At 36.9% G+C, this 57671-nt stretch carries 37 protein-coding genes (1 of these 37 only partly in view); 19 read left to right on the plus strand and 18 right to left on the minus strand.

Annotated features, from left to right (window positions below; genetic code table 11):
* Positions 1-73: 73 nt before the first annotated feature.
* Together OLM58_RS09865 and OLM58_RS09870 are read right to left on the minus strand one after the other, a co-directional pair.
* Positions 74-1618 carry a ribonuclease E/G gene (locus OLM58_RS09865; RefSeq protein WP_017497253.1) on the minus strand — a complete coding sequence of 515 codons (1545 nt, stop codon included), beginning with the start codon at positions 1616-1618 and terminating at the stop codon, positions 74-76.
* 390 nt (positions 1619-2008) lie between these two features.
* A complete protein-coding gene (locus OLM58_RS09870; protein WP_007805026.1) occupies positions 2009-2299 on the minus strand; it encodes an HU family DNA-binding protein in 291 nt (96 codons plus the stop codon).
* 140 nt (positions 2300-2439) lie between these two features.
* Between OLM58_RS09870 and mutY the strand changes: the two genes are divergently transcribed.
* Genes mutY through gldD form a run of 4 tightly spaced genes read left to right on the plus strand, consistent with a single transcriptional unit; the run spans position 2440 to position 5846 of the window.
* On the plus strand, positions 2440-3486 hold the full coding sequence (gene mutY / locus OLM58_RS09875; protein ID WP_264532148.1) for an A/G-specific adenine glycosylase: 1047 nt from the start codon (positions 2440-2442) through the stop codon (positions 3484-3486).
* A gap of 37 nt (positions 3487-3523) precedes the next feature.
* The gene (locus OLM58_RS09880; RefSeq protein ID WP_017497251.1) at positions 3524-3964 is read left to right on the plus strand and encodes a single-stranded DNA-binding protein; all 441 of its coding nucleotides are present in this window, start codon (positions 3524-3526) and stop codon (positions 3962-3964) included.
* Positions 3965-3987: 23 nt separating this feature from the next.
* Positions 3988-5283 carry a gliding motility-associated protein GldE gene (locus OLM58_RS09885; protein WP_264532149.1) on the plus strand — a complete coding sequence of 432 codons (1296 nt, stop codon included), beginning with the start codon at positions 3988-3990 and terminating at the stop codon, positions 5281-5283.
* A 2-nt stretch (positions 5284-5285) separates the two neighbouring features.
* Positions 5286-5846, plus strand: a complete 561-nt coding sequence (gldD, locus tag OLM58_RS09890; protein WP_264532150.1) for a gliding motility lipoprotein GldD — start codon at positions 5286-5288, stop codon at positions 5844-5846.
* A 290-nt stretch (positions 5847-6136) separates the two neighbouring features.
* On the opposite strand, the gene OLM58_RS09895 is transcribed toward gldD, so the two are convergent.
* Together OLM58_RS09895 and OLM58_RS09900 are read right to left on the minus strand one after the other, a co-directional pair.
* Positions 6137-6598, minus strand: a complete 462-nt coding sequence (locus OLM58_RS09895) for a VOC family protein (protein WP_264532151.1) — start codon at positions 6596-6598, stop codon at positions 6137-6139.
* 114 nt (positions 6599-6712) lie between these two features.
* The gene (locus tag OLM58_RS09900; protein WP_017497247.1) at positions 6713-7090 is read right to left on the minus strand and encodes a heavy-metal-associated domain-containing protein; all 378 of its coding nucleotides are present in this window, start codon (positions 7088-7090) and stop codon (positions 6713-6715) included.
* Positions 7091-7193: 103 nt separating this feature from the next.
* Here OLM58_RS09900 and OLM58_RS09905 point away from each other — a divergent pair, with 103 nt between their 5' ends.
* On the plus strand, positions 7194-8060 hold the full coding sequence (locus tag OLM58_RS09905) for a DMT family transporter (protein ID WP_017497246.1): 867 nt from the start codon (positions 7194-7196) through the stop codon (positions 8058-8060).
* Between the two features lie 468 nt (positions 8061-8528).
* Here OLM58_RS09905 and OLM58_RS09910 read toward each other — a convergent pair whose 3' ends face one another.
* Both OLM58_RS09910 and OLM58_RS09915 read right to left on the minus strand, forming a co-directional pair.
* Positions 8529-10577, minus strand: a complete 2049-nt coding sequence (locus tag OLM58_RS09910; RefSeq protein ID WP_264532152.1) for a M16 family metallopeptidase — start codon at positions 10575-10577, stop codon at positions 8529-8531.
* An 11-nt stretch (positions 10578-10588) separates the two neighbouring features.
* Positions 10589-11911 (minus strand): M16 family metallopeptidase, encoded by a 1323-nt coding sequence (locus OLM58_RS09915; RefSeq protein WP_017497243.1) that lies wholly within the window; start codon positions 11909-11911, stop codon positions 10589-10591.
* Between the two features lie 272 nt (positions 11912-12183).
* Between OLM58_RS09915 and rplU the strand changes: the two genes are divergently transcribed.
* The gene (gene rplU / locus OLM58_RS09920) at positions 12184-12618 is read left to right on the plus strand and encodes a 50S ribosomal protein L21 (protein WP_070905843.1); all 435 of its coding nucleotides are present in this window, start codon (positions 12184-12186) and stop codon (positions 12616-12618) included.
* A gap of 24 nt (positions 12619-12642) precedes the next feature.
* Complete coding sequence (gene rpmA, locus OLM58_RS09925; RefSeq protein WP_017497241.1) at positions 12643-12903, plus strand: 50S ribosomal protein L27; 261 nt, start codon at positions 12643-12645, stop codon at positions 12901-12903.
* A 267-nt stretch (positions 12904-13170) separates the two neighbouring features.
* Here the strand turns inward: rpmA and OLM58_RS09930 are convergent, their stop codons facing one another.
* The 4 genes from OLM58_RS09930 to OLM58_RS09945 all read right to left on the minus strand — a co-directional run bounded on the left by OLM58_RS09930 (position 13171) and on the right by OLM58_RS09945 (position 19211).
* Complete coding sequence (locus tag OLM58_RS09930) at positions 13171-14847, minus strand: serine hydrolase domain-containing protein (RefSeq protein WP_264532153.1); 1677 nt, start codon at positions 14845-14847, stop codon at positions 13171-13173.
* Between the two features lie 75 nt (positions 14848-14922).
* Positions 14923-15735, minus strand: a complete 813-nt coding sequence (locus OLM58_RS09935) for a helix-turn-helix domain-containing protein (RefSeq protein WP_264532154.1) — start codon at positions 15733-15735, stop codon at positions 14923-14925.
* 85 nt (positions 15736-15820) lie between these two features.
* Positions 15821-18577 carry an AsmA-like C-terminal region-containing protein gene (locus tag OLM58_RS09940; protein WP_264532155.1) on the minus strand — a complete coding sequence of 919 codons (2757 nt, stop codon included), beginning with the start codon at positions 18575-18577 and terminating at the stop codon, positions 15821-15823.
* Between the two features lie 52 nt (positions 18578-18629).
* The gene (locus tag OLM58_RS09945; protein ID WP_017497237.1) at positions 18630-19211 is read right to left on the minus strand and encodes a tRNA-(ms[2]io[6]A)-hydroxylase; all 582 of its coding nucleotides are present in this window, start codon (positions 19209-19211) and stop codon (positions 18630-18632) included.
* Between the two features lie 115 nt (positions 19212-19326).
* Between OLM58_RS09945 and OLM58_RS09950 the strand changes: the two genes are divergently transcribed.
* Entirely contained in the window at positions 19327-20568 is a 1242-nt protein-coding gene (locus OLM58_RS09950) for a glycosyltransferase (RefSeq protein ID WP_264532156.1), read from the plus strand.
* Positions 20569-20653: 85 nt separating this feature from the next.
* On the opposite strand, the gene OLM58_RS09955 is transcribed toward OLM58_RS09950, so the two are convergent.
* The 6 genes from OLM58_RS09955 to porU form a co-directional block, all read right to left on the minus strand.
* Positions 20654-22501, minus strand: a complete 1848-nt coding sequence (locus tag OLM58_RS09955; RefSeq protein ID WP_264532157.1) for a hydrolase/aminopeptidase — start codon at positions 22499-22501, stop codon at positions 20654-20656.
* Between the two features lie 187 nt (positions 22502-22688).
* On the minus strand, positions 22689-24338 hold the full coding sequence (locus OLM58_RS09960; protein WP_264532158.1) for a pyruvate dehydrogenase complex dihydrolipoamide acetyltransferase: 1650 nt from the start codon (positions 24336-24338) through the stop codon (positions 22689-22691).
* 4 nt (positions 24339-24342) lie between these two features.
* On the minus strand, positions 24343-25341 hold the full coding sequence (gene pdhA, locus OLM58_RS09965) for a pyruvate dehydrogenase (acetyl-transferring) E1 component subunit alpha (protein ID WP_017497233.1): 999 nt from the start codon (positions 25339-25341) through the stop codon (positions 24343-24345).
* 158 nt (positions 25342-25499) lie between these two features.
* Positions 25500-25982 (minus strand): cytidine deaminase, encoded by a 483-nt coding sequence (cdd, locus tag OLM58_RS09970; protein WP_017497232.1) that lies wholly within the window; start codon positions 25980-25982, stop codon positions 25500-25502.
* A gap of 78 nt (positions 25983-26060) precedes the next feature.
* Positions 26061-27269, minus strand: coding sequence for a type IX secretion system outer membrane channel protein PorV (gene porV / locus OLM58_RS09975; RefSeq protein WP_264532159.1), 1209 nt, complete (start codon positions 27267-27269; stop codon positions 26061-26063).
* Between the two features lie 41 nt (positions 27270-27310).
* Complete coding sequence (gene porU, locus OLM58_RS09980; protein ID WP_264532160.1) at positions 27311-31150, minus strand: type IX secretion system sortase PorU; 3840 nt, start codon at positions 31148-31150, stop codon at positions 27311-27313.
* 213 nt (positions 31151-31363) lie between these two features.
* Here porU and gldJ point away from each other — a divergent pair, with 213 nt between their 5' ends.
* Together gldJ and OLM58_RS09990 are read left to right on the plus strand one after the other, a co-directional pair.
* On the plus strand, positions 31364-33052 hold the full coding sequence (gene gldJ, locus OLM58_RS09985) for a gliding motility lipoprotein GldJ (RefSeq protein ID WP_264532436.1): 1689 nt from the start codon (positions 31364-31366) through the stop codon (positions 33050-33052).
* 108 nt (positions 33053-33160) lie between these two features.
* Positions 33161-34447, plus strand: a complete 1287-nt coding sequence (locus OLM58_RS09990; RefSeq protein ID WP_264532161.1) for a UDP-N-acetylmuramoyl-tripeptide--D-alanyl-D-alanine ligase — start codon at positions 33161-33163, stop codon at positions 34445-34447.
* 35 nt (positions 34448-34482) lie between these two features.
* Here OLM58_RS09990 and OLM58_RS09995 read toward each other — a convergent pair whose 3' ends face one another.
* A complete protein-coding gene (locus OLM58_RS09995) occupies positions 34483-37365 on the minus strand; it encodes a triple tyrosine motif-containing protein (RefSeq protein WP_264532162.1) in 2883 nt (960 codons plus the stop codon).
* Positions 37366-37708: 343 nt separating this feature from the next.
* Here OLM58_RS09995 and OLM58_RS10000 point away from each other — a divergent pair, with 343 nt between their 5' ends.
* The 8 genes from OLM58_RS10000 (at position 37709) to bglX (ending at position 53050) form a co-directional block, all read left to right on the plus strand.
* Entirely contained in the window at positions 37709-40840 is a 3132-nt protein-coding gene (locus tag OLM58_RS10000) for a SusC/RagA family TonB-linked outer membrane protein (RefSeq protein ID WP_264532163.1), read from the plus strand.
* 18 nt (positions 40841-40858) lie between these two features.
* Positions 40859-42406: a RagB/SusD family nutrient uptake outer membrane protein gene (locus OLM58_RS10005; RefSeq protein WP_264532164.1), complete on the plus strand. Its 1548-nt coding sequence runs from the start codon at positions 40859-40861 to the stop codon at positions 42404-42406.
* Between the two features lie 137 nt (positions 42407-42543).
* Complete coding sequence (locus tag OLM58_RS10010; RefSeq protein ID WP_249966964.1) at positions 42544-44004, plus strand: glycoside hydrolase family 30 protein; 1461 nt, start codon at positions 42544-42546, stop codon at positions 44002-44004.
* An 87-nt stretch (positions 44005-44091) separates the two neighbouring features.
* Positions 44092-45558 carry a glycoside hydrolase family 30 protein gene (locus OLM58_RS10015; protein ID WP_264532165.1) on the plus strand — a complete coding sequence of 489 codons (1467 nt, stop codon included), beginning with the start codon at positions 44092-44094 and terminating at the stop codon, positions 45556-45558.
* Between the two features lie 35 nt (positions 45559-45593).
* Positions 45594-47858, plus strand: coding sequence for a glycoside hydrolase family 3 N-terminal domain-containing protein (locus OLM58_RS10020; protein WP_264532166.1), 2265 nt, complete (start codon positions 45594-45596; stop codon positions 47856-47858).
* An 82-nt stretch (positions 47859-47940) separates the two neighbouring features.
* On the plus strand, positions 47941-49674 hold the full coding sequence (locus OLM58_RS10025) for a cellulase family glycosylhydrolase (protein WP_264532167.1): 1734 nt from the start codon (positions 47941-47943) through the stop codon (positions 49672-49674).
* 308 nt (positions 49675-49982) lie between these two features.
* A complete protein-coding gene (locus OLM58_RS10030; protein ID WP_264532168.1) occupies positions 49983-50822 on the plus strand; it encodes an endonuclease/exonuclease/phosphatase family protein in 840 nt (279 codons plus the stop codon).
* 2 nt (positions 50823-50824) lie between these two features.
* Positions 50825-53050 carry a beta-glucosidase BglX gene (bglX, locus tag OLM58_RS10035; RefSeq protein WP_264532169.1) on the plus strand — a complete coding sequence of 742 codons (2226 nt, stop codon included), beginning with the start codon at positions 50825-50827 and terminating at the stop codon, positions 53048-53050.
* Positions 53051-54057: 1007 nt separating this feature from the next.
* On the opposite strand, the gene OLM58_RS10040 is transcribed toward bglX, so the two are convergent.
* A complete protein-coding gene (locus tag OLM58_RS10040) occupies positions 54058-56079 on the minus strand; it encodes a DUF3857 domain-containing protein (protein WP_264532170.1) in 2022 nt (673 codons plus the stop codon).
* Between the two features lie 555 nt (positions 56080-56634).
* Here OLM58_RS10040 and OLM58_RS10045 point away from each other — a divergent pair.
* Positions 56635-57671, plus strand: partial view of an MBG domain-containing protein gene (locus OLM58_RS10045; RefSeq protein ID WP_264532171.1) — the 5' end (the start) only. 5185 nt of this gene lie beyond the right edge of the window; 1037 of the gene's 6222 nt are visible here — the first part of the coding sequence; the start codon lies at positions 56635-56637; the stop codon falls past the right edge of the window.

Here is a 57671-nt window from a genome sequence, read left to right on the forward strand (position 1 = left end):
AAATGTTTTTTTGGGAATACGTAAAAAAGCGCACAAAAAAACCGCCAGTCTTTCGAAAGGCGGTTTTTGTTTTTTATTCTGAAATAACATTTCCTTTTTTATCATAGAAATGGTATTCTAAGTACGTGTAAGCGTCACGAGGTATGATTTTCACCCATTTCTTATGTTCAAAAAACCATTTTGAACGTAATGATGGAAAACCTTTACTGAGGTATGCAGCCACAAACGGATGTACATTAAGCACAACTTTTTTGTGGGTTTTTAGAATTCTATCTAAATCAGATGAGATTTTATCAATGATTAAAATTGGCGCTTCAATTTCGCCATGTTCATTGTTTGGATCTTCTTCTCTGGTTTTAATATTAACTTCTGGTCTTACGCGTTGTCTGGTAATCTGAACTAATCCAAATTTACTAGGCGGTAAGATTTTATGCTTTGCTTTATCGTCGCTCATTTCTTCTCGCAAGAAGTCGAACAAAACCTTCCTGTTTTCTGGATTAGACATATCGATAAAATCAACTACGATTATTCCGCCCATATCACGCAAACGAAGTTGTCTGGCAATTTCGGCGGCGGCAATCATATTCACTTCCATGGCAGTGTCTTCCTGGTTGGTTGCTTTATTTGAACGATTTCCGCTGTTTACGTCTATAACGTGAAGAGCTTCAGTGTGTTCGATAATAAGATAAGCACCTTTACTCATGGAGACGGTTCTTCCAAAAGAAGTTTTGATTTGTCTCTCTATATTGTATTTCTCAAAAATTGGAGTGTCATTTGATTGATAAAACTTAACAATCGATTGTTTTGAAGGTGCAATTTCTTGCAGATATTCCTTCGTTTGATGGTACAACTCTTCATCATCTATTTGAATACCACTAAAGGTATCGTTGAAAACGTCTCTTAATATTGAAGAAGCTCTGTTGAGTTCTCCTAATACTTTTGAGGGATGATGAGCAGTTGGTAATTTTTTACACATTGCAGTCCATCTGCCAAGCAGGTTCTGCAAATCTTTTTCTAATTCGGCTACGTTTTTGCCTTCGGCTACTGTGCGAACAATAACACCAAATCCTTTAGGTTTGATCGATAGAACAAGTTTTTTTAGACGATCCTTTTCCTTTTTATCTTCTATTTTTTGAGAAATAGAAACACGGTCAGAAAACGGAACGAGAACAATAAATCTTCCTGCCAGTGAAAGCTCAGCGCTTATCCTTGGGCCTTTGGTCGATATAGGTTCTTTTACAACTTGAACTAAAACAGATTGATTGGCACTTAAAATATCAGTAATGATGCCATCTTTGTCAATCTCTTTTTCAAACTGAAAGGTTTTTAGGGAGAAATCTTTTATTTTACCTGCGCTTACAAGTTTTATGAATTTCAGTTGGGAAGCTAAGTTTGGACCTAAGTCGTGATAATGTAAAAAAGCGTCTTTTTCGAAGCCTACATTTACAAAAGCAGCATTAAGTCCGGCAACTGGTTTTCGGATTTTAGCAATAAAAATATCACCAACCTGAAAGTTGCTTTTCTCTTCTTCTTTGTGTAATTCAATTAGTTTTCCATCTTTTAATAAGGCAAAATCTACGGCTTCAGAACTAGATCTAATGATTAATTCTTTATTCACACTGTAAATTTTTATCTGTTTTTTCAGAAAATAGAGTATAGAGAAAAGAGCATAGACTTTAAGAAAAATCTAAAATCTAAAATCTAAGATCTAAAATCTTATTTACAGATGGATTAAACAATATTTTTAACAGGTATTGAACCCGGGGGAATTTTTGTAAGCAGTTAGCAGTAGCAGTTAACAGTTTTAGGCTGCAAACTGTGACTGTTTACTGAGACTCAATTCCAATTTCAATGAACGTTTAAAAAGAAAAAAGTAGTTTAAAACTACTTTTTCTTCTTGTGACGGTTAGCTCTCGCTCTTTTTTTACGTTTGTGAGTAGCTACCTTATGTCTCTTTCTTTTTTTACCACTTGGCATATCGTGTCGATTTTATAATTAATTAATAGTATTACTTTGCTTCGTTATTTGTTTTTACTCCTTCTACAAAAACTTTTGCAGGTTTAAACGCAGGAATATTGTGTGCTGGAATTTTGATAGTGGTGTTCTTAGAAATGTTTCTACCAGTTTTTTCAGCTCTTGTTTTTACAATAAAACTTCCAAAACCTCTTAGGTAAACATTGTCTCCAGTTTCTAGTGAAGTTTTAACTTCTTCCATAAAAGTTTCAACTGTTGCTTGAACATCTCCTTTTTCAAGACCTAGTTTCTCCGAAATTTTCGCTACGATATCTGCTTTCGTCATTTTCTTTCCTATTTTATTTTATAAATGGTGTACTATTTTTTTGAGTTTGCAAATATAAGAATTAAAAAAATAATTAATCAAGCTAAATCGTTAAATTTTAATTACATAAACATTTACTTTTGTATTCTAAGTATTTTGCAATGAATTTTTCTAACGTGTTGATAAAATGGTATTTACAAAACAAACGTGATTTGCCATGGCGTAAAACGACCAATCCATACCATATTTGGCTCTCAGAAATTATGTTGCAACAGACTCGAGTTGCGCAAGGAACACCTTACTTTTTTGCTTTTACGAAGGAATTTCCTACTGTATTTGATTTGGCAAATGCTTCAGAAGAGCAGGTTTTAAAACTTTGGCAGGGGTTAGGGTATTATTCACGTGCCCGAAATTTGCATAAAACAGCTCAATATGTTGCCAACGAGCTCAACGGTGTTTTTCCTCCTAACTATAAAGAACTTTTAAAATTAAAGGGTGTTGGAGAATATACAGCCGCAGCGATTGCCTCCTTTTCTTATAATGAGACTGTTCCTGTAGTTGATGGAAATGTATTCAGAGTGCTTTCTCGTTATTTTGATATTGAATCTGATATTGCTTCGCCTGCAACTAAAAAAGAGTTTACAGAACTGGCTTATGAATTAATGCCAAAGGATAACCCGGCTATTTTTAATCAGGCGATAATGGAGTTCGGAGCTTTACAATGCGTGCCTAAAAGCCCTGATTGTACGATATGTGACTTTAATGATAGCTGTGCGGCATTGCAAAAGAAAAAGGTAGCCGTTTTGCCGGTTAAGTCTAAGAAAGTTAAGGTAACTAATCGTTTCTTTAATTATCTCATTGTAGAAGACGCTTTAGGGAATACCATACTTCAAAAAAGAACGGCAAAAGGAATCTGGCACAATCTGTATGAATTTCCGCTTTTGGAAACGGATAAAATTGTAGACTTTGATGTGGTTTCGAAAGCAGTCATAGACACTGTTTTTTCATCGTATACAATTATAGGTATAGAAGATTATGCAGAAAGTACTGTTATTCATAAACTTTCGCACCAACATCTGCACATACAGTTCTGGAAGGTTAAAATTGAGGGTTTAATAGAAAACGGCTTGAAATCCAGTGATTTAAATGTTTTTCCTTTTCCAATTGTGATTCATAATTTTCTGGAAAAGCAGGAAATAATTTGCTAAAATAATGTATCTTTGGGATAAATACCACTAACAAACTATGAACGGAACATTAAATAAAGTGATGTTAATCGGCCATTTAGGCGACGATGTAAAAATGCATTATTTTGAGGGAGGAAACTGCATCGGGCGTTTTCAATTGGCTACAAACGAAGTTTATATCAATAAAACGACCAATGAAAAAATAACTTCAACCGAATGGCACAATTTAGTTGTGCGTAATAAAGCGGCCGAAATTTGCGAAAAATATTTGTCGAAAGGAGACAAGATATTTATTGAAGGACGTATAAAATCACGTCAATGGCAAGCCGAAGATGGTACTACAAAATATACCACAGAAATTCAGGTGACTGAGTTTACTTTCTTGAATACCAAAAAAGAAACCGGAAATCATAAACCTAATCAAGACAGTGAGTCACCAAAAAACACTAACTTTGACGCAGCAAATGAAGGCTTACCTATAAATGATTTGCCTTTTTGAATGTATAACTAATTCTTTTTAATTTGGACCCGGAGCCCAGTTTGTTTCTTAATACGACAGTAGACATCAATTTGATAATTGGTTTTGTCGGAATATTTATTTTGCTGTTTTTATCAGCGATAGTTTCAGGTGCCGAAGTGGCACTTTTCTCTTTGTCTCAAAAAGATATCGACGATACCTTGCAGGAGAATCATTCAAAAGGAAAAATTATCTCCAGACTTTTAGACAGGCCTAAGAAACTTCTCGCGACTTTATTAGTTGCCAATAATCTTTTTAATATCGCGACTGTTATTCTGTTTTCCTTTACAGGCCGGAATATTTTTGGAGCCATAGAGTCTCCGGCTCTTAAGTTTATTCTCGAGATTGTTTTGGTTACTTCGCTAATCTTGCTGTTCGGGGAAGTACTCCCTAAAGTTTATGCGAGCCGTAACAATGTAAAATTTGCAAAACGTACCGCCTATCCATTGGCAGTATTAGATAAATTACTCACACCAATCAGTTTGCCGATGCGGAGTGTTACGCTATATTTGCATCATAAATTAGGGAAGCAGAAGAATAGTTTTTCTGTAAATCAGCTTTCTCAAGCCTTGGAATTGACAGATTCAGAAGGTACATCAACAGAAGAGCAAAAAATACTGGAAGGGATCGTGTCTTTTGGTAATACTGATACCAAGCAGGTAATGAGCCCGAGAATTGATATTTTTGCTTTAGAAATGTCAGAACCTTTTTCCGGGATTTGTCCTAAAATAATAGAAAAAGGCTTTTCGAGAATTCCGGTGTATCGCGACAATATAGACCAGATAGAAGGCGTTTTGTTTGTCAAGGATTTGTTGCCGCATATTGATAAGGAAGAATTTGACTGGACCTCTTTAATCAGAAAAGCATTTTTTGTTCCGGAGAACAAGAAACTGGATAATTTACTGAAGGATTTTCAGAGCCTTAAAAGCCATTTAGCGATAGTGGTGGATGAATATGGCGGAACGTCAGGATTAGTTTCTCTGGAAGACGTTATTGAGGAGATTGTAGGGGATATCAGTGACGAGTTTGACGACGAGAATCTGAATTTCTCTCAGATAGATGAAAAGAATTTTCTTTTTGAAGGAAAAATTAATCTCAAGGATTTTTACAGAATCGTAGAGGTTAATGAAGAAATCTTTGAATCTCATAAAGGTGAAGCCGAGACATTGGCCGGATTCATTTTAGAGATTTTGGGGAATTTCCCTAAAAAAGATCAAAAAGTAGCGTTCGAAAACTGTGTTTTTACTATAGAAACAGTTGATAAGAAGCGTATAAAACAAATAAAAGTAACAATAGATTAAGAATGCTAAAAAAGACCATTTCACTAGCAACAATTTTACTGACATTGACTGTTTTAAGTTGTAAAGATGATGTAGTGCCAAAACCTGCCGGTTTCCTTCGTTTGGACTATCCTGAAGCCAAATATGTAGGTTTTGAAAACAATTGCCCTTTTACTTTTGAAATGAATGAAGCGGCCGTAATCAAAGGAGAGAAAAATTGCGGATTTGCAATTACCTATCCAAAAATGAAAGCTACGATTTACCTTACTTATAAACCGGTACATGGAGATATAGTGAAATTGCTCAAAGATGCTCAGAAGTTAACCTACGAGCATGTTATTAAGGCAGATGATATTTTAGAACAGCCCTATTTAAACCCTCAAAAAAAGGTTTACGGAATGTTTTACCGCGTAGACGGAAATGCCGCTACAAACTCACAATTTTACGTTACAGACAGTACAAAACACTTTATTACAGGATCGGTTTATTTTTATGCGAAGCCTAATTTCGATTCGGTTATGCCGGCCGCAAGTTACATCAGAAATGATATGCAAAGGCTAATGGAAACGTTAAAGTGGAAATAAAAGATACACTCAATTTTATACTGCCCTCAAAAAGTTGGACGCTATTTGGGGGCATTTTATTTGAAAACCTTTTTTGGGTTTTTAAAGATCGAATTTTGGATCAATCCGTAAACCTGTGAACTGAGAAAATTTACGATCAGGTATAAAAATTGCGGATGAAGCGGGCTGAAAGCCCAAAAGAAAAACGAGCATAGTGCAACGCACTATGAACTAAATAAATTGGGAGTATTGCCCTGAAGGGGCAAAAGCAGATTTATGCGATATTGATTTCAAATTTTATTTTCCACAACTCAGGAAGCTGAAAAAGCATCATTTATAAACTGTTGAAGTCCTGCTTCTTCGAGGATCTCAATCGAGAATTCTCCAAAACGTTTCGGAAGCCATATAATTCTAACGCCACTTGGAGAGTTAAGGCTTTCTCGTGACAGCGCATTTCCGTTTTCATCCTCTGGCTGTACGCCTGAATTGATCAATTCATCAAAAGCGGCTTCGATATCGGGAGTGGAATAGCAGTGACGATAAATTGTTCCTTCGCCTTTTGTCTCCAGTAAATTTTTTAGATTTCCGGAAAAAGGCTGTACCAGCATAAACCGTTCCTGACCAATTCTTACAACGGCATATACAACGTGTAACTCATCTCTCTCCCAGGTGAATTTTTTTGAGATCTCTGCTCCGAGGATCTTCGCGTAATAGTCGCAGGCTGATTGCAGATCGTTAACTAAAATGTCTATGTGGCTAAATTTAAGTTCCATTGTTTTTTAGGGCTGTATTGAAATGATTCATAAAAAAAAAACAGTAGCAAGCCTGAGTTTACTACTGTTAAATATTTTTTTTGTCAGTCTTTTTAGAACTGAACAATCGTCAAATTACGATTTAATATCTAAAACTTTATAGGTTTTGCCGTCTCCGGTTGCCTGAACTGTCTTGGTTAAATTTTCCTGGTTTTGAACCGTTTTGTCAAATACAACAGTAGCTGTTTTTTTCTCAAAATCAACCGTTGCTTTTTCTACACCGTCAAGATTCGATAATTCTTTTTCGATTGTTTTGGCACATCCCATTGCACAAGTCATTCCTTCGATTTTAAAACTTGAAGTCTGTACATTTTCAGCAGCAATTGCTTTGTGTTCTTTTGGAGCTGATTCTATATTTTTTATGTTAGCCAGGTTTTTATCTTCTTCTTTTTTGCAGCTTACCAGTACTAAACCTGCAATAGCAATTGAAGCTATGATTCTTGTAAATTTCATATTTTTAAGATTTTAATTTGCGAAAAAATGTTCTTTGCAAAATTAGTAAAAAGGAAGAGGTCAATTCGTAAAATTATTACAAATTTGCACTAAAATACGTTTTATGGATGCAAAACAATTAAAGTGGGCCTATTTATTGGTGCTTTCACTAATCTGGGGAAGTTCTTTTATCCTCATCAAAAGAGGTTTGGTTGGACTCACAGCAGTTCAGGTAGGTTCGTTCCGGATTATTTTTGCAGCCTTGTTTTTATTGATTGTTGGATTCAGAAGTTTAAAAAAAATCTCCCGCCGTCAATGGAAATTTGTCGCCATAACGTCTTTCTTCGGAACTTTTATACCGGCTTTTCTTTTTGCTATTGCCGAAACTGAAGTTGACAGTTCAATCGTAGCCATTATGAACTCGCTTACCCCTTTAAACACATTGGTTTTAGGGATACTTATTTTCGGAATTCAATTTCAAAAAAGACAAGTTTTAGGCGTTTTTATTGGTTTGGTGGGGTGTTTATTGCTGGTTTTAAGCGGAGCATCTTCGCATCCGGGACAAAATTACTATTATGTGATTCTGGTGGTTATCGCAACGCTTAGTTATGCAATAAATGTCAACTTAATTAAAAAATACTTATCCGATTTAAATTCGCTCAGCATCACAACCGGAAATTTTGCGGTATTGCTTATTCCTGCTTTGCTCATTCTGAGTACGACCGATTTTCCGCAAAGAATGAACCTTGAAGTTACACAACATTCTATTTTGTTTGTCATGATTTTAGGGGTTCTTGGAACCGGAATCGCGAATGTTTTGTTTTTTAAATTAATCCAAATTTCATCACCTGTATTTGCAACTTCGGTAACGTATTTAATTCCGATTGTGGCATTTTTCTGGGGACTTTTGGATAACGAAATGCTGACACCAATTCAGTTTTTTGGTGCTTTTATAATTTTGATTGGAGTATATTTATCGGCTAAGAAGTAACCCTGGCTGTGAAATGTTGTTTGTAAGAGGTTAAATGTAATTTGACTTTATGCAAATGTTATCCTGAGCGAAATCGAAGGGTCTGTCAATTGGGAAGGGGCTTCGACTTCGCTCAGCCGGACAAAGCTTTGACTTCGTTTGATCTGACAAAGCTTTGACTCCGTTTGGTCTGACAAAGCTTTGGCTTCGTGCGGACTGACAAAGGCTTGTCTCAAAGTTGTCATTTCGACGGAGGAGAAATCTTTGTAAGTAACTCCGTAACAAGAATCTAATGAAAACGATTGTCGCTCTGAGCGAAGTCGAAGAGCGTGTCAATTTAAGTGGGCTTCGACTTCGCTCAGCCGGACAAAGCTTTGACTTCGCTGTGTTTAGCAAAAAAAGAAAAGGCTTAGTCAAAGTTTTAAACTTTGACTAAGCCTCAAAAAATCTTAGTACCTCAGTACCTTAGTGCCTTATATTCTAAGCATCTTACAAGAAATCTGCTTCAGAAACTCCTTCGTTAATCTTAATATCAGACATTTTGATATCTAACTCAAAACCTACATTCTGAACGATATTGAAAGGGATTTTAACTCCTTTTACGTCTTTATAATCGTTGAAGTTGGTAATTTGCGTTGCTGATTTTCCGCCTTGTTCACGAACTTTTGATTCAGCAAGTTTCAATCCTGATGCAACGTCATAGAAATAAGTTGTTTTACCGTCTTTGATAGCGTAGGCATCTTTACCGTTTATTGGTTCGATACTTTCTACTTTTAAATCGGTTCTTTTTACAAGTTGAAGTTCTTCAAATGGAGCAGCGCTGGCTTTCATTTCGGCAAGATCATTCCCTTCAAGGTTTTTACGTTGCCCTTGTTGCTCGATATAAGCGCCTTTATCATTTACAACCTGTTTCATTAAATTCATTGGTCCCATCGCAAGAGATACCATCATTTTTCCTTTTGAATCTAATTTAGAAATAAAAGTCAATGGGGAAGGAGCTTGAGGAATAGTAGTAGATCCTGTCATCGAAAGTGTTTTTACGGTAGCAACTACTTTTTCTCCACCAATTGCTTTAAGGTAGTTTTCGAAAACAGTTTTGGCAGTAATTCCCGCTGGAACTTCTTTTTTAGTTACTGGTTTTTCAACTGGATTTCCGTATTTATCGAAATAGAAAATCGGAATTTGAAGTTTTTCTAAACCTGTTAGTACATCAGATCCTTTTCCGGCAATTACGATTCGCATATTGTCCAGCATGAAATATTTGTTGGCAACACGATAAATATCATCGGCAGTAACGCTGTTGATTGTTTGAATGTATTTTTCGTAGAAATCGGCCGGAAGTTTTTCTGTTTCAATGTTTAAAGCATATCGTGCAACAGTTTGTGGTTTTTCAACCTGCATTACAAAACGTCCAATATATCCCGCTTTTACATTTTTTAAAATATCTTCAGAAACTTTTTCAGTTCTGATTCTTTTGATTTCTTTTACGAATTCTACCACTGCACTATCAGTAACCGTGTTTCTAACGGCAGAAGATGCTTTAAATTTGGTTACATATTTCCCTCCGTCGATACTTGATCTTGCGCCATACGTCCAACCGTGTTTTTCACGTAAATTCATGTTCAGGTAACTGTTGAAATCACCACCTAAAATTTGATTTGCAATCACAGCAGGGAAGAAATCAGGATCGCTCATTCTCAAATTCACCGTATTCACCAATGAAATTTCAGATTGAACGGCATTTGGAACGTCAACAAAATCAATTTGAAGTTTAGCAGCATTTTCAGGAGCCGGATAGGTGTTTTTTGGTGTAGCTTGTTTTTTCCAGCCGCTAAAAAGTTTTTCTACAGCCGCTTTCGTTTCTTTAAATTTAACATCACCTATGATTACCAAATAAGCATTTTCAGGAACAAAATAGGTAGTATAATTAGACTGAACATCAGCAAGAGTCACATTTTTCACTGTTCCTTCTGAAAGATATTCTCCAAATGGGTGGTTTTTTCCAAACGCCAAAACGTCAACAACTCTGCTGGCAATTGCCGGAACACTTTTTTCGTCGGCTTTAAGTCCTTCGATTAATTTTGCTTTTTCTTTATCAAATTCTGATTGTGTGAAATTGGGCTGTAAAGCTCCTTCAGCTAAAAGCTCCAGAACACGTCCTGAATATTTGGAAAGTGAACTTCCGGAAGCTCCTGAAGAAGAAAAATTAATATTTGCTCCGTAAAAGTCGATTTCTTCGTTAAAAGCTTCTTTTGTTATTTTTTTTGTTCCGTTACCAATTAAGGCACTAGTTAATTCGTCAACCCCTTTTTTGTTTCCTTCGGCAAAAGGAGCGTTGTCAAGGGTTAGAGTAAAACTTACTCTTGGTAATTTATGATTTTCAACCACCAAAACTTTCATCCCGTTCGCCAAAACAAAAGTTTGTGGCTTTTTGATGTTGACTACAGGAGAATTGCCTGGTTTTGGTTGTGGACGGTCTTGTGCTTGCATAATTCCAGTTAGGAATAAAAGTATTAAAAATGTATGTATTTTTTTCATGATTCGATGACTTAGTTTTGAGCTTTAGTTGAAGGGATATAGTCTAAAATTAAACGCTGGTTAGGGTTTAGGTATTTTTTTGCTACTTCTCTGATCTCTTCTCTGGTGATAGAGTGATAAAGGTCGATCTCAGTATTTATCAAATTAACATCTCCGTAAAGCAGATAGAAAGAAGCCAGATTTTCAGCTATTCCTTCTACTGTTGAATTGGCATTCACAAAATTATTATCGAATTTGTTTTGTAATTTTTGATAATCTTTTTCAGAAATTAAGTCCGTTTGAATTTTTACAATTTCTTCGTCCATTTCTTTTAAGATGTCGGCTGTTGTATTAGGAGCCATTGGCAAGCCGTATAAAATGTACATTCCGTAATCTTCCTGACTAAATCCTACTGCTCCAATCTGAAGCGCCATTTTCTTGTCGTCTACAATTTTTTTGTACAGTTTAGAGCTTTTTCCATCACTTAAGTAAGAAGAAATCAAATCCAGAACTCTCGCATCTCTGGTTTTCATCGATGGTGTTCTGTACGAAGCAACTACCATTGGAATCTGAATGTTCGGATCTTCGTAAGTGGCTTTTATGGTCTGATTGATTGGTTCTTCTACGTAAGTTTGTTTTTTTAATTCTTCTCCTTTTGGAATTGGAGCAAAATATTTCTGAATCCATTCTTTCGTTTTTGCTTTGTCAAAATCACCTGCCACCACTAAAACAGCATTGTTTGGGGTGTAGAATTTTTTATTAAAAGCCTGAAATTCTTCAAGAGTTGCGGCATCCAGATCCTTCATGGAACCAATAGTGGTCCAGCGGTACGGGTGTTTTTTGAACATGTTCTCTTTTACAACCGGCAAGATGTTTCCATATGGCTGATTGTCATAACGCAGTCTTTTTTCTTCCTTAACCACTTCGTTTTGAGTGTCAACTCCAATTTTATTGATAATCGGATGCATTAATCTTTCCGATTCCATCCATAAGCCAAGTTCTAAGTTGTTTGAAGGTAAAACTTCATAGTAATAGGTTCTGTCGTCAGTAGTGTTGGCGTTGTTTACACCTCCATTAGCAGTAACGATCTTCATCCATTCACCACGTTTAATATTTTTAGTTCCTTCAAATAATAAATGTTCAAAGAAATGTGCAAAACCTGTTCGGTCCGGACGTTCGTCTTTTGATCCTACATGGTACATAACCGAGGTAATCACAACCGGAGCAGAAGGATCATTGTGTAAAATGACGTGCATACCGTTGTCTAAATTGTATTCTTCAAAAGCTACCTTTTGAGCATGAGCCACTCCGCCGAGCATTAGTGCCGCACTTAACATAATGATTGAATTTTTCATAAAGATTAATAAATTTATATTACCTAATAAATAGGTAGTCAAGAGTTGATTATCGTTACACCAAAAATAGTTTTTTTTAGCCAGCATTTAGGAATACGAGGGGAAAATGATTAAGTTTTAACAGTATTTTACTTCTAAATAGCTTTTTTGGGGTGCAGAAATGTCTTGAAAAACAGACGTAAAGCCGAAATAAATATTTTTGAAGTAAGGGATTGCACAGTAAATTATTAGTTGTATATTTGCAACCTTAAAAATCAATAAATCAATTTGGTATGTATGCAATCGTAGAGATAGCAGGGCAACAATTTAAAGTAAGCAAAGACTTAAAGGTTTATGTTCACCGTTTGGCTAACGAAGAAGGTTCAAAAGTTTCTTTTGACAAAGTTCTTTTATTAGACGATAATGGAAATGTAACTTTAGGCGCCCCAGCTATAGAAGGTGCTTCAGTAGAAGCTAAAGTGTTACAACACTTAAAAGGAGACAAAGTTATCGTTTTCAAAAAGAAAAGAAGAAAAGGATACAAAAAGAGAAATGGTCACAGACAATATCTTACTCAAATTGTAATTGAAGGTATTACTGCAGCTGGTGGAACTAAAAAAGCAGCAGCTAAAAAAGCGGTTGTAGCTGAAGAAGTATCTGCTGAAGCAGAAGCTCCAAAAGCAAAAAAAGCAGCTCCAAAAGCAAAAAAAGAAGCTACTAAAGAATAATAACAATATTTAAACTCATACGTCATGGCTCACAAGAAAGGTGTCGGTAGTTCGAAGAATGGTAGAGAATCAGAATCAAAACGTCTAGGCGTTAAGATTTTTGGTGGTCAAGCTGCTATTGCTGGGAACATCATCGTTAGACAAAGAGGTTCAAAACACAATCCAGGTGAAAATGTTTACATCAGTAAAGATCACACACTACACGCAAGAGTAGCAGGAGTTGTTAAGTTCCAAAAGAAAAAAGATAACAAATCTTATGTATCTATCCTTCCATTCGAAGCATAATCATTAGATTACTTATTACAAAAACCCGTTCATCTTTGGTGAACGGGTTTTTTTGTGGGATGATGAAAGGTTAAGTTTCAGGTTTCAGGTTCCAAGTTCCAAGTTTCAAGTTTCAAGTTTCAGGTTTTGAGTTCCAAGTTCCAAGTTTCAGGTTTCAGGTTTTGAGTTTTAGATTTAAGTCTAAGATTTATAATTGACATCACGATGTCCGGCTGAGCGAAGTCGAAGCCCTTGCTCAGTCGGACTCGGATCTGTTTTTTAGAGCAACTACTTTTGTTTATTTGATAGTATTGCGGGTAAAATATAATCTTGTACAATGGTATTAGCTTGTGCGTGCCCATAAGGTTTGTTGTATGCTTTTGAGGTAATGATTACTACAAGCGGAAGATTTTTGAAAATCATAAACTCATTTCCTCCATTACCAGCGCAATAATAGGTTTCGTAAGGAGTATTTTTAAAAGTGAAAGTTTTGTTCCAAAATAAGTAACCATAGAATTCATTTTGTCTTTCCGGAATTTGAATTTGGTGCGTAAGGGTTTTTTGAACCCAATCGGCAGTTAAGATTTGTTTGTCCTTCCAGAGACCGTTATTTTGATACAACTGTGCATATTTTGCGTAATCCAGAGAAGTCATTTGAAGGCTTCCGGCGGTATTCGCTACTTTTTGAGGAGTATATTGCCATTGGTAATGAGTAATGTTTAAAGGCTTAAAAAGTTTTTCATCGGCATATTTTTCTAATCCGTCCGGAACGGATTTATGGATTATATCGCCTAATAAAACAACTCCGGCTGTAAAATAATCCCATTGACCGCCATTGGTTTTGGATTTGTCCATAGGTAAGTCTAAAGTGAATTTTACCCAATTATCGCTAGGATACATGTTTTCTTCGTTCCCGGGAGAATCACTATTTTGATCGGATCCTTCAAAAGCAGCACTCATGGTGAGTAAATCTTTTATTTTTACATTGTCTTTTTTGGAATCGTAATTTGCAAAACTCTTTAAATCATAGAATTGGTCTAATGTCTGATTTTCGTTTTTAAGATAGCCGTCGTTTATGGCAATTCCGACTAAGGTTGATGCAAAAGATTTTCCTGCCGATCGGGTGTCGTGCAATGTGTTTCTGTTAGATTCATTAAAATATTCTTCAAGCAGTAGTTTTTTATCGTAGACGACAACGATACTTGTGATTTCCTTCAAATTGTAGCTGGCAATAGCAGCATTGAGTTTTTCAATTTTCTTCTTGTCAAAAGTAAAATTCGAAACTTCCCAGTCACTGTTAGGTTGGATAGGCTGAACTTCGATTTGTTTGGCGGTTAGCTTTGGAGCTTTTAGGATAAGCTGAACTTCTCCCTTTGCAATTAAATCGCCAGTTTTAATCTCATTATTTTTATCGGATTTAAGGTAAGGGCGAATTTCTATTTTTAGTTTGTGCTTGCCGTTGGTTAGGGCTTTTTCTCCGCCATTAAGTTTGAATCTTTCCCATAAATAAATAGACCACCAGTCTTCTTTTTTAGTACTGGTTAAAGGGACTCTAAAGGTTGTCGAAGTGTTTTTACTGCCTGCTGATCCAAAACTGCATCCGTAGTTAAGGTTTTCGGTGTAGAGGAGTTTATTATCGATGTAAAAGGCAAACTGAAGGTTTCCGGTTGTTAAAAGTTGATCTGCGGATAATTCAGGATTTAATTGGTGCAGGTAGTTGATGACGGAGTTGTTCATAAAAACTCTGATGTTCAGATCAGATTTGTAGGTTAGCTCAAAAGATTTCAGAATATCAGATTCTTTATACTGCTCCAGAGGAATGTTGCCCTTCATAAAAGTAACTTTACCAATGTTGTTTTTATGCAGTTCGGTTGTAATCTCATCGGGTTTGAACAGATTATTGTTTTGTGCCGAAACTATGCCGTTGCAAAATAGCAGGGCAAGTAAAAGAAAGTGTTTTGTCATTTGATTGATTATAAGATTGAAAGGCAAAGTTAGTCTGCAATAAATTCTAAAAATTGTACAGGATTAACATCTGACTCATTTTTGGAACAGTATTTTTTTGTGTTCGGAAGGATTCAGACCGTTAATTTCTCTAAAGGATCGGGTCAGGTGACTTTGGTCAGAGAAGCCACATTCGTACGCGATTTCGGTTAAGGACTTGCTTTGAAGGGCAATGAGTGAGAGTGCTTTTTCTACTTTTAATTTTCGCATGTACTCTCCCAGGTTGCAATGAAAATACTTTGAAAAATCTCTTGAAAGGTGAATAGGGTGAATGCCTAATATTTTAGATAAATAATCAAGTGTAATGGTTTCGGTAAGCTGATCGTGAAGGATTTCATCAATCATTGTGACCCATTTCGGATTTTTATGTTTGATGGATTCAAAATCACCATTTAGTTTTGATAAGATTTCAATTAACAGGGTTTGTGTAGAAAGGTCAAAATGAAAATCATCAATTTTAGTCGCTCTGAAAATTTTATACATCAAAAGTTTGATGTCGGGGTTTAAGACAGTTGTGCTTCCTTGGAGGTTGTTGCTGTTTAAGGTGAGGTCGTCAAACCATTTTTTTTCAATTTCAAGATGAAAACCTCTGGTAAAGCCTTCCGGTTTAATGTTGTAGTGAGGTTCTTGCCAGTTATGAAACAAGAGGCTTCCAGGAGCGCAATTGTAAATCTCTTTTTTATTCCCTTCAATTACATTGCCCTGCAGGATAAAGGTAAAATAAGCATGCTCATGATAATGCCAGTCTACTGTAGGGTGTGTATATACGGTATCAGTCAACGTTATTCCTTCAAGAGAAATCGTTTTGTTGGTCTGGCCGTAAAACTCTCCTTTTTTAGATTGTTTCATGAGTGCGTTGGTTGCTGTTCAAAACTATAAATATAATTTGATTTAAAACAAAAAAACCTGCTCATTATGAACAGGTTTTCTGGTTTTATTCTTCAGTATCTTTTGTTTCTTCTAAATTTTGAGATTTTCTTCCCACTTTTATTTTTGGATTATCCTGAGTTCCGGTAATGGTTAACGGAATTCCAAAAATTCCTAACGGCGGAAGACCCAGACGCATTTTCAGGTTTAGTTTTCCGTCCAGACTTGTGGTACCTTCGATTCTTGGACGGAAGCCTGCAAACTTAAACTTAAAGCGTTCTACCGTCATGATGTTGTTTTTGATGGTAGTTTTAATGTCCACCTTCGACAGATCCGGATTTTTGATCGACTCTGTATTGGTTTGTTTGCTTACTGCGCTAAACATTTTCAATCCGCGAACTTTTACATCTTTTATCGAAAGTGTTCCTCCGCCTGCAAGCGATGGATAAACCGGTTCCATTTTACTGTTTAAACGGCCTTTTAATTGGTAGTCTAAAGAAACAATTCCTTGTGCTTTTTCGGCAGCGCTTGCCATTTTTCTAAAAACTTCAATTTCGTTGTAGGCTTTTTTGATGTCAAAGTCAGAGGCTTTAATCGCATAGTCAAAATTGGCTTTTTTAGGAGTTATTGCCTGATAATTAGCATTCATGCTAACATCGCAGCCAATTAGATTGAAACCGGTATTCTGCATGTTCAGTTTGCCTTTGTTCATGCTTAGATTTCCAACAGCATTTAAAAGATTCAATTTGTCAAAATTTACTTTTTGAGCGTTGGCTGTAAACTGCAGATTCAAATTGGCCGGAATAATAATTACACCGGTTTGAGCTGGCTGAGCCTGAGGCTTGGTCTCTGTTGTGGTTGCTGTAGCAGCAGTATTTGTTGTAGTACTCGACATAAATTCGTCCACATTGATATATCGTGAAGTCGATTTAAATGAGCCTTTTAAAACACCGGTATTGGTAGTAGCATAATTGAAAACGTTCTGCAGGTAACCATTTAACCTGAAGTCAGATTGACCGTAGGCTGCCAAAAAGTTATTGAAGGACATTTTATCCTGATTGATTTTGAAAATACCTTCTTTGATGATGAATTTCTTCGGAAGATATTCAGAAGTTATTCCAATATTTCTAAGTTCAAGTGTTCCTTTGTTGTACAGCTTACGATAATTTCCTTTCTCGGCATCGCTTTGTTTTCCTTTTAAAACCAAATCGGCTTTTACGAAACCGTCCAGGTCAAGTCCTTGCTGAGAGAAAACTTTGTAGATTTTGTTCACGTCCAGTTCTCCTTTGGCTTTGATGTTGTAAGCCAAATCATTAAAATTGCTAAGATCGGCTTCTACAAAAACAGGTTTTCCTTCAAAAGTAAACTGAGCAGGTTTTAGGTTTATTTTTAAATCACCAAAAGTCCCTTTAGGGTTCTCAATCTTAGATTTGATGGTGATGTCTGTGATCGGATTTGGGTAATAAGGTGTTTTTAGGTAACCGTTTACCAAGTCAATAGTTCCGTTGGTAACGGGAAGAAGTTTGTTTTTTAAGTCAAATTTCCCATTAGCTTTTACGTCTCCTGCCAGATTTCCTTTTAAAACGATATTCGGAATTCCAAGTGCCTGCATTAATTTTCCAAGATCAATTTTGGCCTTAAAATCAGCATTAATATCCGGAGTGTTTATGCCTTTGACGTAGAATTTTGATTTCAGATAGTCCTGCTTGATGTTTAAAGACAGATTTTTGGCATCAACAATTAGCAGATCCGGATTTAAAGACGGAACTTTTGTTTTGATTTCTAAATTTAAATTGGAAACCGGAAAAGCACTTTTGTTATAATTGACAAATCCGCTGTCTATTTTTACATCCAGATTAAGATCCGGTGCAATGTTCTGTGCGGCAATATAGTCTCCTTTTAAAGTTAAAAGCAGGTTGGTATTCCCTTTTAATTCTGTTTTCGACAGCCAGGTAATGTATTTTGGAGGGAAGGCGGTAAAAACATCGTGTAAATCACTGTTGTCTGATTTGATCACAAAATCCATATTATAGCCGTCTTTCAGGAAGTCGAATTTCCCTATAAAGTCGACCACAAGATCATTTATTTTAAGGTTATTCTGTTGGAAATAAAAAGACAGGGAGTTGACGTTGACTTTTGTAATCAGATCAGCGTTCACTTTTTTATTCATTAAATAAGGTTCATTTTCATAAACAATATTCAATTTTTCAATTTTTGCTTTCGAATACAAATCGAAAACGGCTTTGTTCAAATCTCCTTTTCCTAAATAATCAAATCCGAACGCATCAAAATGGATTTTGGTTGATTTGTCATCGTAAACAATTTTACTGTTTAAGATTTCAATTCGTTCCAGTTTTAAAGCGGTTTCAGTACTGTCTTTAGGAGTTTCAGTCTGAGAATTCGACTTGTAAATATTGTAATTGGCTTCTCCTTCTTCATTTACTTTTACATTGATAAAGGAATCTGACAAATAAATCTGATCGATTTTTACCTCTTTGCTGAAAACCAGACTGGCTACATTGATACCAAAAGAAACTTCTTTTGCAGTGATGAATTTTTCTTTTGTATAAGGAGCTGATCCGTTAAGGTGTAAATCGCTTAAGGTTAAAGTAAGCGAGGGGAAATGTTGAAAAAACGAAACCGAAACATCAGAATAATTCAATTCTGCACTCAGCTTTTCGTTAGCGGTTTTTTTAATTTGTTCCTTGATTTGATCTTCAAAAATAATGGGAGTAAGGAATAGTAGTCCTATAATGACAACAAAGGTAATCCCAAGGTATTTGGCCGTTTTTAGTAAAATGGTCTTTATTTTATTTGTAGACATAACAAGTTGTGGTATTTATAGGTAAAAAATGAAAATCGAGTTTAAAAGAATATTATCCGTGTACGGTTTCACTTTTTCCGTAGTTGGTAATAATTGAACCTTCAAATTCAATCCATTCTTTCCAGCGTTTATCAATATCGATATTGTCGGTATATTTTCGTGCAAAACCTAAAAATGTGGTATAATGACCGGCTTCTGAAATCATTAAGTCACGATAGAATTTAGCCAGTTCTTCGTCTTTTATGTTTTCAGAAAGTACTTTAAAACGCTCACAGCTTCTGGCTTCTATCATAGCCGAAAACAACAGGCGGTCGCAAAGAGCGTCTCTGCGGCTTCCGTCTTTTTTCATAAATTTAAAAAGCTCATTTACATAGTGATCTTTTCGTTCACGCCCTAAGGTTAAGCCTCTTTTTTTGATAATATCATGCACCATTTGTAAGTGCTCGAGCTCTTCTCTGGCGATTACAAGCATTTCGGTAACCAATTCTTCCAGTTCAGAATTGTAAGTCACTAAGCTGATGGCATTTGAAGCTGCTTTTTGCTCGCACCACGCATGATCCGTCAAAATCTCTTCGATATTTGATTCTACTATATTTACCCAGCGTGGGTCTGTGGCTAATTTTAATCCTAACATAATTGATTCCGAAATTTGTATTCTGCAAAATTACTCATTTTTATGACCAAAAAACAGGAAATACGATGTGAATACGCTCAAAAAAGCATTATTTTGTAGCTTGAATGGAATGTAAATGAATCAAGTGAAAAAACTTTTAATTATCGGTTCCGTTTGGCCCGAGCCAAATTCGTCTGCTGCCGGAGGAAGAATGATGCAGTTAATTTCTATTTTTAAACAGAATGAATTTGACATCACATTCGTTAGTGCGGCATTAGACAGCGATTTTATGGTTGATTTGTCTGAGTATGGAGTAGCGAAAAAAAGCATTGAGCTCAATTCGGCCAGTTTTGATGATTTTGTAAAGGAACTAAATCCACAAGTTGTTCTTTTTGATCGTTTTATGATTGAGGAACAGTTTGGATGGCGAGTGTCAGAAAACTGTCCTGAAGCGATTCGGATTCTCGATACCGAAGATTTGCATTGTTTACGCGCTGCCAGACAAAAAGCTTTTAAAGAAAATCGAAAGTTTGAAGTGGCAGATCTTTTTTCTGAAGAAGTAGCAAAACGAGAAATTGCGAGTATTTTAAGATGTGATTTGTCTTTGATTATTTCGACGTTTGAAATGGATGTTCTAAAAGACAAGTTCAGAATCAGTGCCGATTTGCTTTTGTATCTTCCTTTTTTGACAGATTCGATGTCTGAAGATGATCTTTTGAAACTACCATCATTTGAAGAAAGGAATAAGTTTGTTTTTATTGGGAATTTCTTTCATGAGCCCAATTGGAATACGGTTCAGTATTTAAGAGAAGTAATTTGGCCTTTGATCAAAAAAGATTTTCCTACAGCTGTTTTGGAAATTTACGGCGCTTATCCGTCACAAAAGGTATTGCAGATCCATCAGCCTAAGAATGGATTTTATATCATGGGAAGGGCAGTGGATGCTGTCGAAATCGTCAAAAATGCGAGAGTTGTACTGGCGCCAATTCGTTTTGGAGCAGGTTTAAAAGGGAAATTGTTAGAAGCTATGCAATGCGGAACTCCAAGTGTGACCACTGCAATTGGTTCTGAAGCGATGCATGCTAATTTGCCCTGGAATGGTTTTATAGAAGATGATGCAGCTGAATTTGCTATAAAAGCGATTAAACTTTATCAGGATGAGAATCTTTGGAAGGAAGCTCAGAAAAAGGGAATTGCAATTATCAACGAGTGTTACTTGAAAGACAGGTATTCGGATGGATTCATGTCTGTGGTAAATTCATTGCTAATGGATTCTACAAGTCATCGTCTGCATAATTTTATGGGTAGTTTATTGCAGCATCATGCTTATAAAAGTACGATGTACATGTCAAAGTGGATTGAAGCGAAGAATAAGTAAGTATTCAGTTGGCAGTTTTCAGTCCCAGTTACTGTAAACTGAGACTGAGAACTGAAAACTGCGACTGCAAACTGAATACTGAATACTATTTCAAAATGCCTTCAACAGCCTGAATAGTTGTCGCATGGTAACCTGATTTTGCTTTTTCGAAAATCTGTTTAGCCCACACTTTTCCTTCAGGAGTTTTAACCATTTCTTTGTATAACATCATTACAGATCCGGTTCGGCTTATTCCAATTAGAAATTGCTCAATAGCAGGATTGGCTGTTTTGTATTGATGTTCAATGGCCTGAACAAACCACTGACGTTTGATAATGAAATTACCACCTTTTGTAAAGTTGAATTCTTTGTCAATAGCTTCCATCTCTTTTACTGTAATATCAGTTGGAAGATGATCTATAAAATGCTGTTTTTCGGCAGTTGTTGTAATTTTTTTACTTAGGCCTGTTACGCCTGTCTCTCTCCATGTTTTTTGGATTTTATCAATCGCATCAAAATCAGGAGAACTTACCGGAAGGATGTTTGACGGAATTCCCGGTTTGTAAATCCATTCGTCTAGTTTTATTTTATCTGCCAGCGCTTTGTCGTCTTTAATAAGATTTTCTTTAATGTATTTTACGAAGTCTTCCGTTGTGATCGATTGGAAAGCATGTGAGTCGAAATAATTTTTAATAAATGGATCGAATTTTTCACGACCAACAGCATTCTCGATAACTCTTAAAAATGCATACCCTTTTACGTATGGTATTTGACTGATTCCATCATCAGGATTTCTTCCGGTAAGACTAACTTTTAATCTTGTGTCCGGATTGGTGTCTCCGTATTCAGCTACATTATCGACTAATTCTTTGTTTGTGATAACGTTTTGCATTTCAAATTCTTTCTTTCCAAAGATGGCTTCTCCAATTCTGTGTTCTACGTAAGTCGTAAATCCTTCGTTTAACCAAATATCATCCCAGGTGGCATTAGTTACTAAATTTCCGCTCCAGCTGTGTCCTAATTCATGTGCTAAAAGACTTGTTAGAGAGCGGTCTCCGGCAATAACGCCCGGAGTAAGGAAAGTTAAGTTTGGGTTTTCCATTCCGCCATAAGGAAAGCTTGGAGGTAAAACCAGTACGTCGTAACGTCCCCAACGGTATGGTCCGTATAGTTTTTCGGCAGCACCAACCATGTTGCCTAATTCGGCAAATTCCCACGCTGCTTTTTTTAGCAAAGAAGGTTCTGCGTAAACTCCGGTTCTTTTGTCGATAGATTGAAATTCAAGATCTCCAACAGCGATAGCCATTAGATAAGAAGGAATTGCTTTGTCTTGTTTGAAGGTGTAAACTCCGGTGTCATTTTTCTTTTGCGGATTAACAGCGCTCATTAAGGCTATTAAATCTTTAGGAACCGTAACTTTTGCATTGTACGTAAAACGAACGCTCGGTGAGTCCTGACATGGGATCCAGGTACGGGACCAAACACTTTCGCCCTGAGAGAAAAGAAATGGTTTCTTTTTGTCTGCCGTTTGCTCCGGAGTTAGCCATTGTAGCGCCACAGCGTTTTTAGTAGTGCTGTAGTAAATGTTAACTTTAGTAGTGTTGGGTTCGATGGTAATGTGAAGTGGTTTTCCGTGAAATTCTACGTCGGTGCCAAGTTTGAATTTCGTTTCTTTTTCTTCGTCTCCTAAGGTTACTTTAGTAATGTTAAGGGTGTTTTCGTCGAAGATAATTTCGTTTCCTTTACTGATGTTGTCAATTTGCCAGGAAGCTTTTCCGGTGATGGTTTGGGTGTTGAAATCGACTTTAATGTCAAGATCGAGGTGTTTAACGACGGCGAGTTCAGGTTTAGAATAGCTGTGTTCGTCAATGACAGCTGTTTTTTTTTCAGTTTGTTCTTTCTTCTGGCAGGCGAGAGCTGCTAAGAATAAAGCTACAAGAGTTATTTTTTTCATTTTTATATGTTTTGGATTTGAGGATGAAAATTAAACAAAAAATCCCGTCCCGAAAAACTTCGGGACGGGATTTTATTATAGGGGGTCTTCGACTTCGCTCAGACGGACATTCGACTTCGCTCAGATAGACATTCGGCTTTGCTTAGTCATTTTATATAACTTCGCTCAGACGAACATGGCATAGAAATTATGCTAACATGGTCACCGGGCTTTCGATGTATTGTTTTAATGTTTGTAAAAACTGAGCTCCGGTTGCACCGTCGATTGTTCTGTGGTCACATGCTAATGAAAGCATCATGGTGTTTCCAACTACAATCTGACCATTTTTTACTACCGGTTTTTCTACAATTGCTCCTACAGAAAGGATTGCAGAGTTTGGTTGGTTGATGATTGAATTGAATTCAGTAATACCAAACATTCCAAGGTTAGAAACGGTAAAGGTGCTTCCTTCCATTTCCTGTGGACCCAGTTTTTTGTTTTTCGCTCTTCCGGCAAGATCTCTTACGCTTGCACCAATTTGAGATAAACTCATAGCGTCTGTAAATTTCAATACAGGAACTACTAATCCGTCTTCAACCGCTACAGCAACACCAATGTTTACGTGGTGGTTGATGATGATTGCATCTTCTTTCCACTGAGAGTTGATTTTTGGATGTTTTTTCAAGGCTAAAGCACAAGCTTTAATTACCATATCGTTAAAAGATACTTTTGTATCCGGAACTGTATTGATTGTTGCTCTTGCGCCCATAGCTTCGTCCATGCTTACTTCAATCACTAAGTTGTAGTGAGGTGCTGTAAATAAAGATTCTGCCAAACGTTTTGCGATAATTTTACGCATTTGAGAGTTTTTAATCTCTTCTGTGAAAACTTCTCCGGCAGGAACAAATACTTTTGGTGCAGCAGGTGCAGCTTCTTGTGGTTTAGCAGCAGAAGTTGTAGTTGCAGCAACCGCAGCAGGTGTTTGTGCAGCAGGAGTAAAGTTCTCGATATCGCTTTTCACGATACGTCCGTTTTCTCCTGAACCTTTAACCTGATTTAATGAAATTCCTTTATCAGAAGCGATTTTCTTCGCTAATGGCGAAGCTAGAATTCTTCCTCCGTTTGAAGTTTCGGCTACTGTTTCTGTTGCTTTTTCAGCAGCAGGAGCAGCTTTAGTTTCTTCAGTTGCAGGAGCGCTTACAGCACCTCCGGCAGTATAGTTTGCAGAAATTCCCGAAACATCAGTTCCGGCAGGTCCGATGATAGCTAATAAACTATCAACAGGAGCTGTATTTCCTTCCTGAATTCCAATATATAATAAGGTACCGGCATTGAAAGACTCAAACTCCATAGTAGCTTTGTCTGTTTCAATTTCTGCTAAGATATCTCCTTCAGCAACAGTATCACCTACTTTTTTCAACCAGGTAGCTACTGTTCCTTCAGTCATCGTGTCGCTCAAACGTGGCATAGTAACCACTACAACACCTTTTGGTAATTCAGTGGCTGCTTTTGCAGGAGCAGCAGTTTCTGTTTTTGTTTCCGCAGCAGGGGCAGCTTCCGCTTTTGGCGCTTCTGCAGCAGGGGCAGCACCACCGGCTAAAAGAGCAGAAATGTCTTCTCCTTCGTTTCCAATGATTGCTAATAAAGAGTCAACAGGAGCAGTTTCTCCCGCTGGTATTCCGATATGTAAAAGAGTTCCTTCGTTGAAAGACTCAAATTCCATTGTTGCTTTGTCTGTTTCAATCTCAGCTAAGATATCTCCTTCGCTAATTTTGTCGCCTACTTTTTTAAGCCAAGTCGCTACCGTTCCTTCCGTCATAGTATCGCTCAAACGAGGCATTGTAATAATTGTTGCCATTGATTTATAGTTTATGAGGTGTGAATGGATAGTCTTCTTGTGCGTATACTACATCATACAATTGTTGTAATTCAGGATATGGAGATTCTTCAGCGAATTTCACACATTCTTCAACCAGGTCTTTTACTCTTTGGTCGATTACTTCAATTTCTTCTTCTGTAGCGTATTTTTGATCCATAATTACATCTAAAACCTGAGTAATAGGGTCAATTTTTTTGTATTCTTCTACCTCTTCTTTAGAGCGGTACAATTGTGCGTCAGACATAGAGTGTCCTCTGTAACGGTACGTTTTCATTTCAAGGAAAGTTGGTCCGTCACCACGACGTGCTCTGTCGATTGCTTCTGTCATTGCTTCAGCAACTTTTACCGGGTTCATTCCGTCAACAGGTCCACAAGGCATTTCGTATCCTAATCCAAGTTTCCAGATGTCGGTGTGGTTTGCCGTTCTTTCAACAGAAGTTCCCATCGCATAACCGTTGTTTTCAACGATAAATACAACCGGTAATTTCCATAACATTGCCATGTTGAAAGCTTCGTGTAAAGAACCTTGTCTCGCAGCTCCATCACCAAAATAGGTCATAGTAACTCCACCAGTGTTGAAATATTTATCAGCAAAAGCTAAACCAGCTCCTACCGGAATTTGTCCACCTACGATTCCGTGTCCTCCGTAAAAACGGTGTTCTTTAGAGAAAATGTGCATAGAACCTCCCATACCTTTAGAGGTACCGGTTGCTTTTCCTAAAAGTTCTGCCATTACGTTTCTAGGATCAACTCCCATACCAATTGGCTGTACGTGGTTTCTGTAAGCAGTAATCATTTTGTCTTTGGTCAGGTCCATAGCGTGCAAAGCTCCTGCTAATACAGCTTCCTGACCATTATATAGGTGTAGAAAACCTCTAACTTTTTGTTGAATGTATAATGCTGCAAGTTTATCTTCAAACTTCCTCCAAAGTAGCATGTCTTCGTACCACTTTAAATATACCTCTTTTGTAACTTCTTTCATCTGAATTCTTTCTTTTGCTAAAGTTTATTTGTGTTATCAATTGTTGCCTGTAACGCAAAATAGTTTCCTCCCACAAATTTGCGCCCGAAAGGTCGGGATGCAAAAATAAGACATTCCTAGTAAGAAGTAAAATTTAAAAGCTACTTTTTGGCTTTTTTTTACAAGAACTTTTTATCAAACATAAACGGCAGTAAGTTTTTTAGAGATGCCGATTTGTAAACTTCGCCGATTTCTCCCATAAAAAAGATTTCAATAGGGGTATCCTGTCTGATCTCGTATTCTGCAATAGATTGGCGGCACGATCCACAAGGAGGAATCGGTGCTGTGGTCTGATTAGTGTCTGAAGCTGCTGTAATGGCCATTTTTAGAATTTTGGCTTCCGGATATACACTTCCGGCATGATAAATGGCAACGCGTTCAGCACATAATCCCGAAGGATATGCCGCATTTTCCTGATTAGATCCTACCACTATTTTTCCATTGTCTAAAAGTAAAGCAGCTCCAACCCGAAATTGAGAATAAGGCGCATATGCTTTTTTGCGAACTTCGACCGCCTGACTCATTAACTCCTGAATGTCTTTTGGGAGTTCTTCAAGGTTATTGTAAATGTTGAAGGATGATGTAATGCTTATTTCTTTCATTTCTGTTTAAGGGAAAAAAAATCCAAATTCCTGAAGAAACAGGAATTTGGATTGTTATTAATTTTTTATTTTCTGGTTTTAATATACTTCGTATTTGTCGCCAAAGTTAAAGGTTAAAGAAAAACGAAGTGTATTTTCTAACGGATTTTTAACTTTTGATGTTGAAAATAAATACGAAACGTCAACTTTTACTACATTGTATTTGAATCCCGCTCCTAAAGAGAAGAATTGTCTGGCTCCTTTTACAGGACTTTCATGAAAATATCCTGCTCGTATGGCAAAGGCATCCTGATACATATATTCTGCACCTACACTATAAGTGATTTCTTTTAATTCTTCGCTGAAACCACCCGGAGCATCTCCGAAAGATTTAAAAATTCCGGATACCCAGCCAATGTCTTTGTAGGTTTTGTATTTTGCTGCGTCAGCTTGCGCCTGAGAAATGTCTCCCGGATCTGTAAAATCACCGTCGCCATTTGCATCTACAGGTGTTCCTGGTCCCGGAGGTGTTGGAACTAAAAGTTTGGTAAATTCAACGCTAAGGCCTAGTTTGTTGTAATCGTCTAAGATGAAGTCAAAACCTCCTCCTAATCTAAGGTTGGCAGGTAAAAAGTTGGAACTGATATCGTCGTTATCGTAGCTTATTTTTTTTCCAAGGTTTTGCAGGTTGAAACCACCTCTCCATCTTCCGTTAAAATCAGCATAAGCAATTTCTTCTGATTGGTAGAATCCGGCAACGTCTATCGCAAAAGTGCTTGAAGCTGATGCATCGATTTCTTCAGAAGCAATTTTCAGATTAGAACGAATGTATCTTGCGGCTACTGCCATTGAGAATTTCTCGCTTAATTTCAAAGAGTAAGAACCGTCTAAGGCAAACTCATTTGGAGAAACGATTCTTGCGGCTTCATTTGGGTCTCCGGTTGTTCTTAATTCGATGTCTCCAAAGCCAAAATAACGGAAGCTTCCTGCAAAGGCACTTCGTTCGTTAATTTTGTTGTAATACGTTGCCTGACCTAATGAAATATCATTGGCTAAGTCTGTCAAGTAAGGGGTGTAGCTGATAGAAAATCCTTGCTTGTCTACTGAGAAAGCATATTTTGCAGGGTTCCATTGTTGTGAATAAGCGTCGGCTGATGTAGCGACCCCCTGATCGGCTAAACCGGCTGCTCTGGCGTCAGCTGCGACAAGTAAAAAAGGTACTCCAGTAGTAATAGGGCGTTCAATGTTTTGAGCTTTTGCGTACGGAATAATTAAAAGGCAAATTAATAGAAGCGATATTTTTTTCATTTATGTTAGGTATGGTGTTGGTGATACAAATATATAGAATATTATAAAATGACAAGCTTTTCGTATTTTTCTGCTTTTTTATTTGTTAAATTAGATTTGACAGTGAGTTTGTAAATGTATACGCCTTTCCCGATTCGATCGCCAAAATCATCTTTCCCGTCCCAGGTTATATCTCTCGATAAAAAACCTTCTGTGGTGACGATTTGGTTTTTTGTCCAGACTACTTTTCCTGTTATAGTCATGACCTGAACTTGTACATCCAGAGGTTCATAAGGTCTGTTGTGTGAAAACCAAAATTGCGTATAGGTTGAAAATGGGTTAGGATAATTAAGAACGTGTGTTAGAGTCAGCGATTCATTTCCGACAACTATAAATTGTATTTCACTGGTTACGGGATTGTTGTAAACGTCCCATGCAGTAAATGTTATCGTGTGCATTCCGGCAGCGAGATTTCGCAATGGAAAACGTAAATTTCCATTGGTGTAATCGTCAAGTTTTGTCTGATAATAATCATTTAGAACAAAAGGATTGCTTACGTCGCCGTCCAGCACTGCTGTAATATCGTGCCCGATTCCGCTTGCTGTATTGATTCCGTTTTCATCTTCAAGAAACGCCAGTAAAAAGGGCGATTCGTTTGTAATTCCTCCCGATACAAAAGTTTCATCGTTCATATATAACTTCACTTTTGGACTTATATTGTCCTGTGGAGCATTTTCATTTATTCCTCCAATTTTTATAGTGGCGTTGTAACCTGATTGATTTTCAAGTGTTTGATTTTTCTTGGCGTAAAAACTAATTCGGCCATAATCAACAGGAACACGGATGTCTCGGGGTACAACAAAGCTGAATTCAAACTGGCCGTTGGTTACCGAAGCATTTCCTCTGAAAATAGTTTCTCCTAGTATTTTGAATGACATTGCAGGGCTATATCCATCATTATTTAGGGTGCTGGTCGTGATTAACTTGTCAAAGATGGCGGTTGTCAGTTCGCCGTTGTAATTGCTTAACAGTGTGTTGTTTTCGTCTGTTATTTCTCCTGTGATTTTAATTTTTGACAAAGATTTGAAATCAGGAATAGGCTGAGAAATCGCAATGTCATTTATTTTTGTTAAATTGATTTTTGGTTTCGGAATGGCCAGCATCAAAGCAGGGTCGCCAATGTAAAAAATGACATTACTGGATGAGCTTGGATTTTCATTTTTAGAAATTCGAAGCGCTTCGGCGATGCTCGTGTATGGGGTGGATCCGTATGAAAACAGGTTTTTGTTCAGGCTGTCATTAAAGTTTTCCGCATTGTATTGTCCTATGGCGCGAATGGTGGTTAACATGGAGATGGCGCCTCCTTTTGGATTCCAAAAAGTATATTCTCCTGCGGTTGGTCTTGTTGGGTCATCAAATCTAGAAAACTCGCAGGTTATCGTAATGAATAAGGGGTATTTGTATTGATTGTTCAGGTTTTGACCGTCTGATTTTTCCCAGATTCTTTCGGCTGCGAGACCGTCTTCGCCGCCATGTCCAAGATAGTTAAAGACTAAAGCGCCTTTTTCAAAAGCATTAAACATATCGGTTCTTGCCTTCGGGTATCTCGATCCTCCTGCGGAAGCTTCCTGAGTGTAGGCGTCGAGGAAAATCTTTTCTACATTTAAAAATGGTTTTTGGGTAGAGATTGCATCGGCCAGGGTGTTCTGGCGCGATTGTAAGCTTGCGTCTGAGCTTCGGTCAGAGTCATCGCTTACCATAACGACATTGTTGCGCCAGTTTCCAAATGATTTTTGGTCGTGGTATTCTAAAACTTTGTTGACCATTTCTGCTGCCTGGGCATTGTCAGAAATTAACATTCTGCCTACTGCGATATCAATTCCTCCAAAAGGGAAAACGACAACGCCTTCATTAGGATCCATAAGTCCGTAAAAATCATCTGAGGCAAATGAGGCTTCTCCGGTAGAGTTGCTGATAACAGATTGATATACAGGTACGACGTTGGTATTGTTTGTAATTCGGTCTTTGTAGTCAAATGAAGCGTCTCCGAACAGATTTATATATTTAAGTCTTTTGTCGGAAGCAGAGGCGTTGCTGTACAAGTATCGAATGCAGTTTCTAATGGCTGCCACATCTTGCTTTCCTGAAGAGAATTCCTGATAGATGTTCTCCAGTGCAATTACTTTTACATTTAAATTAGAATTTATCCGGTGGAAAGTGGCTAGTTTTTCAGCTTGAGAAACAAGCGTTTTTGGCGTCACGATTATATAGTCGATGTCTTGAAAACTGTTTTGAGCATTCCTGAAAAGTGTTCCTTTTAGATTTTGATTGGCGACTTTTGATTGGCTTTCTTTTAAAGGAGCGTAATAATCAGCAGGGTCAAGGGCGATGTATGTTCGGATTTCGCCCAACGATGCCTTAAAGCTAAAGTTGGGTTGATTGGTGCTTTCTATTTTTAAAGTATTAGTAGGGTCAGTAACGTCCCAAATCTGAGAAATGGCAGCAGCATTTCCGATGGTGTAATTGGCTATTCCGGGAGTTGTACCTGCTAAATTGTATTGAAATTTAAATTGTTTTCCGATGCCCAAAAGCTTTCTTTTGGCAGTCAGATTAATGAAGTCAAGATATCCTTTTGACCCCGGAACACCATTGTTGTTGTAGGTAAGTTTTATTTTTACATTTTCAGCTCCGGTAAAAGCTGCGTTGGATGGTAATTCCTGATTGTAATATTTGATATCGGAGTTTAGTGCCAAGGCCTGAAAATTAAGATTGCCTACATTTTGTCCGTTGGCAGAAATGGTAAACGAAGTAGGAGTATAGGCTGCTGAGGCTGCTTTGAGTTCTATTTTTACGGGTACTGAAGTGTCGATGTTGGGGAAGTTAAAGCTGAATTCTTGTTCCTGAGTAATGTCAAAAGATTCTCCGCACCACTGGCGCCCCAGATGGGCGATGTTTATTTTGTCGATCTCATGAAATTGATAATCGTCGAAAGTATTGAGCTCTAAAGTGCTGTTGCCGGTGGGTTGATTTAGAGGGGCGATTCGTTTTCCATCACCGCCTGTAGTGGTAATGTAATAATAGGATTTGGTGTCGTACAGGTTCAGGTTGGTTTGACTTTCTGTGTTCCAGTTTTCAACGCCTTCACCATAAAAAAGAATGTAATCTTCGTTGTTGAATACGCCGTCTGTTTCACCAACGATCTGAATCGCATTTTCTGCCAGATCTTCCGGATAATAAGCGTTGTTGGCAAGAGGAAGCATTTTTCCTCCATTTCCATAAATTTTGATTCTCCTCGGGTCTGTTTTTCCGGGGTCAAATCCCAGGCTTTGAAGGAAAGATCTCGAGATTTTGTAGACGCCCGATTTTTCAATGTAAAAACGATACCAGTCTCCTGTAGCTAATACAGAATTGTAAATCGTATTTGCTTTTTGAAAAGAAGAAGTGTTGCCGTTTTTTGAAGTGTTATCCGAGGTTTTTTTGTAAGAAAAAGATCGGATTCGTTTGAAGCTGTTTCCTTCTTTTATGATAGGCGATAATGATAAAAATACCTGCTTTAGGTCTCTTGAGGTAGTTGTTTTGAGAGTCTCATTTGGTTTTTCAGGGATATTTTCGAGCGAGAGGTCACCCAGATCGGCAGTTGAAACGGATTCGTAAATGACGTTGAAAATTTGAATCGAATTGTAGTTTGAATAACCGGATTCGGTCAGATTGAGCAGTAATATTATGCTTTTTTTAGTAGTATCGTACCGAAAACTGTTTCCGGAAAAATACGGTATTTTTAATTTTGAGTCGCCAAAACTCATCTCTTTTTTGTTTTGCCAATCTAGCGTAAAGTCACCATTTATCTGGGAAAATGAGATAAATGGAAGGAGAAAAAGATATAAGATCAGGACTTGTTTCATTAGCGAATAAAACGGTTTTTAATTAAAAATATTTTAGTAGGTAAAAATATAGTATTTCATGTTATAGTAAATAATAAAAAGTATATTTTTGCGTTCGTAACAATAGGTTATTTTCTGGTAAAAAACAGCGAAATAAAATTATTAGAACAGATGTTGCCAATTAAATGTTAATTATTATATTGCAGCACCTAAATTTATCACCTAAGAATGAGTATGAAAGTAAACAAAATTGTAGTCTTGCAATTAATGATGTCAATGGTATTGATGTTAGGCACGGCTAGTTGTAGCAAAAAATCGAGTTCCAGTCATGCCTCCAGGGCAACTGGTTGGGACGTAGACAGTCAGAATGGAACTGCTGCCAGAAATGCAGGAAAAAAACAACAGGCTGGTCCTGGTTTAGTTTTTGTTGAGGGAGGTACATTTACGATGGGTAAAGTACAAGATGATGTTATGCACGATTGGAATAACACACCAACTCAACAACACGTTCAGTCATTCTATATGGATGAAACTGAAGTTACGAACGGTATGTACTTAGAGTACCTGGAATGGTTAAAGAAAGTTTTCCCACCAACAGAAGAAAATTACAAGAATATTTACGAAGGAGCATCTCCTGATACTTTAGTATGGAGAAATCGTTTAGGATACAACGAAACGATGACAAACAACTACTTAAGACACCCATCTTACGCAAACTACCCGGTAGTAGGTGTAAATTGGATTCAGGCTGTTGAATTTGCTAAATGGAGAACTGATCGTGTGAACGAAGCAGTTTTAGAGAAAAACGGTTACCTTAAAAGAGGAGCAAAAACTCAGGACGTTAGCGCTGAAAGTTTATTTAATACAGAAGGTTATGTTGCTTCACCAAGTACAACTTATGGAGGTAATGAAGAACTTGTGTTAAAGAAAAACCCTAGCGGAAGAAAAAAACCTAAAACAGGTAAAGACGGTGTTGTTCAGGAAGAGAAAAATGTTTATGCACAACGTTCTTCAGGACTTATCTTGCCGGAATACAGACTTCCTACCGAAGCGGAGTGGGAATATGCTGCTGCTGCTGATGTTGGACAAAGAGAATACAATATCTATAAAGGACAAAAGAAATATCCTTGGTCTGGTGATTACACACGTTCTTCAAAACGTAAAAACAAAGGAGATCAATTGGCTAACTTTAAACAAGGAAACGGTGATTACGGTGGAATTGCAGGTTGGTCTGATGATGGTGCAGATATTACAAACTCTGTAAAAAGTTACGCTCCTAACGATTTTGGATTGTATGATATGGCAGGAAACGTTGCCGAATGGGTTGCTGACGTTTACAGACCTATTATCGATAACGAAGCAAATGATTTCAACTACTTTAGAGGAAATCAATATGCTAAAAACAAAATCGGGAAAGATGGTAAAATTGAAATTATTACTAAAGATAATATTCAATACAAAACATTAAGTAACGGTAAAAAAATAGCAACAAATTTACCTGGAGAAATCGCTCAGGTTCCTGTTGATGAGAATGAAACTTACTTAAGAACGAACTTCGATACAAGTAACAATATCAACTACAGAGACGGAGACAAGCAATCTTCTAAATATTTTGATTTCGGAGATTCTGAATCAGGATCAAAAGCAGATCAGGCGATGTACAACTCACCTAAACACAATATCACAACAGATAGTTTAGGTCAGATGGTTAAGAAATATGATAACTCAAGTAAACGTACAACATTAATCGATGATAATGTAAGAGTTTACAAAGGAGGTTCATGGAGAGACAGAGCTTATTGGTTGGATCCGGGTCAAAGAAGATATTTCCCTCAGGATATGGCAACTGATTACATCGGATTTAGATGTGCAATGTCTAGAGTAGGTGCTAAATCTGAGAAAAGAAAATCACCTAGAAACTAAAATCTAGAATATTCAATAAAAAAAATTCCAAATTCCAACTGATTTACGCAGCTTTTGGAATTTGGAATTTTTTTATTGCTTATTTTTAATATGTAAAAATTTTTATAAATGAATATTCAGGACCTTCATAATTTGTTTTTAAAATGTAAATCAGTTTCAATTGATACGAGGAAAATTGAAAAGGATTCTATGTTTTTTGCGATAAAAGGAGAAAACTTTGATGCCAATACGTTTGCTTCGCGGGCGATAGAACTGGGAGCCTTATTTGTTGTTATTGATAATGCCGCTTACGCTATTGACGACAGAACAATTTTGGTAGAAAACAGCTTAGAAACATTGCAGGAACTGGCAAAGTATCACAGAGCATATTTGAAACTTCCTATTATTGCTTTAACAGGAAGTAACGGAAAAACAACTACTAAGGAATTAATCAATGTAGTTTTGTCTCAGAAGTTTAAAACCAAAGCAACTGTTGGGAACTTAAATAATCATATTGGGGTTCCGCTTACTTTGTTGTCTTTTACAAAAGAGACAGAAATCGGAATCGTTGAAATGGGGGCAAATCACAAGAAAGAGATAGCGTTCTTGTGTGAGATTGCGCAGCCTGATTTTGGCTATATTACCAATTTCGGAAAAGCACATTTAGAAGGTTTTGGCGGTGTTGAAGGAGTAATTATTGGTAAAAGCGAGATGTACCAATATCTGGCGAAAAACAATAAGATCGCTTTTGTAAATCTCGAAGATCCAATCCAGATTGAAAAATCAGCCGGAATTGAATCTTTTACTTTTGGAGTGAATAATGTTCAGGCAAACCTGAAAATCAATAGTATTCAGGCAAATCCATTTGTGGTGATCGGGTACGATAACTTTAGCGTAGAATCGCATTTAATAGGGCTTTACAACGCAAATAATATCAATGCAGCTGTAGCAATGGGAGCTTATTTTAAGGTTGACGATACGGCAGTAAAACAGGCTATCGAAAATTACATACCGGAGAACAACAGATCTCAATTATTAAAGAAGGGATCGAATGAGATTATTCTGGATGCTTATAATGCTAATCCAAGCAGTATGGCTGTGGCTATTACTAATTTCCTGCAATTGGAAAATTCGAATAAAGTAATGATCTTAGGAGATATGTTTGAACTTGGCGACGAAAGCCTGCAGGAACACAAACAAATTGTAGATTCATTGTCCAATCAAAATCAATCCGTTTGTTATTTGATTGGGAAGCACTTTTACGAAACAAAAGTGGTCAGCGACAAACTTCAGTTTTTTGAAACTTTTGATGTTTTTGCTGAGTTTTTGAAGACAATACATTTTAAAGAAAATACGATTCTGATAAAAGGATCCAGAGGTATGGCTTTGGAACGTACATTGGAATTTATAAACTAACAAAAAGGCATTCTCTACAGAATGCCTTTTTGTTTTTAGATGCTCATCAGAAATCCAATCAGGTTTTCTTTTTTGTTTAAACCTAGTTTTTTCCGGAGTCGATAGCGTGCCAATTCGACTCCGCCAGTCGAAATATTCATAATTTCGGCTATTTCTTTAGTAGACATATTCATCAATAAATAAGTGGATAAGTCCAGTTCACGAGGAGAAATTGTTGGGTATTTTTCTTTTAAGCGTTTTAAGAATTCAAAATGTACGTTTTTGATGTGCTTCTCAAGGTCTTTCCAGCTCTTGTCTGTGTTGACCTCTTTTACAATGCTTTTATTTAGCTTGCTCACCTGAAATTTTGTCGATTCGTCAAGAGCATCGTTGTCGATTTCTTTTAGTTTGTGAATGATGCCATTTAAGACTTTGTTTTTCTTTACAACCTGAAGGGAATTGCTCACCAGTTCTTTGTCTTTGGCGAGGATTTTTATCTGGAGTTTGTCGCTTTTTAGACGTTCAATCTCTTTCTCCAGTTCGTGTTGCTCGTGTCTGATCTTAGATTCCTTTTCGAGATACAGTCTTCTTTGCTCTATCGTTTCATAATATTTGTTTTTTCTGATTTTGAGTTTAATTCTGTTTGAAACAATATAAATTCCCGCCAGAAGTAATAAAAAGTAGGTGAGATAAGCCAGAAAATGTCTGTACCAGGGCGGAGAGATGGTGAAATTGATTTCAGATACACCAGACTCTCTGCCGTAGCTGTTTTTTGCTTTGATTTTCATGGTGTATTTGCCCTCTCTCAGATTGGTGTATTCTTTTATGGAAGTGGTCGACCAATTGCGCCAGTTTTCTTCAAATGGTTCTAATTTATAGGAATAGGTTACATTCTCCTGATTTTCGAAAGTAGGAGATGAGAACGTAAATTTGACGTGATTGGACTGATAAGGAATTAAAAGGTCTGTTAGTGGTTTTTCAAGATTACCTGTCATAATAGTATCGCTGGTAGAGGAGAAACTTTCAAAAAAGACCTTAGGTTTTGTGATGAATTTATTTGAAATTTGAGAATCATAATGTGCAAGTCCATCAGTTAGTCCTATAAAAATGTTCTTCGGATCGATTGTATTGACCGAAACATATTTGTTTACCAGATTACCGGTTAAATTGGAAAATGGAGCTTCTGTGCGGATGTATTTTCCATTGGAACCTTTTATTAAAACGCCAAGTGATTCATTGTAGGAATACCATAAATTGTTGTATTTGTCTTCTATTATAGTGTTTACAGTCGGAATTTTTTCGAATAAAGCTGTGATCTTTTTGTCTTCAAAAAAGTCTTCCTGTTCGTCACTGTATCTGTAAAAGTGATTTTTGGTTTGAAAGTAAACTTTATTGTTGATCAATTGAAGACTTCCTATTCCTTTTTTCGATGCTGAAATGTGAGAGTGTTTTTTTACAAGGTCAAATCTTTTTAAATCTTCAGACAATCTCATCTGATACAGGTAAGGATCCTTTTTTAGCCACAAATAATTGTTGTCAAGCTCGATTTCAAATGTATTTGTCGTCTCGTCAAATCCCGCCATCTGATTAACATAACTGATTTCGTTTGCTGAGTTTTTAAAGATAGAAAAACCACTATAGCTTTCTCCAATAATGTAACCGGGGTGGTTTGGAATGGTTTTGAAGCCAAAATAACCTCTATTGTCCAGTGTTTTTGAAACTCTGTTTTGATCAATTACCAAGGCACCGCTATTGCTTGCACACAAAAGTGTATTGTTGATAACCTGAATGTTCCAGGCTTGTGCAATGGTGCCCTCGACGCGGTTGAATGGTTCGTCTTTAAAAGGAGCGTTCCAGGAATGATAAAACAAACCCTGGTTGGTGGCAACATATAGGTTTTTGTTGAAAATCACAGAAGCATAAACAGTACCTATATTATAACTATAGTCAAAAAAGGTAAAAGGAGAGTTTTGGTTTATAAAGGCGATTCCGTTATCCAGTCCTAGCCATAGATTGTTTTTATTGTCAACAAAAGAGGTCAGTACCGTATTGTTTTGGAGTCCTTTTTGTCGGTTTAGATGCTGAAGGATTTTTCCATTCAGGTCGCAAATGACTGCGCCATTGAGAACCGAATTGAGTACGATGAATTTGTTTCCGATAATTGCTCCACCTAAAGAGGTATTCTTTTTTATAAAACTATTGGCTTCGGTTTCCCAGGGAGTAATGCTATTATAGTCATAAGTAAAAAGCCCTTTTTCTAAGGTTGCAAAAAGTAATTTGTTGTTGGGTAGCGGAAACATCGCCCAGATCTCTTTGTCGTTCAAGGCAGTAGTTCCTTTTAAAGGAGTTAGTTTCTGGTTCTTATACTCTAAAATTCCCAGAACTTTATCCTGAAAATAAAGATGTTCCTTTATTAGAAAAGAGAATTGAAACCTTCTCGGGGCATTGATAAGGCGTAATTTATTGTTTTTGTAAAAGAAGACCTTGGTGAAAGATTGAAATACGACTTCTCCTTTATAAAGATGTATTCTCCAGATCAGGTTAATATTTCTGCTGTCCTTTTTACTGATTAACGCAGAAAGGGAATGGTATTGTAATCTGCCTTTTGCATCACTCTTAAAATAACCAAATTCATTATTTCCGCCAACGTATATTCTTCCGGACTGGCTGTCTATTTTTAAGCTTCTGATTGCAGTATTGTTGGGAAGCGGGTATTTGTTCCAGGTTGATCCGTCAAACTGGATTAAGCCGTTATTGTTTGCGAAATAGATATTGCCATTTTTATCCTGATCAATATTCCAATTTTGAGTGCCTCCTTTATAATCGGATCGCTTATAGTTTTTGATTGCGGGTAATCCAATGTTTTTTACTTGGGAAAAAATAGTAAAAGGCAGGATAAAAAGGATAAAAATCGAAATAGAAGCATTTGCGAATTTCATAATTTTAGATCAGGGTTTTTATTAGTAATGTTCTGTAATCCTCTTTTTTTGGATTATTGCAATCGGAATATTGTATTTTTCTGTGGAAATTTTCCATAAAATCGAAAATAATTCATTTTTAGTAAATGTAGTGTTTATTTTATTTAATTAACAATTCTATAACAATATAAAGTTGATTTTAAAATTTTGAAAATCAATGGATTATTTTTAATTTGATGTGTTTTTGTAATGTGTAAATTTATAGTTTGATGTGTTTTTGTAGGGAATTTTAATTACACATACTGAAATTTTAAATTTATTATTGCATCGAATTACTAATTAATTAACCAAAATTTTTAGAAAAATGAAATTAACAAAATTACTTATTTTTTGTTTTTCGTTTCTGTTGTTTTCAGTTGTCACAATGGCGCAGGATGTTACAGTAAGCGGAATCATAAATGATGAAAATGGAATGCCAGTTCCGGGTGCGTCTATTTTAATAAAAGGCACAAATAAGGCGACAGCATCTGATTTCGATGGAAAATTTCAGATCAGTGTTCCTGCAAACGGTACTTTAACATTTAGTTTTGTAGGTTATAATACTGTACAGGAAGCTGTAAACGGAAGAACTAAAATTGATGTTAAGTTAAAAGCGGAATCTCAGGCCTTAAATGAAGTTGTAGTAGTAGGATATGGTACACAAAAGAAAAGTGTCGTTACAGGTTCTATTTCCAGTGTTAAGGCAAAAGACTTGGAGAGTCTCCCTATAACAAGGGTAGAACAAGCTTTACAAGGCAGAGTGTCCGGGGTTTCTATAGCAGCAAATGCAGGACAGCCGGGATCAGCTTCTACCATACGTATTCGAGGTTTTACTACATTAAACAATAATGATCCTTTATGGGTTGTTGATGGTGTGATCGTCGATAATGGAGGTATTGGTTACTTAAATCAATCGGATATCGAATCTATTGAGGTACTTAAAGATGGTGCTTCAGGAGCAATTTACGGTTCGCGTGCTGCTGCAGGGGTTATCCTTGTAACGACTAAAAAAGGTAAAGCTGGAAGAATCTCCGTTAGCTATACGGGCTTTGCAGGAACATCTCAGGCGGCTAAAAAATTAGATTTGTTAGATGCTAATCAGTACGTAACGATTATGAATGAAGCTAACGTAAATGGCGGAACTCCTAATAGATATACCGTTCCTGCCAATGTTGGAAACGGAACAGACTGGCAGAATGTAATTTTTAATAACCATGCACAACGTTCTTCTCATGAACTAAGCTTTAGCGGTGGTAATGATACGTCAACTTTTTACATGTCTTTTGGATTAACAGATCAGGAAGGTATTGTAAACTCTGATATTTCTAATTACAACAGAAAAAATATCCGTTTGAACTCTAACCATAAATTAGGGAAGTATATTAAAATTGGTCAGACTTTAGGATATTCTCACGAAAAAACAATTGGTGTTGGAAATACGAATGATGAGTTTGGTGGACCTTTATCATCAGCGATCAACTTAGACCCACTAACCCCCGTACTTGTTGCTCCTGGAGCTGCAACTGGTGCAGGTACTCCATACGAGAATAAAAATGCACTTAGAGATGCAAATGGAAACTACTACGGTATTTCAACAATCGTAACTCAGGAAACCTCAAATCCATTAGCCTATACACAAACGAGATTAGGAAACAATGACTTCGCTGATAATTTTGTTGGAAACATTTTCGCGGAAGCGGAAATTTTACCGGGATTAAAATTCAAATCTACTGCAGGTGGAAAATTAGCGTATTACGGATCAGATAACTTTACACCAGTTTATTATTTAAATGGAGCTACCAAAAAAGATGTAAACGAATTGTTCCGATCGTACAAAAAATCTTTCAGCTGGAACTGGGAGAATACTTTAAACTACGATAAGAAAATTGGAAATCACCATTTTGGTATTTTAATTGGAAAAGGTACTTATGTTGATAATATTACTTCCGGTAATGATATCACGTACAGAGGTGTGCCAGCTACGACACATGCTGAAGCTTCTTTTAATGTCGACATTCCAATTTCTGATAAAATAGCAAACGCTTACAATGCACAAGCTTTAGAACACAGAGTAGAGTCCTTGTTTTCCAGATTAAACTACGATTATAAAGAAAAATATATTTTTACCGGTATTCTTCGTCGTGATGGTTCTACTCGTTTCGGACCAAATCATAAGTACGGAACTTTCCCGTCAGTATCTTTAGGCTGGGTTCCTTCCAAAGAAAATTTCTGGGGAGAAAATAAAATCGTGAATACTTTAAAAATAAGAGGAGGTTATGGGGTTACAGGTAATGATTCCTCTCCTGATTTCTTATACATTTCTACAGTTGGAATTCAAAGAAACTATACTATCGGTGGAGTAATTGTTAACGGACAAAGTCCAAATGCGATTCCAAACCCTGATTTGAAATGGGAAGAAACCAAACAACTTAACATTGGTTTTGAAACTACGTTATTACATGACTTCAATTTAAGTGTGGATCTTTTCAACAAAAAAACAGAAGGTATTTTAATGAAAGTACCGATTCCGGGTTATGTTGGAGCCACAGGTAATACTTATGCAAACTTAGCAGATATGGAAAACCGCGGTGTAGATATTGAATTAGGCTACCATAAGAAAATTGGAGAATTGAACCTGTCTGTTAATGGAAACTTCTCTTACATCAAAAATGAAATTACTTATATAGACAAAGGAGTTAATTTCTTAGTTGGAGACGAAACGGTACAGTCCAGTTCTTACGAAATCAACAGAACAGAAGTAGGTCATGCGTATAACTCCTTCTACGGATTTAAAACAAATGGTATTTTCCAGACTCAGGCCGACATTGATTCGTACAAAAATGCGGCAGGTAAAGTAATTCAACCTAATGCTAAACCGGGAGATTTCCGTTGGCAGGATTTGGATGGAGACGGTGTAATTGGAGCTAACGACCGAACTTTCTTAGGAACTTCATTGCCTAAATTCACTTATGGATTTACGATGAACTTAGCTTACAAGGGGTTTGATATGTTAGTTTTCGGTCAGGGTGCAGGAGGAAATATGATCTATCAGGGATTGAGAAGACTTGATATTTCTACAGCAAATTATCAAACAGAAGTTATGGGACGTTGGACAGGACCGGGATCAACAAACAGTTATCCTAGAGTTACTACAAACGACACCAACAAAAACTTTACGAATCCATCAGATTTTAATTTGCAAAAAGGAGATTTCTTCCGATTCAAAACAATCCAACTTGGATATTCATTTCCAAAAGAATGGATAGAAAGCATCTCATTGCAAAAAGTAAGATTGTATGTAACAGGAGAAAATTTATGGACGATTACCAAATATACTGGTTATGATCCTGAAATTGGAGGCCCTACTACAGCAGGGATGAACAACGTACAAGGTGTTGACAGAGGGTACTATCCTCAGGCAAAATCGTATATGTTAGGAGTTAATTTGCAATTTTAAATTTTAAAAAAAGATATTATGAAACTTATAAGTTTTAAACAATCATTATTCGCTTTAGGAGTGTTGCTGACACTTGGATCGTGTGATACCGATGAAAAATTAGAAGTAAAAGGGGATGGTGTAGTACTGGAAGATAATTTTTACAGAAACGAAACCGAGGCTTATTCAGGTCTGGTAGCAGCATACGATAAACTAGGAAAGTTTGCAGGAGCAATGGAGAATGCACCCTTATTATTCTTAAATTCTGCGTCAGATGATTTTTATGCAGGAGGTGGTGGTTCAGATGACCAGCCAGGACTTCAGGTGGCATCGAACTATTCTGTTAGTCCGGCGAATATTCCGCCGGCAATTTGGGCAGATTATTACAAAGGCGTGGCAAGATGTAACATCATGCTGGTAAAACTTCCGAATGTCCCTATGGATGCCGCTAAGAAAGCAAGATTTGCTGCAGAAGTAAAAGCATTACGTGCTTATTACTATTTTGATTTGGTGAGAATGTTTAAAAATATTCCTTTGATCCTGAAACCGTTAACGAAAAATGAAATTCCTTTAGTTGTGCAGGCTAAGCCTGACGAGGTTTATGCACAAATTGAAAAAGATTTGAACGAAGCAATTCCTGATCTACCGATGACCTTACCTGAACCGGAGTTAGGAAGATTCTCTAAAGGAGCTGCAACAGCACTTTTAGGAAAAGTATATTTATACGATAACAAAAAGCCACAAGCAGCGGCTGAATTAGCAAAAGTTAATGGAACTCCCGGAGGAACAAGTAGTTTTGGCTATAAGTTGATGGATACTTTCGCTTCTTTATGGGATCATACCAAAAAATTCAATTCAGAATCTATCTTTGAAATTACCTACACCGATAAATCCAATGCAGATTGGGGGAATTTTGAAAGAGGTGATGATGAAGGAAACGTTGCCGCTCAGTTGATGGGAATCAGAGATTATTCCAGAACAAAATATGGAAAAGCTGCACTTTTGCCAGATTATATTAATGGATGGGGTTTTTGTGTTGTTACCGCAGATCTGGCAAATACGATGAAAAGCGATCCACGTTTCGCGTCTACTATTTTTGATGCAAAGACCGCAAGAGCTACAGGAGATCCGGATAAAGATCCGAACACTTTGATTACTTACAAAGACAGTTATCAGGAGACTGGATATCATTTTATTAAATATGCACCAGTTAATGCCGATATCAAAGCAAGTAACCCTTTCTTAAATTTTGGAATCAATACCTACGTTATTCGTTTGGCAGATACTTATTTATTAGAGGCTGAAGCTTTAGGAGGAACAGGAGCAAGAGCTCAGGCACTATTAGATGCTGTTAGAGTAAGAGCCGGATTAACACCGGTACCGGTTTCTATTCCGGCTATTTTAGACGAAAGAAGATTAGAACTTGCAGGTGAAGGTCATCGTTGGTTTGATTTGGTGAGAACAGGTCAGGCTGCTGCCAAACTTGCTTTCAAAGGATTTCAGGCCAATAAAAATGAAGCATTCCCAATTCCATATAGTGAATTTAATAACACTAAAATGGTTCAAAATCAGGGATATCCACAATAATGAAGTAAGTTAAGTTTAAGTTTAAGGTTGGTTGTAAATAGCCCATTCTCATAATGATTATGGGCTATTTTTAAATCAAACCGGAAATCATTTGACTTAGAAATTTGATCAAAGTCTTAATTATTAAAACATACTCAATGAGAAAGATTGGCTATATTATTACTTGTTTATGTTTTTCTTTATCTGTTTTTCCACAACAGAAAAACCAAAAACAGCAACAAAAATTTACCACTACCAATAAAAAAATAACGGTTTATACCACAGCAGCAAATACACAATTAAGATTAACACCAACAGATCATTTAAATTTTACCGCATCCAGACAGCCTATAGAAACAGAGTTGTCCGTTTTTGTTGAACCATCCAAACGTTTCCAGAGTTTTCTGGGGATTGGCGGTGCCATTACCGATGCAAGTGCCGAAATTTTTGCCCAATTATCAAAAGAAAAACAGACGGAATTTTTAAACGCTTACTACGATACCCAAAAAGGAATCGGTTATTCATTGCTAAGAACAACTATTCAAAGTTCTGATTTTAGCAGCGGAAGTTATTCTTATATCGAAGAAGGCGACAAAGATTTAAAAACATTTTCGATTGATCATGACCGCAAATACCGTTTACCCATGATTAAAGCGGTCCTAAAAAAGGCTGGCGGAAAAATGATTACTTATGCTACTCCGTGGTCACCAAATGCTTTTATGAAAAGCAATAAGAATGTACTCAAAGGCGGAACATTACTCCCGGAATTTTATCAACCGTGGGCAAACTTCTATGCAAAATTTATAAAAGCATACGAAAAAGAAGGAATTCCAATTTGGGCAACATCCGTTCAGAATGAACCCATGGCCACCCAAACCTGGGAATCCTGTTTGTACACTGCCGAACAGGAAAGAGATTTCCTGAAGAATTACCTTGGACCAACCTTAAAAAAAGAAGGTTTGGGAAAGGTAAAAATTATTGCCTGGGATCACAATCGTGATTTAATGGTACAGAGAGCCAATGTTATTTTCTCAGACCCGGAAGCTTCTAAATATGTTTGGGGAATGGGTTTTCATTGGTACGAAACCTGGACAGGAGCTCAGCCGATGTTTGACAATGTCGCAAGAGTACATGAAGCATATCCGGACAAAAAACTCATTTTTACAGAAGGTTGTGTCGAGAAATTTGACGCTGCAAAATACCAATTCTGGCCAAACGCAGAGCGATACGGCACTTCTATGATCAATGATTTTAACAACGGAACCGTGGGCTGGACAGACTGGAATATACTTTTGGACCAATTTGGAGGACCAAATCACGTAGGCAATTTTTGCTTCGCACCCATACATGCAGATACCACTACAGGGGAACTCATTTACACCCCATCGTATTATTATATCGGGCATTTTTCAAAATTCATTCGTCCTAATGCCGTTCGTGTAAGTACTTCGGTAAGCCGCAGTTATTTGTCAAGTACCTCTTTTTTGAATACTGATGGGAAAATGGCAACCGTAGTGATGAACAATACCGACAATGCTATTACCTATAATTTTATTATTGCAACAGAACAGACCATTGTAAAAATTCCTGCACACGCGATACAAACGCTGGTCTATTAAAATTTTGTGAGTTAGTTAGAGGGGCAATCTGATTCGTCCGTTTCGCCCCTTGCTTTTTAATAATAATGAAATCGTTTTGAGTGTACCATGAAAGCCATAAATAGCGTTTTAATCGCCCCATTACTAGTGCTGCAATTCGTTGCTTCTTCAAAAGTTGGAGCGCAGTCTGCAGCACCCTCATTTAAATCAAACCCAAAAATACAAGTATATACTACTGCCGAAAACACCAAATTAAGATTGTCATTATCCAATGATTTCATTTTAAATCCAGCTTCACAGCAAACAAAAACAGCCGTTTCAATTACGATCGATCCTTCAAAAACAGACCAGACTTTTTTAGGAATTGGCGGAGCCATTACCGATGCCAGTGCAGAAGTTTTTGCTAAACTGTCATCCAAAAAACAACAGGAATTTCTAACCGCTTACTATGATAAAAATAAAGGAATAGGGTTTTCTTTGGCCAGAACCAATATGCATAGCTGTGATTTTAGCAGCGAAAGTTATACCTATATTCAGGAAGGTGACAAAGAGCTAAAAACCTTTACTATTGATCACGATAAAAAATACCGAATCCCATTACTCAAAAAAGCAATTGAAACAGCCGGCGGGAAATTAACGTTATTTGTTAGTCCCTGGAGTCCTCCGGCTTTTATGAAAGACAATAAGGATATTTTGCACGGCGGAGTTTTATTGCCGGAGTTTGCACAATCATGGGCCAATTATTATGCTAAATTTATAAAAGCATACGAAAAAGAAGGAATTCCGGTCTGGGGACTGACGATTCAAAATGAACCAATGGCAAGTCAGAGATGGGAGTCTTGCATTTACACCCCGGAAGCCGAAAGAGATTTTTTGAAAAACTTTCTGGGGCCTACTTTAGAAAAAGAAGGATTGGGATCTAAAAAGATCATTATTTGGGACCACAACCGCGGAGAGATGCTAGAGAAAAGAGCTAATTTAGTTTTTTCTGATCCTGAAGTTTCCAAATACGCCTGGGGAATTGGATTCCACTGGTACGAAACCTGGAACGGAGGCAGTCCGAAATTTGAATCCGTGGGGAAAGTACATGAAGCTTTTCCGAACAAAAATCTGCTTTTTACCGAAGGCTGTATTGAAAAATTTGACGCTTCGAAATTCCAGTTTTGGGGTAATGCCGAACGATACGGAATCAATATGATCCATGATTTTAACAACGGAACGGTAGGTTGGACAGACTGGAACATTTTGCTGGATCAAAACGGAGGCCCCAATTATGTTGGTAATTTTTGTTTTGCCCCAATTCATGCCGATACCACAAAAGATGAATTGATCTACACACCGATGTACTATTATATTGGACATTTTTCAAAATTCATCCAACCGGGAGCGAAAAGAATTAGAAATGTAATAAGCGACAAAAGTGTATTAAGCACTTCTTTTCTAAATACAAACGGAAAAATTGCCACCGTTGTAATGAATCAGTCAGACAAAGAAGTGGTGTACGAAATAGCAATCAATTCGGTGAAAAAAACGCTTACTATACCGGCTCATGCCATACAAACGTTAGTGTACTAGCCTCTTTTAGCAGCATATTAATTTAAAGAAATACAATGAAAAACACGAAGTTTATAGTAGTTGCTCTATTTTTTTGTGGAGCAGTATGGAGTCAGGAAGCCAGGAAAACGAGAGCAGATATAGATGCCAAGGTTTCAGAGTTGTTATCAAAGATGACATTGGAAGAAAAAGTAGGGCAAATGACGCAGATAACAGTTACTGTTTTTGAAGATGCTCAAAAACCGGGTTATTTTGATGCCGCCAAACTAAAAAAAGGCATTCAGGAGTACCATATCGGTTCTATTCTGAATGTGCCTAATCCGGGAGCACCAACGCTTCAGAGATGGCAGGAGACCATGGCTGCCATTACTAATGAAGCCAACAAATCGAGACTTAAAATTCCGGTATTGTATGGTATAGATGCCATACACGGAGCGAGTTATACCGCCGGAGCCACCTTATTTCCACAACAAATTGGTCTGGCAGCAACGTTTAATACAGAGCTGGTAAAACGCGGGGCTGAAATTTCGGCTTACGAAACCAGAGCCTCCTCCATTCCATGGGTATTCTCTCCAGATTTGGATTTTCCGAGAAACCCGGCCTGGTCCAGAATGTGGGAATCTTTTGGAGAAGATGCCTATCTGTCTTCCAAAATGGCGGTCGCTTTGGTAGATGGTTTTGAAGGAAACAATGTAGGATCAAAATATAGCGTAGCCTCCTGTATGAAACATTATATTGGTTATGGCAGCACCACAACCGGAAAAGACAGAACACCAAGTATTATTCCCGAGCGCATTCTAAGACAATATGATTTAACCATATATCAGGCTGCCATAAAAGCCGGAGCAAAAAGCGTAATGGTAAGTTCCGGAGAAATCAACGGAACTCCGGTGCATTCGAGCAAACATCTGATTACGGACATTCTTAAAAAAGAATTAGGTTTTGAAGGAGTGGTAGTAACCGATTGGAAAGATATCATTTACCTGAACACCAGACATAAAATTGCAGCAACCAAAAGAGATGCGGTTCGTATCGCAGTTATGGCCGGAATAGACATGAGCATGGTACCCGAAGAATTTACTTTTTACACAGACCTTGTAGACTTAGTTCAAAAAGGAGAAGTGCCAATGTCCCGTATTGATGATGCAGTAACCAGAATTCTAAGAATGAAATTCGAGTTAAACCTGTTCCAGAATACGGTTGCAAATCTAAAGGATTATCCAAAATTTGGTTCAGCCGAACACATTCAGGAAGCTTATAAAACGGCTGCGGAATCCATTACATTGTTAAAAAATAACGATGCAGTTTTACCTTTAAACAAAGAGGAAAAAATCCTGGTAACCGGAGCAACGGCAAACAGCATGAAAAACCTGAACGGAGGCTGGTCGTACACCTGGCAGGGTGAAAATGCAGATACTTACGCTGCTGACAAATTAACCATTCTGGAAGCTTTTCAGGCTAAATTAGGAAAAGAGAATGTGCTCTATACCGCCGGCGCAGATATTGAAAAAGAAGATGATGCCGAAATTCAAAAAGCGGTTGAACTGGCTCAAAAGGCATCGAAAATTGTATTGTGTCTTGGAGAGAAAAACTACACCGAAACTCCGGGAGATATCAGTAATCTTTATATGAGTAAATCTCAGGTAAAATTAGCCCTCGCCTTAGCCAAAGTAAACAAACCAATTATTCTGATTTTAAACGAAGGAAGACCAAGACTGATTAGTGATTTTGAAGATAAAATGAGTGCCGTTGTACAATGTTATTTACCAGGAAATGAAGGAGGAAGAGCATTGGTTGATATACTGTACGGAGAGGTAAATCCAAGTGGGAGATTGCCTTACAACTATCCGAGATACCCTAATTCATTAGAAAAATACAACAGAAAACATACAGAGAGTTTAGCAGACGAAGAACAAAATAATGATGCTAAATACGAGAAAAGCTATTCCCCTCAGTTTGAATTTGGAACAGGATTATCCTATACCACCTTTACTTATTCGAATTTAAAAATCGACAAAGCAGAAATTACGAATACCGATGAAATAAAGGTGACCGTTGAGGTTACCAATTCCGGGAAAAGAGCCGGAAAAGAATCGGTTTTATTGTACCTGTCAGATAATTATGCTTCTATAACTCCTGAAGTAAAAGCGCTAAAAAGATTCGAAAAGATTAGTTTAGAGCCTAACGAAACCAAAACGGTGAAATTTACTTTAAACCAAAAAGATTTGCAATTCGTAAACGAAGATCTGAAATGGATTTCCGAAAAAGGAACTTTTACGATTCAGATCGCAAATCTTAAAAAGGACTTTTTATTACAGTAAATAAACCAAACATCGTTATTTCCGAAAAGATATTTGGTGTTTGAATGTCAAAAGAAAATTAGCTATTTCATATTATAAAGACATGAAAAAAATAATTATTACCCTACCGTTACTACTTTCCTTTGCCGCTTTCGCTCAGGATTTTTTACATAGAGACGGACAAAAAATTGTAGACGGAACCGGAAAGAATATCATTTTAAGAGGTCTCGGAACAGGAGGCTGGATGGTTCAGGAAGGCTATATGTTACAGACACAACCTTTTGCAAGTCCACAGTATGTTATCAGGCAGAAGATTCAGGATGTTATTGGAGAAGAAGCAACCAAAGAATTTTACGCTGCCTACAAAGCAAACGGAATCACCAAAAGAGATGTAGATTCATTAGCCGCCTGGGGATTCAATTCGATCCGCCTGCCAATGCATTACAATTTATACACACCACCAATCGAAGCCGAAAAAAAGGATGAAATCTCCTGGATTGAAGAAGGCTTTACCATGACCGATAATTTGCTGAAATGGTGCGCCGAAAATAAAATGTATCTTATTTTAGACTTACATGCCGCTCCCGGAGGCCAGGGAAACGATGCTGCAATTTCAGATTATGATACCACAAAACCCTCCTTGTGGGAGAGCGAAGCCAATCAGAAAAAAATGATTGCCTTATGGAAAAAACTGGCTTCACGTTACAGAGATAGTCCGTGGATAGGGGCCTATGACATTATCAACGAACCCAATTGGAATTTTACCGGAACCAATAAAAATGGCTGTGATGAAAACTCAAACGGTCCTTTAAGAGATCTGATGGTTCGGGTTACAAAAGCCATTCGGGAAGTCGATACCAATCATTTAATTTTTATTGAAGGAAACTGCTGGGGAAACAATTACAACGGAATTTTTCCTTTATGGGATGAAAATATGGCATTGAGTTTTCACAAATACTGGAACTACAATACCACAGCCTCCATTCAGAAAATGCTGGACTACAGAACACAATACAATGTGCCGATCTGGTTGGGTGAAAGCGGGGAAAATTCGAACGTATGGTTCAAAGAGACATTGACATTGGTCGAAAACAACAATATAGGCTGGGCATTCTGGCCCATGAAAAAAATCGAGAATATTGCGGGAGTGACCTCCGTTACAAAGATTCCCGAATATGATGTTTTATTAAAGTACTGGAAAGACGGCGGCGAGAAACCAAAGCCTGATTTTGCCAAAAAAACTTTAATGAAAATCGCCGACAATTACAAAATGGAAAATGTAACCGTAAAACCGGACGTGATCGATGCCATGTTCAGACAAGTGCAGACCAACGATACCAAACCTTATAAACGACATTTGATTCCCGGAAAAATTGCAGCAGCACAGTATGATTTAGGAACAAATGAAAAGGCTTATTCAGACAAAGATTTTATAAACTACAGAGTCGAAACCGGAAAATTTGACGAATGGAACAAAGGAAATACGATGCGAAATGATGGCGTTGATATTTTACCGTGTAAAGATGCCGGATCAAACGGATTTCAGGTTTCATTTATTGAGGATGGAGAATGGTTGCAGTTTACAGCTGAAGTAAAAAAGCAAAATACATATAAAGTAGCGATTCGATATTCGGCTGAAAATTCAGAAGGGAAAATACACCTCGAAGCAGAAAATGGAAAAAGATCCCAAATCGTTACATTACCTGCAACAGGAGGAAATGATAAGTGGAAAACGGTTGTGTTGTCCGGAGTGGTGTTAAATGCCGGAACGCAAAAAATTAAAGTTGTTTTCGAAAAAGGAGGTTTCAACCTGAATTACTTAGATTTTTCAGAATAGAAAAAATAAAGGCAGAACGAGGTATTTATAAGAGAATAGGTATTTAAATGAAGTGAAACGTCTTTTTTATGCGTGCAGCACCTATGTGTTTAGATAACCGCCACAGATTAAAAGGATTTAAAAAAAATCTGCATAATCTGCGAGATCTGCGAGAAAAAATAGATGTGTGAAATGTGAAATGTGAAATGTGCCTGAAAACTTTCTATGTGTTTAAATAAATCCAACGGGTTAAATTAACATTATTTTGAAGCTTATATTTTTCTTTAGGGCTAATGAAATGGTAGCTTTACGAATTCAATTTTTTTACTATGAAAAAGACAAATACAATTGTTCTCGTAATGTTTCTGATTTTTGTCAGTACTCCATTTTATGCTCAGAGTGTAAAAATGATGACGTATAATATTCGTTTAGATGTTGCTTCTGACGGAGAAAATGCCTGGCCAAACCGGAAAGACTTTTTTAATTCTCAAATCAGATTTTACAGTCCGGATATTCTTGGAATTCAGGAGGCATTGCCTAATCAGGTGGCTGAGATTGCTTCGGCCTTACCGGAGTACCATAAATTTGGAATAGGCAGAGAAGAAAAAGGAACCGGAGAAGCCTGTACGATTTACTATAAAAAAGACCGTTTTCAGGTAGAACATACAAACACATTTTGGCTGTCTGAAACACCGGAAAAAGTATCAAGGGGCTGGGATGCTGCCTGTAACAGAGTTTGTACTTACGGATTGTTTAAAGATTTAAAAACAAAAAAAAGGATTTGGGTTTTTAACCTTCACCTGGATCATGTTGGAGAGGTAGCCCGCGTAAAAGGAGTCGAGTTAGTTCTCTCAAAAATAAAGGAAATAAACACTAAAAATTATCCCGTGTTTTTAATGGGAGACTTTAATTCAGTACCGGACACGAAACAAATTGTCGAGATCAAAAAGGTGATGGACGATACCAGGGATGTTTCGATAGAAAAACCTTTTGGTCCTTCAGGAACCTTTAATGAATTCAAACACAATGAACCTGTGAATTTGTTACTGGATTATATTTTTGTATCAAAAAATAGCGGATTAAAAATTCAAAAACATGCAGTCTTAAGTGATTCAAAAGATTTAAAATATCCATCCGATCATTTGCCTGTTTTGATCCAAATAAATTAATTATGAAAAAAATAACCACATTTACCCTGTTGATGGTATCGCTTTTTGCGACCGCTCAGCAAGAAACAATAGATCAAAAAGTAAATGCTCTGTTGAAAAAAATGACTCTTGAGGAAAAAATCGGTCAGCTAAATCAGTATACGGGCGACAATGCAGCAACGGGACCTATTACCATAAATGCCAACAAACAAGCCGAAATAAAGGCAGGATTAATAGGTTCGATGTTAAACGTAACCGGAACAAAATACACCCGACAATATCAGGAACTGGCCATGCAGTCCCGTTTGAAAATCCCCCTGTTATTTGGTCAGGATGTCATCCATGGCTACAAAACGACTTTTCCAATTCCGTTAGCCGAAGCAGCGAGCTGGGACTTAGCAGCTATTGAATTGGCAGCAAGAGTTGCAGCTACAGAGGCTTCAGCAAGTGGGATTCACTGGACATTTGCTCCAATGGTCGACATAGGCCGTGATCCGCGTTGGGGGAGAGTGATGGAAGGAGCAGGAGAAGATACCTGGCTGGGTTCTAAAATTGCCTATGCCAGAGTTAAAGGTTTTCAGGGAAATAAACTCGGAGATCTGAACTCGGTTATGGCCTGTGTAAAACATTTTGCCGCTTATGGTGCAGCTGTGGGCGGGAGAGATTACAACTCCGTAGACATGAGTGAACGCATGCTTTTAGAAACCTATCTGCCTCCTTTTAAAGCAGCTCTTGATGCCGGTGCAGCCACTTTTATGAATTCCTTTAATGACTTAAACGGAATTCCGGCTACCGCAAATGTGCATTTGCAGCGTGATATCTTAAAAGGAAAATGGAACTTTCAGGGATTCGTAGTTTCAGACTGGGGATCGATTGGGGAAATGGTAGCACACGGATATTCTAAAGATTTAAAAGCTGCAGCACTTGCCGCGATTACAGCGGGAAGTGATATGGATATGGAAAGTAATGCCTACCGATATCATTTGGCAGAATTAGTGAAAGAAGGCAAAGTACCGGTTGATTTGATTGATGATGCCGTGAAACGTATTTTACGCAAGAAATATGAATTGGGTTTATTTGATGATCCTTACCGATATTCAGATCAAAAAAGAGCTGATAAAGCTTTAAACAATCCGGAAAACAGAATGGCAGCTCTTGAAGTAGCTAAGAAAAGTATCGTTTTATTAAAGAACGACAACGAAACATTACCACTGTCTAAAAACCTGAAAACAATTGCATTCATTGGCCCAATGGTGAAAGAGTACAAAGAAAATATGGGGTTTTGGTCTGTAGAATTACCCGAGGTTGATTACAATAAATGGATCGTCTCACAATGGGATGGTTTGCAGAACAAAGTGGGTAAAAACACAAAACTGCTTTATGCCAAAGGCTGTGAAGTAGACGGAGATCACAAAGACGGTTTTGCAGAAGCAGTGGCAACGGCCCAACAGGCAGATGTGGTGATTTTGAGTATTGGTGAAAGACGTGACATGAGCGGTGAAGCAAAAAGCCGAAGCGATCTTCATTTGCCTGGTGTTCAGGAAGATTTGGTAAAAGCGATTCAGGCAACAGGAAAACCGGTAATAGTTCTGGTAAATGCAGGAAGGCCTCTTATATTTAACTGGACGGCAGATCATGTTCCGGCAATTGTTTACACCTGGTGGTTGGGAACTGAAGCAGGTAATGCTATCGCCGATGTTTTATTTGGAGATTACAATCCATCGGGGAAATTGCCCATGACTTTCCCAAGAGAAGTGGGGCAGATCCCAATTTATTACAATCATTTCAGTACAGGAAGACCTGCTAAAGATGAAGATGCCAAAAACTATGTTTCGGCCTACATTGATCTGAAAAACTCCCCTAAATTTCCTTTTGGATATGGATTGAGTTATACAAAATTCAATTATTCCGATTTGAAATTGTCAGCAGTAAAAATGAAAAGCAACGAAACTATTAAAGTTTCTTTTCAATTATCAAATGTTGGAAAAGTAGCAGGAGAAGAAGTGGTTCAATTGTATTTAAAAGACAAATTCGGATCGGTGGTAAGACCCGTTTTAGAATTGAGAGATTTTCAAAAAGTAAAACTAAATGCAGGAGAATCTAAAACAATTGAGTTTACTATTGACAAAGAGAAACTTTCTTTCTACAATAATAAATTAGAATGGACAGCAGAACCGGGAGACTTCGAAGTCATGATCGGAGCTTCATCAGCTGACCTCAAATTAAAAGCGAATTTTGAATTGCTTTAACTTTTTTAACCAAACAGAAATATAGATTACTGTTATAAAAAATAACACGAATTGCACGAATTGTCACTAATTTGTTTGTGGAATTAATTTCACAAACAAAGTTAAACGATTAAAATTTGTGCAAATTCGTGTAATTTGTGTTTAGATAAAGGCTATAATTCCTTCTTTTTTTGTGTTATTTATTTTACCACATAGATACATAGGTGCTGCATCCTCTTTTGGCAATAGAAATCTATGTTTCTATATGTTTAAAATTTTGAGCGTTCCAATTATCAAAACATAGATTACAGCTTACCGTGTCGACATAAGTATAAAAAATAACACGAATTGCACGAATTGTCACTAATTTGTTGGTGTAATTAATTTCACAAACAAAGTTAAGGGATTAAAATTTGTGCAAATTCGTGTAATTTGTGTTTAGATAAAGGCTATAATTCCTTCTTTTTTTGTGTCATTTATTTTACCACATAGATACATAGGTGCTGCATCCTCTTTTGGCAATAGAAATCTATGTTTCTATATGTTTAAAATTTTGAGCGTTCCAATCATCAAAACATAGATTACAGCGTACCGTGTCGACATAAGTATAAAAAGTAACACGAATTGCACGAATTGTCACTAATTTGTTGGTGTAATTAATTTCACAAACAAAGTTAAGGGATTAAAATTTGTGCAAATTCGTGTAATTTGTGTTTAGATAAAGGCTATAATTCCTTCTTTTTTTTTGTCATTTATTTTACCACATAGATACATAGGTGCTGCATCCTCTTTTGGCAATAGAAATCTATGTTTCTATATGTTTAAAATTTTGAGCGTTCCAATCATCAAAACATAGATTACAGCGTACCGTGTCGACACAAGTATAAAAAGTAACACGAATTGCACAAATTGTCACTAATTTGTTGGTGTAATTAATTTCACAAACAAAGTTAAGGGATTAAAATTTGTGCAAATTCGTGTAATTTGTGTTGAGACAGTAGGCTACAATTAACCTCCTTTTAGGATGATTATTTTACTAATTTTTTGAAATTGAATTTCAGCTTGTTCAATAAACCATCTTCTATAATGTCGACTCCAATTCCAAAATTACTGTCGGCGACCTCGTTATGGGCTTCTCTGAAATCTTCAAAATCCTCTTCAGGAATTTCTAAGTTAATCAGCGGTTTATAGTCGATGTAAATAGTTCCTCCGTTTTTGTTGATCTTTTTACGGCTCACATAATCAAAGTAGGCATTGTTGATCGTACTTTCCTGTATCGTAAACTTTTCGCTAACGTCAATTTTTTGATCCGTTACAAGAGTGATTTCATATCGCTCATTGTCAAAATTGTGCCAGAAAGAGATGTCTTTATGCATAAAATCCCTTGCTCTGTTTTTCACAATATTGGAGTCAAAATACATCAGGAAACGATTGTTTTTCCCGTCTGAAAAATACGGGTTTTCAATAGTAGTCTGATATTCAATTTTAAATTCATTCAGCTTTTTATCATCACTGACAATTTCGATTGCGGCATCTTTAAAAATCTTTCGAAGATCAGTTCCGTTTCTGTCATTCGTATAATTTAAGGTATAAAAAAAGAAATTGTTCCAGCTGTCAATGATCTCTCTTTTGTTGGTGTTTTTGAAATACCTGCGCATGCTGTTGGCGCGATTTCCTTTGTATACTGTCGTTAGTTTCAGTTTACCAACATTGTTCTCCGCAACAAGCTCTGATTTTTCATCAAGCGCATAATAAGGGAAACGATAAGGAGGTTTATGTTGTAATTCCAAATTAGGCTTCACTTCCAGATAGTGCAGGAAGAAAATAAAACCACGATTTTCAATCAGTCCAAATTCATCACGCAATGTGGCATCAACGAAGTAGCTTTCACCCTTGTAATTGATCTTTACAATTACGTGATTAAAAGTCAGTAACGACGGTAAGTAATGCTTGATATAAAAATCAGTACCGAAATTGACCAGAATAATCGAAGAGTCAATACCAATATAATCTAAAATAACTTTTAGTAAAACCGATTTAGCCTTGCAGTCGCCTTGTTTGTTAGTAAACGTTACAGCAGGCTCCTGCGGCTTGTGGCCGTTCATTTCATCGGCATTGTAAATATAATTGATATGGTTTTGAACATATTCTATCGCAAATTGCAACTGATCGTCTTTAGAACCTATTTTGTCCAGTTTTTCAACCAGTTCCGGAGCAAATTCTGCCAGAGAAGATTTTTCGAAAATAGTCTCATAAATAGGAGAGATGTAATTGGACAATTCTTTCCAGTCGGCGGTCGTGGCAAAATCTATAAACGAAGAAACCTCACGGTTTGAATCTACAAAATTGATGTAATTCTCTTCTTCTCGTACATATTTTTCCCCCTTTTGCAAATAAGCGGTCTGTGGTTCCAGCACATTTCCGTCTTCATCTCTAAAGAACGATTTTTTGTAAGCAACTGCCTTTTCGCGATCGTTTATAAAAGTGAATTTGTACTTTCCGTATGCCCAGTAACTGTCAGGACCTACCCAGACATATCTGGCGAATTCTTTGCGTAGAAAATCACGCTCGGTAAAAATTTTAATTCTGGAATCTTCCATAATCAAAATATCATACAAACGAAGATCCTTTATCGTAATATTAATCTTTTTGTTACTGCTCAAAATACCACCACCGCTTTGATTTTCGCTGTCCAGTATTTTAACTTTAGTATCGGGAATTTTGTCTACTAAAACACCATCTCTTAAAACACTGATTCGGTGTATCACATAAGTTTCACTTTCTTCCAATACAACATCCACAGCAGAAGCTTTCTCCAAATTGGCAGGCTCATTTAAGGTATAGGCCACACAGGCATATTCGCTGTTTTCGTTATCATTGGTATAATAAATCTTATCTAAAAAATAACAATAGTCACGTCCCTCGTCTGCTTGTTTTTGAGAGAATTCAGATTCTTTGATATAATCTATAAGCTGGTTGTCATTAAGGTCACTTGCCCACGGTTCAGGCTTTTGAATTTTGTAAATTTCTAACTGTATATCTTGTTCCATAATAAGGCTTTTAATTGAAGTAGGTAAAATCTTCGGTTTATAACAAAAATATAGCTTTTTGTCTATATCTAAAAAGACCGAATGTATTATTAGGATAAGTTCAGTTTTCTTACAATAAATAAATTTATTATTTGATTTTGAAGAAATTTCACCTTAAATAATTTAAAAAAGGTCTGAAAGAATTTAGGAAATTATAGGAAACACTACTTTTTTTTAGTGATGTTTTCTTGTTTAGTACCCGCAAGATGATTTCCGTACTTTTTAAAAATACCGGTAATTACTTGTACTTGTCCACTTATTACCTCTTTTATGTACATGTTACTTTTAATATTGAGAGTGTTTTTGTTTGTAAGATATTTGCTTAAAAAAAAGTAAGAATAAAAAAACTGCAAAAAAACATTATTTTTTTGAAAGAAAATTCACTTACAAGTAGTTTAGGTGCTATACTGTCAAATAACAAAGGAAGAATGATTTCTGAAGTTCCTTATAAGCAGTAATTGATAAACCTTGACATATAAAATTTAATAAGATAACTCAAAAAAAAATTAACAGACTATGATTATTTTTAGTTTTAATCGGTCTCTTACAAGACTACTTTCGTTTTTCGAAAAAAACAGGATTTTTTTTGCCTGGATATGGATTTTAATTGGATGTTCCTTCTCTGGAATAGCACAGAAACCGGGTGGTGTAGGTACCGGACTTAAGTTGTGGCTAGATACCAGCAACGGGGTTACGGCATCGGGAAATAATTTAACAGCCTGGTCAGACAGAGCAGGGGTTAATACCTTTACGGTAAGCGCCACACGGCCAACAGTAAACAATAATGCCATTAATTTTAATCCCACTGTTGCATTTAATAACACGACAGCTAATACATCATATCCTGCCACACAGAATTTGATCGGTAATACCAGTATTACAGCCAAAGATGGGTACGCGGTTTTTAAAATAGATACCAATAATGGAGGTACCGTTATAGGCGGCACTTTACCCGGAGCTAATTACGGAACTGCCTTTTTTGGACAGGAATTTTCTTATATGAAAGTGGGAAATGGGGCTAGTTATTCTTCTTTTCCAATGTCAGACTATGCCAATTATCATCTGTATAATATGGATGTGAGCGGAAGTCCTGTTACAGGTACATTTGATGGTGCCAACCAAGCGGTATCAATAAAAGGAACCTCCTTTTCCGGTTATTCCTTTATACCTGCTGTTGGTACTACCAATAATAAAAATAATAGTGATGGTTGGTACCATCTGCGAGGACAAATAGCCGAAGTTATTTTGTATGATCAAACAACAGCCTCACGAAGAATAAATATAGAATCTTATCTGTCCTTAAAGTATGGTATTCATAAAGCCGGTAATTATGTTGACAGTAATAATAATATACTCTGGAATGCCACGACTAACGCAGCTTATCATAATGATGTATTCGGAATCGGAATGGACAATTTATCCGGATTAAACCAGCCTAAATCCAATAGTATGAATACGGGTAGCGGTGATGGTACCGGGCAAAGTGCAAAAGGGAATATTGTAATTAGTAATCCTTCTTCATTAGCCAACAACGGATTTTTAATAATCGGGCA

This window comes from Flavobacterium sp. N502540 (assembly GCF_025947365.1).
In the GTDB taxonomy this organism is placed as follows: domain Bacteria; phylum Bacteroidota; class Bacteroidia; order Flavobacteriales; family Flavobacteriaceae; genus Flavobacterium.

What these genes read in the sequence shown, in the direction of transcription:
- OLM58_RS09870 (WP_007805026.1), bottom strand. Translation starts at nt 2,299, where the DNA reads ATGACGAAAGCAGATATCGTAGCGAAAATTTCGGAGAAACTAGGTCTT.
- mutY (WP_264532148.1), top strand. Translation starts at nt 2,440, where the DNA reads ATGAATTTTTCTAACGTGTTGATAAAATGGTATTTACAAAACAAACGT.
- OLM58_RS09880 (WP_017497251.1), top strand. Translation starts at nt 3,524, where the DNA reads ATGAACGGAACATTAAATAAAGTGATGTTAATCGGCCATTTAGGCGAC.
- gldD (WP_264532150.1), top strand. Translation starts at nt 5,286, where the DNA reads ATGCTAAAAAAGACCATTTCACTAGCAACAATTTTACTGACATTGACT.
- OLM58_RS09895 (WP_264532151.1), bottom strand. Translation starts at nt 6,598, where the DNA reads ATGGAACTTAAATTTAGCCACATAGACATTTTAGTTAACGATCTGCAA.
- OLM58_RS09900 (WP_017497247.1), bottom strand. Translation starts at nt 7,090, where the DNA reads ATGAAATTTACAAGAATCATAGCTTCAATTGCTATTGCAGGTTTAGTA.
- OLM58_RS09905 (WP_017497246.1), top strand. Translation starts at nt 7,194, where the DNA reads ATGGATGCAAAACAATTAAAGTGGGCCTATTTATTGGTGCTTTCACTA.
- OLM58_RS09910 (WP_264532152.1), bottom strand. Translation starts at nt 10,577, where the DNA reads ATGAAAAAAATACATACATTTTTAATACTTTTATTCCTAACTGGAATT.
- OLM58_RS09915 (WP_017497243.1), bottom strand. Translation starts at nt 11,911, where the DNA reads ATGAAAAATTCAATCATTATGTTAAGTGCGGCACTAATGCTCGGCGGA.
- rplU (WP_070905843.1), top strand. Translation starts at nt 12,184, where the DNA reads ATGTATGCAATCGTAGAGATAGCAGGGCAACAATTTAAAGTAAGCAAA.
- rpmA (WP_017497241.1), top strand. Translation starts at nt 12,643, where the DNA reads ATGGCTCACAAGAAAGGTGTCGGTAGTTCGAAGAATGGTAGAGAATCA.
- OLM58_RS09930 (WP_264532153.1), bottom strand. Translation starts at nt 14,847, where the DNA reads ATGACAAAACACTTTCTTTTACTTGCCCTGCTATTTTGCAACGGCATA.
- OLM58_RS09935 (WP_264532154.1), bottom strand. Translation starts at nt 15,735, where the DNA reads ATGAAACAATCTAAAAAAGGAGAGTTTTACGGCCAGACCAACAAAACG.
- OLM58_RS09940 (WP_264532155.1), bottom strand. Translation starts at nt 18,577, where the DNA reads ATGTCTACAAATAAAATAAAGACCATTTTACTAAAAACGGCCAAATAC.
- OLM58_RS09945 (WP_017497237.1), bottom strand. Translation starts at nt 19,211, where the DNA reads ATGTTAGGATTAAAATTAGCCACAGACCCACGCTGGGTAAATATAGTA.
- OLM58_RS09950 (WP_264532156.1), top strand. Translation starts at nt 19,327, where the DNA reads ATGAATCAAGTGAAAAAACTTTTAATTATCGGTTCCGTTTGGCCCGAG.
- OLM58_RS09955 (WP_264532157.1), bottom strand. Translation starts at nt 22,501, where the DNA reads ATGAAAAAAATAACTCTTGTAGCTTTATTCTTAGCAGCTCTCGCCTGC.
- OLM58_RS09960 (WP_264532158.1), bottom strand. Translation starts at nt 24,338, where the DNA reads ATGGCAACAATTATTACAATGCCTCGTTTGAGCGATACTATGACGGAA.
- pdhA (WP_017497233.1), bottom strand. Translation starts at nt 25,341, where the DNA reads ATGAAAGAAGTTACAAAAGAGGTATATTTAAAGTGGTACGAAGACATG.
- cdd (WP_017497232.1), bottom strand. Translation starts at nt 25,982, where the DNA reads ATGAAAGAAATAAGCATTACATCATCCTTCAACATTTACAATAACCTT.
- porV (WP_264532159.1), bottom strand. Translation starts at nt 27,269, where the DNA reads ATGAAAAAAATATCGCTTCTATTAATTTGCCTTTTAATTATTCCGTAC.
- porU (WP_264532160.1), bottom strand. Translation starts at nt 31,150, where the DNA reads ATGAAACAAGTCCTGATCTTATATCTTTTTCTCCTTCCATTTATCTCA.
- gldJ (WP_264532436.1), top strand. Translation starts at nt 31,364, where the DNA reads ATGAAAGTAAACAAAATTGTAGTCTTGCAATTAATGATGTCAATGGTA.
- OLM58_RS09990 (WP_264532161.1), top strand. Translation starts at nt 33,161, where the DNA reads ATGAATATTCAGGACCTTCATAATTTGTTTTTAAAATGTAAATCAGTT.
- OLM58_RS09995 (WP_264532162.1), bottom strand. Translation starts at nt 37,365, where the DNA reads ATGAAATTCGCAAATGCTTCTATTTCGATTTTTATCCTTTTTATCCTG.
- OLM58_RS10000 (WP_264532163.1), top strand. Translation starts at nt 37,709, where the DNA reads ATGAAATTAACAAAATTACTTATTTTTTGTTTTTCGTTTCTGTTGTTT.
- OLM58_RS10005 (WP_264532164.1), top strand. Translation starts at nt 40,859, where the DNA reads ATGAAACTTATAAGTTTTAAACAATCATTATTCGCTTTAGGAGTGTTG.
- OLM58_RS10010 (WP_249966964.1), top strand. Translation starts at nt 42,544, where the DNA reads ATGAGAAAGATTGGCTATATTATTACTTGTTTATGTTTTTCTTTATCT.
- OLM58_RS10015 (WP_264532165.1), top strand. Translation starts at nt 44,092, where the DNA reads ATGAAAGCCATAAATAGCGTTTTAATCGCCCCATTACTAGTGCTGCAA.
- OLM58_RS10020 (WP_264532166.1), top strand. Translation starts at nt 45,594, where the DNA reads ATGAAAAACACGAAGTTTATAGTAGTTGCTCTATTTTTTTGTGGAGCA.
- OLM58_RS10025 (WP_264532167.1), top strand. Translation starts at nt 47,941, where the DNA reads ATGAAAAAAATAATTATTACCCTACCGTTACTACTTTCCTTTGCCGCT.
- OLM58_RS10030 (WP_264532168.1), top strand. Translation starts at nt 49,983, where the DNA reads ATGAAAAAGACAAATACAATTGTTCTCGTAATGTTTCTGATTTTTGTC.
- bglX (WP_264532169.1), top strand. Translation starts at nt 50,825, where the DNA reads ATGAAAAAAATAACCACATTTACCCTGTTGATGGTATCGCTTTTTGCG.
- OLM58_RS10040 (WP_264532170.1), bottom strand. Translation starts at nt 56,079, where the DNA reads ATGGAACAAGATATACAGTTAGAAATTTACAAAATTCAAAAGCCTGAA.